This window comes from Sedimenticola selenatireducens (assembly GCF_007625115.1).
GTDB lineage: Bacteria > Pseudomonadota > Gammaproteobacteria > Chromatiales > Chromatiaceae > Sedimenticola > Sedimenticola selenatireducens_A.
This window is the reverse complement of record NZ_VMNH01000016.1, coordinates 1-57,671: the sequence shown is the minus strand read 5'-3', so window position 1 is coordinate 57,671 and position 57,671 is coordinate 1. Positions and strand designations below refer to the sequence as shown.

The following is a 57,671-nucleotide window of genomic DNA, read 5'->3' as shown; positions in this document are numbered from 1 at the left end:
ATCGCCGCTTGCCCTAACCAAGCACCCCAAATCCCACACACTAGTAGAGCCGTCCAATACTCATTTTCAACCGACGCACACCCTGTATGTTGTTATAAGAAAAAGTAACTATTCATTGAGGATGGATGCTATCGTTTCCACCCTGTGTGTATATGTATGATGCCCCAAAGCATGCTCAAGAGATGCCTCTGTAATATCCTGCAACTGACCTGGATCTTCAAATCGCGCCAGTATTTCGTCAATATTCGAAAAATCATGCTCTAAGGCGAAATAATGAAGATCCGGAACCAGTATGTCATTATACCTACCCTTAAACAGTATCATTCCAGTACCTGTACCCATAGCATCAAAATGTCGGGATGATATGCATTTCGTATAAACAGGCGCGCGCTCACGAGATTTAAAGAATTTCTCATAGATCTCATCAAAAGAAAGTTCGCTAGTTAGCGTAGATTCATAGCGAATAGGGCCGCCGCGCAATGCTTTCAATATAAGCTGGCGAACCCACCAAGGTAATTTATGGGCAATCCGTCTAAGTCGACTATTTTCAGCGGACAACACGATACCCCGTCGATTTTGGCTACGAACATAATTTTGTATATCGTCAATAAATTGGTCGCTACGCGACAAGTACCAAGAGCCAGCTTCTGTAGCCAAGGTTCCACGTGTACTATTTAAAAAAGCAGCCCACCCTTGCCGATCAAGCCGTTCCTCACCTATATCAACACGCAATCCCCTTGAATCACTGATCACTTGAAAATAATCCATCAAGCGATTTCTATCATCATCACCCAAATGTGGTGGATACCGAAATGAACGTACGCCCAAGTCCAATGGCCTTTCTTTTAACAGCGTCGTTTTAAAAAAAGATTTAGGGTTGAGCGCATGAGGCACCGAAACAACGGGAGCGATATCACCCCATAAATAGTCTCCCGCTTCTTGCAGCAGCTGCGTTGCTATATAATCCGGGTTCAATTGCGAGAGAATTTTTCGTTTAGGCTCGATTGGTGCCCCAGGAAGATTCACCTCGTTACCCACAAACGAAAATACTTTGGCCTTGCAATTTTCAAGTATTGGTACAATCGGCTCGAGGTAGAATAGTTGATCCGCATTTGTTGAATGCAATAATACAACTGCATCCATATCCGGCAAGGCATGGTACAATTTTCTTTTAATATCAGAATCACAAATATTGATAGATACCGTATTAAAAAAACGAGATTCGATGAACGCCTCTATCCAATCATCATAATAACTTGCTCGTACAGAATAATCTGCATATAGAACTAGCACGCTGATTACTGAATCCACTTAATCAGACCGTGATACTAATTCTGCCACACGACGCGCCAATGGCCGAAAAGAATTACGCAATGGATATGGAATATAACTCCATACTCGCGTTAAACCACTCCTTAACCTGGTAATGCGAACTCTTTGCGGCCGAACTGTGAAACATGGAGGAGGAGGCAGTATCGAACTTTTTTGAACGCAAGAGCCCACTGCATTAGATATGTATGAATCAACCATTTTGATAAAGCTACTATAACTATATTTATCAGACTCAATGATATCCTCATAGGCACGATCTACCATTGCCTGCATATACGTATCATCAATCAGTAGCTGAAACACCTCATCAATATTTTCATGATCTTTGCGCAAAGGGATAAAGTGCTTATAAGGTTCAAGTATACCGGAATACTCTCCTTCATATAGAATCAATCCGGTTTTCAACGCTATGGATTCAAAAAAGCGCGGAGATATTTGATTCATTATCAAAACTTCATTTTCCCCACCAAATACCAATTTCCTCACGTACGCATAATTTGCTTTGCTATTGCGGCGCAGTATCTCATTGACTTTTTCTCTAATCTTTCCTGAGTCATCAAAAACATTACTACCACTCTCTGTCCCCAATGTAGCTTTACACGAGGAAAGAAAGTCGACCCATTTACCCCCATATATACGATTTTTGTCTTCCCATTCAATATCGCTAGCAATAGCTCGACGTCGACACTCACCTTTCATAAATTGAGCTATGAGGAATTTTTCCTGGCCCAAATCCCCATACCAGAAAGGCAAACTTCTTCCACGATAGCCAACAAATATAGGACGATCACGAATTGCTGAATATCGCTTTTCATTGGCTAAACTTGCAGGTATATATCCCGTCAGATTATTAACGAAACATGTTGAAGTAAATTCCTTCGAGGGATAGACAGTATCAATATACTTTTCCGGCACACAAGTAAATACTAATCCAATTTCTAAATCATGAATTGCTTTTCTAACAGTATCTGTATAATCATACTCATCTTGAACAAATAATACCTTCAATCCTGCATATAGATTTAGTTTATGATATAGCTCAGCGGTCAATTGTCCTAATGGAATACGAAGACTATAGTGAATCACCACGGCATCAAAATACTCCAAAGATACCGTAGACAAATCATCTCCAGGCTGATAATAGAAGACTTCTGCAGAAGAGTACTCTGAAAATGAGTCAAGGTGATCAAATACTGTATTGGTAAAGGTAGAATACTTGTCGTAGAGAATTAGTATGCGCATGTGACATCCTGTCCTTTATGCCGGCTTTTTAAATGCCATGCTAATTTCTGTTGGCTTATAAAGTCGTTGCAACGGATTTTTCAAGAAAGGAAATATAGCTTGCAATCTGACGAGTAATTTTGTAAGAAAAATCTTTCCCCGCGGAAGCGGTAACGCCAATGATACTGGTACAAATGCTTTATCATAAAGTGTCTCGCATAGCCGAAAATCAAAGACCCGTGAAAACTGTATCTCTAATTCATGTTCGTCAAAATTGCGGACATGTGCAATATGATAGGGATAATCTTTATGCAAATAGAGCTCCAAATTTTCTTTGTAAGGAACTCGTATTATTAGCATACCTTCCGGTTTTAACACACGATATAACTCACTGATAGCCTTGTGTAGATCAAAAACATGTTCAAGCACATCGGTACAAACAACTATATCAAATACATTGTTTTGATAAGGCAAATCTTCCACAACACCAAGTGAACACTCAATACCACTATCGCCCAAACGCTCCAGATAACCAAGCGCCACATCAATACCGTATCGATTCATTGACGTAAACTGTGCTAGTAATCGCCCCGTACCAACACCAACATCCAGAATACGGGCACCTTTTTCAGCATACTTATTAATCAGATCAATAGTATTTCTTTCGAGATCCCTCCACATCTCCTCCTGCATAAAGGGATTCCCTTTTCCAAGAGAAATCGAACAGAGATGGTGGTCTGCAATATCATCGTAATTCTTAACATATATATCGTTTTGTCGGTCAATAAATATTGGAATTTCAGATCGCCTTTCTATAGGTGTTCGGCGATATATATTTTGCATAAGCGCACCAAATTTTAAGTATACTCAGTTGTTAAATATGTGGTGATATATTCGCCAACCTATAACTATATGAGTTACCAGAACGAATAGTGACAAAATCCCCGCATACAGCAAGGAGGTATTACCCCATGCAAACCAAATTACTGCTGCCGCCATAAAAATCCAACTTAGAAGCGAAGTAGCAGGTATCACTTCAAAGCTCGAAACCTGATAATTTCGTAGCCTATTCAAGATCGCCTGCAAGACTACCATCACTACGGGACCAACAACCAGAGCAATACCCGCACCAATGAGCCCAAACTCAGGAATTAGCACGTAATAAGAAACTACAGCTGCAATTGCAGCGAGCACTTGCACCAAGGTGACGTACTTCGTTTCAGCTGAAAAATACATTCCCGGCAATAGCATTCCCCACAATCCAACCAACGCCTGTGATAAGGCAACAAAACCTATCACCTCCCACGCGTCTTTATATCGAATATCAACCAGAATCTCTATGACCGGCCTTGCTATATAAAAGAAAATTAATGATACCCCACCAACACCCCATATATATAGAACCGTCATTTTTGGGAATAATTTGTTCGCCTCTTCAGGACGTTCCATATAGCTCTGAAAATAGGGCATCCATGCGGCAGAAATTGCTGATGTAACGAGGGCCATACCCATTCCAAGTTGATACCCTACGCCAAACTTTCCCACCGACTCTATCGGTAAAAACTCTCCAACATAAAATGGTGCTGCGCTCAGCATAAATAGCATGGAAAAACTACCCGGTAAAAGTGGCGTCCATGTTCGCAATATATCTCTCATCAGTCCATACTGAGGTTTTGGGAAACCAAGATCCTTTCTCGTCAACATCCAGGCAATTAACAGTGAAATAAACGCACCAATACCCTGCCCTAGAACCCATCCCGAGACCCCAAAGTCTGCAACGAGAAAAGCTATAGTAAATAATACGCCGACTAGTACACCTGCAAAGGAAACTACGGAATATACTTTTGCGCGCCCATCAAATTGCAACGAGATAAGAAATGGTTCAGTGGCTATTTGAAGAACCAACACGAAACAATAACCTATAATAATCTTTGTTGATAATATTGAAGGTAGGTCAGTTAGAAAGCCATCCAACAAGAATTCAACTACTGGCGATAAACTCAGTAGAAGCACACACCCCATTAGAACAAGTGCAAGCATGGACCATATCGTATGCCGTTTGTGCTCAGCCGAAGCGTACTTGAAGTATACTATGCCAGTGGCACCACCAGAGCCTACCGCACAAAGTGTCCTTAGTAGTATTCCAACAACTAGCAACAGCCCTATTACGCCGTACTCTTCTGGGCTGAGAAAACTCGTATAGAGCGGAAGCGATAGTAGACCGACAAACCTTCCAGCGCCACTACCCAAACCATAAACGGCAGAGTGCTTTATGAGCTTCAGCGCCGATTGGCGTACATTCATAGGAACTGTTTATGCCAAATCTCCAGGCTCAACAACGCCCAAAGATTCCGTCCATACACACTTTGCGAGTCGAGAACCGAGTCAATTGAGAAATCCTTTCCGAGATACTCTCTTGCTTTTGCATCTGGTGAACCTAGAATATCGCCAATCAGATCCCGTGCTTTACCGCCCTGCTTCAGCCATAAATTCAATGGCACTGGGAATCCCATTTTATCCTTTCGTTCATAAATAGCAGAGGGAAGTTTCTTAGAAAAAGCCAACTTTAGTAATCGTTTTAACTCACCATTACGAAACTTTATGTCGGCGGGGATCGTTGCAGCGAATTCTACCAGCGGATGATCTAGTAACGGCACCCTGGCTTCTACGCCATGAGCCATGCTCATCCTGTCCTCTACCTGTAGAAGGGCCGGCAAAAGAGTTTTGAAATCAAAATGTGTCATCGAATCAAAATATGCCTCTTTTCCCACGTTTTCCCCCCAGAATATGGACTGGAACTCCTCCATTGTTTGCCTTTGATCTATTGCGTCGGGTGCAAGGATACTTCCAAAGGTATTTGCCCTATTGACAAGCCGCCAGTAACGCTGGTCACGCTCTTCAAACAACCCTTCGCTCCAGAACTCTTTCAACATCGGCTTATATTGTCGAAGTGTGCGCAAATTGTTGATTATGGATTCGTAGGTCACTACATAATTTCCATTATGTAGCGTGCCTTCAATTGCACCTTTAATGCACTGCTCAAAATACGCAACTAGGTAGCGCGCGTAACCGCCAAAGATTTCATCACCGCCTTGACCCCCAAGTACAACCTTTATGCTCTTCCCAACCTCCCTTGAGACCATGTACTGGGGAAATGCCCCTGGACCTGCCGTTGGTTGATCCAGATGCCAAATGACTTTCTCTATATTTTCTACAAAATCATTCTCATTGACATCAGTAATGTGGAGTAACATCTGGTTTTCATCTGTTAACGCTTGGGCATAACGTGATTCATCGAAATCCAATCCATCAAGGAAACGACCATTAAATGCTTGAAATGGAGCATCTGGTCTCTGATCCCTGGCCAAGACAGCCATCAAACTTGAATCCACACCACCACTCACATAGCTACCCACCTCTACATCCGCACGGAGATGCATACGTACCGAGTCATCAAGCAACTCTCTAAGTTTTTCAACAAACCAGGCTTCAGTATGGTCGTAATCAATATTGTAATGTACTTCCCAGTATCGCTGTGGGTTTGGCTCTGCACCGATTGCCACCATAGCGTGATGAGCTGCAGGAAGCTGCCATACGTTATCCATAAGCGTCTTGCTGCCCAAGCAAAACTGGAAGGTAAAGTAATCTGAGAGGGCTTGTCGATTCACGCGCTTAGCATCAAGAAATGGCAGTAATGCCTTAATTTCAGACGCGAAAAAGAGTCCATCTGTAGTCCTTGCCCAATACAGTGGTTTAATCCCAAAACGATCACGGGCAAGGAAAAGCCGCTGCTCTATTGAATCCCAAATTGCAACTGCAAACATTCCACGCAATCGACTAATACAACTTGCACCCCAGCGTTGAAACGCTCGTAAAATAACTTCGGTGTCCGAGTTAGTAAGGAAAAATTCTTCACCAAGCTCGGCTCTGAGTTCCAGGTAATTGTATATTTCCCCATTATAAACTATGGTGAACCGCCTATCGTCACTGTGCATTGGCTGTGCACCTGCCTCCAGGTCAATAACAGAGAGTCGAACATGCCCAAGCCCTACCTGCCCACTTTGAGACACCCACTTACCCATACCATCAGGTCCACGATGACGTATACTGGATAAGCCACAGTTAATCGCATCTTCCATCTGCTTATTATTGCGAGGACGCACCGTAACACAGCCAAAAATTCCACACATTTTTCTTTATCCCCAATCGTGCCTAGCTAATGTTCTGTGCCACGTAAAAAACTAATCGCATAGCCTACTAATACTTACGCTAACTTCTTTAGTACTTTAATTGCAGGGAGCAACACAGCGCGTACAGATTCAGGCATCCCCCTCCAAATGTTATGCAATTTCCTAGTTAAATTAACCTTTACATGAATCCACATGATGGTATGTAGTTTTTTCTTTTCCCGTGCAATAACTGATATTGATAAGACCTGAGCAACTTCTCTAGCCAGAGGCGCTTTTACTTTAATCTTTAATAAGTCAACACCCACCTTATTTTCACACCATTGAATAGTCTGAAATGTACTTTTCTGATAGTTACTAATAATTTGTTCTCCGATAATCATATTTCCTCGCCAACCTTGTATTTCATACTCACTCGGAATCAATTTTTGATCATCACCCCATGCAACGATTATTCTAGATATACAGAACTTACGTACAAGGTATACATCTAGAATACTATCTGAACCAATACCTTCACCCGACAATTTACGAGAGGATGTTTTTTTAATTGGATAAAATATAGACCTCTCTATTTCATTTTTAGCACTATTATTTAGCAGTCGTGGACTAGTCGACTGGTACCATTGAAACTCGTCAGCTGAATAATTTCTTTCTCGCTTTTCCATAGCCACCGACCACTCTTCATCAATGACTCTATCTACCAACTTAACCATTGCCTCATATGAATACTCTTTATTTTTCGCCACTTCATAATACGCATGGTCTATTATTTTCTGAGCTTCCTCTGGAGACTTAATGACCTCCACTATTTCTTTGATATTTGAATGGTCCTGCTTTAATGGAACATAGTGTCGCCAGGGCACCAAAACTCCCGAATACTCCCCTTCGTACAATATCATTAATGTCCTTAATGCAGCCGCTTCAAAACAGCGAGGTGAGATTACATTCATCATGTACACCCCATCATCTTCCTTAAAGTACAAATCTCTTAATTTGTAAAAATCTTCTTTGGGATGCCTTTTAAGGTGGGCTTCAACATTTCTCTGAATATCTCCGGTGAAGTCACAAACGCTTGCGCCACTTTCTGTCCCCAATGTGGCCTTGCAATCTGTAAGAAATTTTATCCAGGAATCCCCATAAATTCGATCCTCTTCTTTACATGAGATATCAACCATTAGTTTGTACTTTTTTACTTCCTTTAAGATTCCTTCGGCTATTTGCCACTTCTGTAAGGTATGAGCTCCCATCCATGCCGGTAATTTTCTCGCGCGATAACCAATATCTATCATTCGCTCACTATATGGCTTTACGGATAAGCTCACCAATTCCAGAGGAACATAACCAGCAAGAACCGTTTCCTTGCGCACATTGGGAAGTTTTGTTGGGCTATATATATCATTAATAATGTCACTCCCAGCAAGAGGGAAAAGGGCATTTATCTTCATATAAGATAATGCATCTACAGTGTCATTAATCCATCGATAATCATCTTGGACAAATGCCGCCTTGAATCCTGTGAATTCTCTAATTCGCTTTCGACCCGATGGCGAAATATAATTGTCGTAACATGCGATAAGGCTATAGTGAAAAATTAAAGCATCGAATCGATCCAATTCTAACCAGTCGGGTAATTCCCCCATATTTGATAGAATCAAATACTTATTCTTTGAATGTTTACTAAAGGATTCAATGTGGTCGATTATCGCACCGGCAGCACCAGGGTAATAATGGCAGAGTAATAGAATATGCTTTTTTTCAGTCATAGAAACATCGCATATTAAAGCTATGATTTGTTATTTACCAACAAAAAGCCAGTTAACCTAGCGAGCGTCCTAAATTGCTCACCATTAAAGTTTTTTGCTATTTGGATTATTTTTTCATGAAAATCACTATGTCCAGTGGCTTTATCTGCACCAACTAAAGCCGGATAGACCACTCGTGTTAAAAAATCAAAGCATCCAGTATGGAAATCCTCAGCTATCGTGAATCTTTTCCCAAGAAACTCTCGCATTTCTTCTAGTTTAGAATAGTAATTTATACCCGCCGGGATTAACGGTTCAATTCCGCTTTTACTTCTGAGCTTGTTAAGCTCAGTAAAACCATCCGCGTAACCCTCTACTAACAGCAATTTTCCGCCTTTTCTGAGGGCTTTCTGCATATTTTCTACTGCTCTTTTTTGTTCACTAAAATCACGAAGATTTATTAATACACGAACACAAACAATACAGTCATATGACTCATCCCAAGAAGCCGGACTCAGTAAATTGTCATGAAAAAATCGATTATTAGTTTCTCCATAGTTTTCTTTTGCACTAACGATCATGTTTTCAGCGTAATCAAATGCATCTACATGCGCGGATGATAGTCGAAGGATATTTGTTAAGAAACCATTTCCACATCCGACCTCAAGAACACGATCAGTAATTTTCACATGCTGAAGAATGAACTCTGTTTCTAATTCTCTTTGTGACACATCAGCTATATTCACCGCATTAACATTTTGCTCATAGACAGCACGCTTATTCCAGTGAATGTCTGTGGGACTTTTACTCATCGTTCAACTCCATTTAAAATATACTCGATTGATCTAGAAATTGGTGTATATATAGCCTTTGCATACTTCGCATGACCTTTCTCGCTCAGATGGAGTACATCCGGCTCTGGCATTAGCATCTCGGATAGATTCTCCTTACTTACATCAGCAAATTCCTGGTCTATATCACAAAGAATAACCTTTGAATCATTCACCACTTCACGAATTATTTCATTATATATTTTCCTACGATCCTCAAGCGTCTGCTTTGATGCCAAGGGATGATTTCTCAAAGTTGGATGATTTGTTGAAAGGATGATATGTTCCGCTCCGAATGTTTTCGAGCGATCAATCATCTCTAATAAGTTTGCACGATACCCCGCTTCGGAAACGCGCGGAAGTCCGCGATCACTATCCCAGCAATTACAGTCATTTAGTCCGAACTGGATCGTAATTATGTCAGGTTGCAGTACTTGAACATCTCGTGGAAACCTTTCAAGTCCTTGTCTCGTTGTCTCTCCAGAGATACCCCTGTTAAAAAAATGCAACGAATCCGAATCGATTCTTCTGGATACATCCAAACGCACTTGCTTTGCCACCATTTCTGTCCACCTTAACGAGTGATGAACATACTGGCCCTCTGTGATTGAGTCACCCATAAACACCAGAGTAACCGGACTAATCGCTGTCGTCATTATCTCTCCTTCTGCTTCCATTCAACCTGAATCTATGCAACTAAAATATATCCAGGTTGACTTTTAACAACAATCAAAATAGGTAGTTCATATCAGACACATTCTTGTCTTTTTTAGCAACAATCACTATTTCTAATGGTTTCATCAACATTAATCCGATCCAGTTTGGTATTTTGCTAACATCATTTTCATTCGGATATACTGAATTTATGCAATATTCAAAAATATTTTTTAGTACACCACGCCTAAAAGGCGGTCTCCTTGAGTATGCATAGTATCCGTCATAATGAATTTGAGTAACCTTAAAACCAGCCTGGCTCAACATAACCACTAAATTACGTTTGGAAAAATTACGCAAATGGGCAAACTTGTATTTACACCCAAGAAGTTTTGAGTACTGCAGCATATTGTCTTCAAATGGAACACGAAGAACTAAGCAGCCGTCCGATTTCAATGAGTAATTGGAACTCAATAGAAAATCTATTGGATTAATGACATGCTCTAGAATATCTGAAGCAACTATGAGGTCAAAAGCATTTGAAAATGGGAGATTTTCTGCATTTGCAAATAAACAATTTACATCTATTTGCTTTAGGGCGTTAGTTAGAAAAGGTAAGCTGATGTCAACTGCAGTAATTCTGGAGAACTGGTACCTTTCGCGGAGTTTGCGTAGCAAAAAACCTTGCCCTACACCCACCTCAAGGATATCTTCATGCTTCCCTGTGTAATAATTAAGTAACTTATCGGCTTGGTTTTCTAAATATGAAGTATCAACAAATCCATGATGAATATCGTTAATTGATATTTCACGATAATTTTCTATGTACTCCTTAAAGAAATTATCTTGTTTGTCTGAATTCGAGAGAAATACTTTTATACCTTCGATTTCTTCGAGCTTCCACCCACATCCTCGGCATTCTGTAGCATGCTCAGGATAAGATGATCTGCAATTCGGGCACAACAACATCAATATCCCCCGTTATCTAAACTAGATCTATGCGTGATTGACGAATGTATCAATTAGCTAAAATTCCATTCTGCAGAATGCATAAATGCAGCCCCGAATAATGATAGCGAAGAGGGAAGTTCGACGCTTATTGAAAAACTCCTACTAAGCAGATCATATCTACTAGTATTTTGCAGGTACTGAATTGGCGCATTAGCAAGTATGCTAACACCAATAGTATACTCTCCTGGTCCAATTTGAAGTGGATTTAGGACTATCTCAATATTGCGTTTCGCTCCTTTAATGATATTGAATTGGTCAGCAGGACTAAAAATGCGAATAACACTACGCCCCATCATGTCATCCACCACAATTCCATATCGACAATCATATTTTCCAGATTCTTCCGCAATAATCGAAATAGCGATTTTTGCAGGCTGCAGTGTGAATAGTTTATTCGTTCTACCCCTTTCACCTATAACGGTAAAGCCACAAACCTTCAGCCCCGCATCTGAATTCCAACGGGATATTCCACCAGGGGCAACGAAATCTAAAGTATCTATTAACTCAGTATCTGGAAAGCATGTAGCCATCGAATGCGGCATAAACTCCGGTTCCTGCAAACGTATTGATTTCGGAAGCTCCAGGCCTCTTTTCTCAGTAAGTAATTTCTCAGGATAGTCAGAGGCATTATTTAAATTCAATTCCAGTTCATTTTCCTTTCCCACAAAACGCTCACTCATCACAGAGGACGCATGTTTGATGGGCCCCTGGAGATGCTCTTCATATGCCTTAACCACAAGAAAGGCATTATCGTGCATTCTTATTGCTCCCTGGTCCAACCAAATTGCTTCATCACACAATTCCAATATCTGTTGCATCGAGTGAGAAACTAACAGCATGGTACAACCCGAACTTACAAGTTTTTCAACCCGCGCCTTAGATTTTGCAACAAAGTAGGCATCGCCGGCACCGAGGACTTCATCCACGATCAAGATATCTGGTTGTACGGCCGTTGCAGCAGCAAACATCAGACGCGCCTGCATACCTAAGGAGTAGGTCTTGAAGGGTTGGTCTATAAACTCTCCCAACTCGCAAAACTCAATAATCTCATCAATTGCCTCCTTGTACTCATCCTGACGTAGTCCGTTGTATTGAAGTGATGCCTCAATATTTTCACGTCCTGTATACTCTGGATGAAATCCCAGACCAACACTCATTAGCGCCTGGACAGTTCCATTGATCTCCACCGAACCATGTGTCGGTGAATAGTTTCCACATATCAGCTTTAGAAGAGTTGTTTTACCTGCCCCATTACGACCGACAATACCGATTCGATGACCACGCGGCACATCTAATGAAATCTCACTAAGCGCCGCAAACTCTTTCGCAGCACTTTTTGTTTTAAACCCGAAACGTCGTAATCCAAGAATCTCTATTAACTGATCTCCCTGACTGCCATGGAGTTTGTAGATTTTGGAAACATCCTTCAGACGAATTGCAACTGGTTCATGCATAATCAAAAAACACGCTCTTTGCCCTTTGAAAAACAGTGAATCCTGTAAAAAAACTCACCGTCGCTAAAACTACACAGCCACCCGCAACAAGTGGATCAGGCCATGTTCCATAACATATCAATTGCTGAAACGTGAGAACAAAATACGAGAGAGGGTTCAGATAAATAATTAGCTTTAGTGCCGCAGGAACCATTTCCGGAGTATAGGCAAACGGACTTAACACGAACAGTAGCATCGTAACTAATCCGAGGCCGTGTTGAATATCCCGGGCAACAAGGGAAAATAGCGAGAGCATCCATCCAATGCCCATGGCAAACATTAGCAACAATATCCAAAACACTGGGACCAAAAGGATGGCTTGCCAACTTGCTTGCCCTAAAGAAAACCCAACAATCAACGTGATCAACAACCCGATAATACTAGTGACTTGTGCTCCAATAGCGGCACGGAGAGGTATTAGCTCTGCCGGAAAAACAGTGTTCAAAAGAAGACTTTTATTCGATGAAAGTGAGGATGTAGACGCCATAAGAACTTCGCTGAAGGCCATAAGAGGCACCAGCCCTGAAAATACCAGCACAACATAGCCCATTTCACTAAGCCCAGAAGGGCGAATTTTAAAAATCACTGTATACAGGGCAGCATATATACTTAGCTGAAGAAGTGGGTACAGCACAGCCCACATTGTTCCAAATAATGATCCCACGTATCGCTGACGAACATCATGGGTAACTCCCTCCAATACGCGATGGCGGTAACCACTTAATATATATAACGAGCGAAACACATTCGAGCTCAGGCGCATCCAGAAGCCTCGTATTCACGCATTTGTCTCCACAGCATAAGTTCTCTCAACCCTTCGTCCAGATTTATAGAGGCAAGAAAGCCTATCCCACTCCTCGCACTTTCCGTTGAGCCAACTCTGTTCTGCACAAATGGCCTGTTTCCAGATTTAAAGCAGGCCTCTATTTTACTTGGATGTACCTTACATATGATAGATGCCAAGTCAGCGATGGAAGTTTTGATGCCAGTTCCAACATTATAGTTGCGGTTACTGATTGTTGATTGCATAGCTAAAATATTTGCTCTGGCACAGTCCCGTACGTCAATAAAGTCATATGATTGTGATCCATCCCCATGAATCACTGGTGATTCCCCTTTATCCAGCGCATTCAGCATATTAATAATCACACCGGTATAGGCTCCTCTATCATCCTGGCGAGGGCCATATACATTCATATATCTTAGTCCTACATATTCAAATCCACTTCCATCTTTATGCTCTCGACTGTGAATCGCTCGCAGCAACATTTCACCACAAACCTTACTGGCACCGTAAAATTCCTTACAGTTAAATGGATGATCTTCCGTCATTGGTTCCGCAATGGCATCACCATAAACCGAGGCTGATGAGGAAAATACCAGACGTTTCACACCACTATCGATAACTGCCTCTATAACATTCATGGTGCCCGCAATATTCACCTCAAAAGCTGAACGCGGATACTCATAACACTGTAACAGCCAGAGCGCTGCCAAATGAAATACTCCATCAATCCCGTCCATGGCATTTCGCAATGTATCGCGAAGGAGAATATCACCTCCATCAGGATATATTTCCACACGAGGATCAGCTAGCGCTTGCTTGAGGTTACTCATTCTTCCGCGTGAAAAGTTATCGTAAATTCTAACGTACGATGCACCTGCCTCTATTAGTTGATCTACGATATGCGAACCTATAAAACCGGCGCCACCGATAACAAGAAATCTTTTGCCTTTTATCAGCATGCCGCGCCTACTACCTGACTCATAAGTTTGTTGTGTTTAGAAATACTCTGGCTTATACGTTCCTGATTATCACGGGTCCATTCAACGGTACGACGAATCCCCTCATCAATCCCAACTTGTGCTGTAAAGCCTAATTCACTTTCAGCCTTTTCAGTTGATGCAAATCGCTTACCTGACCGATCCCAGTCACGCGCGGGTTTTAAATCCACAGGTGTTTTATTACCTGTGTATTCATTGATAAGGGTTGCTAACTGAAGAATGGTTGTCTCCTTTCCCGTAGCAAGATTATATACACCACCAGGTTCGCCATTGAGCGCGCAGGCCATCAAACCTCGTGCCATATCCTCCACAAAAATGAAATCGCGGCTTGTATTACCACCATTATCTAGCGGCAATGCATCGCCATTCAATGAGCGCCAAATAAATGTTGGCGTCACATTGCGCCAGACTGTATGCACTGTCCCTCGCCACTGACCAGCACCAAGTATCTCTCTCGGCCCATATACGTTAGAGAACCGTGCTTTAACAATTGGCAGGTTATGCTGCTGCCAATAGTAGTTACCATAGAGCTCACCAATGATCTTGGATATTGAGTAAGGGCTATCATGATACAGTGTAATCGGCTGATCTTCGGTCGTGGCCGTCGGCTCACCGTAAGTTTTCTCTGCCACTGCACAAGCTGCAGCCGCATACACAACACGTTTTAATTGTTTGATCTGGCTCAATCTATCGAACAATTTCAGCGATGTCAGGGTATTGTTTTCATGATCAGCAAAGGGATCTGCAATCGATGACTGGTTGCCATGATAGCAGGCAAGGTGAAATGCGTAGTCAAGATTCTCTGGCAGATTTGCAAGAATACGATCATCCGTTATCGAACCAAAAACAAAACGGACACGTTGATCAGCTGGAATATTTGCCACATCGGATGAGATAAGATTGTCTACTACTATTATCTCTTTGGGATTTTGAGCAAGAATCTGATGAACAAGATTACTGCCTACAAATCCTGCGCCACCAACCACAAGAACGCGAGTATTTAAAAAATTATGTGTACTCATAATCAAAACCACTTATTTAATGGAAGGTGCCTTGAGATGGGAAAAAACATCGGAGATTCCATACTGGTCATACCAACTCAATTGACGCCGAATTGTCTCGGCAAACACCACTTGAGCCCTCCAACCAAAGGCACTATATGTTTCTGAAGGATCGAGCGACACGACAGGCACATCATCAGCCGATGGGGGAACAACAGGTACATCAATGCTTCCTAGTTCAAGATATTCAGCTACCAAATCAAAAATTTCCTTGATCGAATGGGCCTCACCACTTGCAATATTGAACGTACCTGTCGGGGCATCTTCTTTAATTGCCAAATCCATGAAACTAAGAAAATCACTCATATCAAGAAAATCACGGGCTGTATCAGAACAAAAACAACTCTGACCTGCTTTAAGGCGCTTGTAGAAAGTGGGTATTGGTCCAATGGCTAGCCTAGGCCCCGTAACATTGGCAATCCTCAGGCTTAATGTCGGCACACCTGAAAGCCGCATAAACGCCTCACCAGCCGTTTTCGTTATCCCATAACTGGTAAATGGGGCTGTAGGGTGTGAGACGGGAATGGGCAGTTGACTAGGATCCCCATAACATAAAGCTGTCTGAAAATTAATCAGCCTTTTGACCTTATGCGCTCTTGAAGCCATAGCCACATTCGCACTACCAATAACGTTAGTCTGACTATCCTCGATCCAGTCATCTGGATCCTTGTAGGATGCAGCGGAGTGAATAACAATCTCCGGACTGAAAGCTGCAAAGCAGTCATTTACAAAAACAGCGTCCGCAACGCTTCCTTCCATTACTGTCAGACCAGGGATTTCTGGAACAACCTCCCTCTTCCCAGTAGCAAAATTATCAATAACAAATATTTCGTGGCCTTGCGGGATAAAATGCTCCATCAGGTTTGAGCCTAGGCACCCGGCGCCACCGGTGATAAGGATACGCATGAATCAGTCCTTCAATTAATCTTTATCTTGTAACCTGAGATGCGTGTATTCACCCAGAGTGCCATGCTCCATGTAATACGCGATTGCTTCAGAAACGGTTTTCTGTAATGGGGTAAACTGAATATCCCCAAAATCCTTGAAAGTACGCGATGGATCAAGGAGGATTGAATAAACATCATCCGGACCAATCTCATGCACATCCGCCTGCGGACGCCCCGGCACATCCATTGCGTCTACAACAGCATCATAAAGCTCTTGGATTTCGATATCCGTGCCTGACGAAAAATGATAGGCGCCATGTCCAACACCATCACATGCCTTAACGGTCACTTCCGCCAGATCCTTGACAAAAACAAAGTCTCTGCGAGATTTCGTAACGAAGCATTTTTTATTGTCTTTAAGACGTTGATAGAAAATAGGTAGCGGGCCGGCAACATTTCGCGGGCCAATGACATTCGCCAGCCTGAAGGTGACATAGTCAATCCCGGAAAGCTCAATGTAGTATTCGTTTGCTGTTTTGGAGATAGCGTAGCTACTGCCAGCAGGATTGCGCGGGTGATCAAGCCTGATAGGTTGCTGCATTGGCTTGAGGCCATAGCAAAGCGCTGTCTGATAATAAACGAATCTTTTAACATCAAACTTCTTGGCCAAATCGACCATCAAAGTCCCACCCACACAATTCGTCAGCGTGTCATTATACCAATCATCCGGATCCTTATAGGAACACGCGGCATGAACGATTGCGTCAGGCCTAAAATCGCCAATCAATTGCTCCATCAGTGGCTTGTTGGCAATGCTATCGATTACGACGGTGAGATTAGGATGCTCCACCAGATGCTCACGCCGGCCGGTTGCCAAGTTATCAACCACAATGACCTGATCACCACGCTCAAGCAACATCTCAACAACATGAGACCCTATTTGCCCAAGGCCTCCTGTAACAAATGCTTTCATGATTTCTCCTTATTGGAAATTAATTGATTAAGCCTTGCTCAACCAAGGCTGCTACGATCTTGTTTGCTGCGTCACCCTGCCCATAGGGTTCCACAGATGTCGGCTCGGGACGCGCTGTAAGGAATGAATTCGCTGCAGCAGTGATTGCTGAGGCTGAGGCACCTACCAATCGATTCCAGCCTAACTCAACCGTTTCACCCCACTCAGTTTCATCTCGCATCGTGATGCAGGGCACCCCATAGAAGAACGCCTCTTTCTGCACACCACCAGAGTCTGTCAGAATCATCTGTGCGGCCTGTTCAAGTACCACCATATCAAGAAAAGCCAAAGGCTCAGTAATCTTTACCTCACCAAGCGCCTCCGCCAATCCATGATCGGAAATTAGATTACGGGTTCGCGGATGAAGCGGCATGACAACAGGAATGGTATGCGCCAACTCACCTAATGCTGTCACTATTGCTGTCAATCGCTCGAGACTATCCGTATTTTCTGCTCGATGACATGTCGCTAATGCAAAACCCCGTTCGTTCAATCCAAGCTCTTGTAAAATCGCACTTTGTTTTCGCGCCTGGTGACGATAAAACTGGGCGACATCAAACATGACATCTCCGACGTTAAAAACACCCGCTGTAATACCTTCTGACTTCAGATTCTCAGCGGCCGTTTCAGTCGGACAAAAAAGCATTGCTGACAAGCGATCGGCAACAATGCGATTAACTTCCTCTGGCATACGCATGTTGTATGAGCGGAGACCGGCTTCCACATGTGCCACAGGTATGTGCAGTTTCGCAGCCGAAAGAGCGCCCGCAAGTGTTGAATTCGTATCACCGTAGATAAGAACCAAATCTGGAGACTCATCAAGCAGAACTTTTTCAATTGCCTCAAGCATGCGCCCTGTCATCGCGCCATGCTGGCCACCGGAAATTTCAAGATTGTAACGCGGGTGAGGAATATCGAGTTCTTCAAAGAAAACCTTAGACATGTTCTCATCGAAATGCTGACCGGTATGCACAATAACTTCTTCGAGCACTCCAGTATAATCTTCCCGTATCACACGCGATATTGCAGCTGCCTTGATGAACTGGGGGCGCGCACCGACAATAGTGACAATTTTCATTGGCCGAGATCGACTTGGCTCTGCAGCGTCTTGACAACAAGCTCTTGATCTATGCTTTTAAGATCAGGTCCCATAGGAAGGCTCATAACTTTGCGCGCGATCTCATCAGAAACAGGGGTCAGTTGCTCATCGGAAAGATTGCTATATGCAGGTTGCTGATTCAATGGCACCGGGTAATGTACGGCCGTTGGAATACCACACCCATTTAATCCTGTCAGCAATGCCTCTCGACTTTCAACTAAAATGCTATATTGCGCAAAAACGCTGCTATTATGTGGCTCGACGTATGGCGTTATGACCGCAGGACAGTATTTATTTAACAATTCTGTATATCTTGATCCAATAATTTGACGCTGCGCCACTTCCCAGTCGAAGCGATCTAGCTTGGCCAATATAATCGCCGCTTGCAGGGTGTCCAGACGACCATTAATACCAACTCTTGGATGATGATACCGACGATCCTGTCCATGCACACGTATTTCGCGCATTGCCTTGGCCAGTTCATCATCATCGGTAAACAGCGCACCTCCATCGCCATAACCTCCCAACGGCTTACTTGGAAAGAAACTGGTTGAACCCACTGTGCTCAGGGCACAAGATTTATGGCCTTTGTAGGTTGCACCAAAGGATTGAGCCCCATCCTCGATTACGGGCAACCCATGCTTGTCAGCTATAGCGTTAATTGCATCCATATCCGCACACTGTCCATACAGACTAACCGGCATGATCGCTCGTGTTTTTGGGGTAATGGCCTCCTCTATTTTCCCAGGATCAATGTTGTATGTTCTGGGATCAATATCCACAAACACGGGCTTTGCACCTAACAGGGCGATCATTTCACCCGTAGCCACAAAGGTAAACGGCGTAGTGATGACTTCATCACCGGGACCGATACCCAGAGCCATCATGGCAATGAGTAGTGAATCGGTTCCACTGCTGACTGCAATACAGTGCTTAACACCAACATAGAGTGCCAGCTTTTCCTCAAGCTCTCCAACCTCAGGCCCCATGATGTACTGTCCATGATCAAGCACCCTGTTTATGCGCTCTTGTATTTGTGGCTTTAGCGCCTGGTACTGGGTCTTCAGATCAATAAAAGGGATGCTCATGCGTTTACGCACTCCAGGATCGTTCCATTCAGGGTGTAATGTTGCCCACTATGTGGGCAGGTATATTCTGCGCTTCCATCCAACGGTAGAGGAATCTGCTCACCATACTCGCTCATCCAACCAACCTGCTTTGCAGGAACGCCCACGATAAGGGCATAGGCGGGCACATCTTTATTAACCACCGCACCCGCACCGATGAACGCATATTGTCCGACTGTAACGCCACACACGATGGTGCAATTTGCACCTAAGGTAGCTCCTTTTTTTACAAGAGTATCTCGATATTCATTTTTACGTTCGATCAACGATCGAGGGTTGTAGACGTTAGTAAACACCATGCTTGGACCACAAAACACGCCTTCCTCCAACGTGACATTATCATACACAGAGACGTTGTTCTGGATCTTACAGTTGTTGCCTATAACAACCTTGTTACCTACAAAAACATTCTGACCCAGTGAGCAGTTATCACCAATCTGGGCACCAGCACATACATGAACAAAATGCCAGATACGGGAACCCGCACCTATTTTGGCGCCTTCGTCTACGATCGCGCTCTGATGAATTGAATATTCCATTTTTAGTATTCCAGTGGCAGTGAAACCGTGTTTCCGTCCCGAGCCGAAAGATAGGCTGCAATCAATAACTCAAGGGATTTTAGCCCCTCACGACCATCCGTCTCAGGTTCTGCTTCACCCCTCATAACATCAATCACATTCTTGTAGTAAAGTGGATGCCCAAAACCATAAACGGATGTGGTTTCATAATTTGCTGTCTGGATATGCTCGTCATAATCGCGCGGCTCATCAAACTCCCAGCGCTGAATATCATTCACTGCAACACCCCCCACCCGAACAGTGCCCTTTTCACCAAGTATCGTAATGCTGCCTTCCAGGTTTTTCGGGTACGTCAGCATCGTCACACTCATCGAACCCAGTGCACCACTGCGCCAACGTAGATTCAGAACACCCGTATCCTCGACCTCAATATCCCGGGTCGTACTCATCATGGCCTGTATCTTGTCTACCGGACCGATCAGCCAGTCCAACAGATCCACATAATGGCTAGCCTGATTCATAAAAGCGCCCCCGTCGAACTCCCAGGTACCGCGCCATTTCGCCTGATCATAGTAATCCTGGGGGCGAGTCCAGAATACATTCAGATGGACCATATGGATCTTGCCAAAGCGCTTCTCACTAATCGCCCGCTTCAGCAATTGCAGCGTGGTATTGCGGCGATTCTGCTTAACCACAAAAAGGCGGACATTGGCCTCATCACACGCCCTGACCATGCGCACACCGTCCTGCCAACGAGTTGCCATCGGCTTTTCAGTCATCACATGGACTTTATGCTTCGCTGCAAGCGCAGCCTGATCTGGATGTATACCGCTGGGGGTGCAAAGCACCACCATATCTAACTGCTCAGTATTGAGCATCTCCTCAAAGTACTGGTAGCCCGGCACCTGGTATTGCTCCGCGTGCTTTGCCAGCACTTTTGCATCGGTGTCACACACGGAGGCAAGTTCAATATTACCAGCGTGTTTTTCTATTGAACCAAAGTGATTCTTTGATATACGGCCACAACCTACGATGGCGATACGAATTTTTCTATTTTGAATATATGGGAACATTATTTTGAACTCTTAATGACTTTAGCTCTAACAGGACTCACGGTGCCGTTCATCCCACTTAAGTAAATTCTTTTTGTAAAGCCTCGATTTCAGCCTTTAGCATTTCGTACTCATACAGCTTGCGCTTAAGGAACCGGGCGGTAAGTCCCGCTTTTTCAGTAATCCCCATTGGCGTTAACAGGTATACATAACCCATTTTATTCTTGCTGTTCTGAAAGTTTTGGATTTTTACCAGTCCTTTGTCCACCAAAGCCCGCAAGCAGAAATTCACACCACCCAGACTGATGCCTAGCGCCTCAGCAATCTCGCGCTGAGTCATATCGGGATTCTCGTCCAGAAGTCGCAGCACGCGAAACCGTGTATCTTCTTTCACTGAGGTGTGACGACTAGCCATCGATTCTGATGTACTCCACAATTTTTTTATTTCAGGCAGGCTACCGCAGGATTATGCGCTGCCGCACATCCTGAATCACGGTATAGACGAAACAACTAACAGGATCAGCAATCTGTTCAGTCTTGAACATGGTAACCCATTACTCAGAACAGCACAGCCCATATCTGATGAACTTATTCACATTTTTTGCAGACCGAATGGATTTTCGCCTGTTTAGTAGATTCTGCGACGAAAGAATTCCATTTCTCCTTAGTTATATGGTTGAACACTCGAAGAATTACACCCAATATAGTGACATACGAGAAAATCATGTTTTTTAGAAAGGGATTCCTTATGAAAAACCAAACAGCCTGGCACCTCATACACACCAAGCCGCGCCAGGAAAAGACCGCATGTGAACAACTGGAGAGGCAGGGCTTTACCACCTATCTACCCTTAATTCGACAGCAGGGCCCAACCAACCAACAAATAATCCCTCTCTTTCCCCGCTATCTGTTTATTCGCCTAACAGCCGGACTGGATGACTGGACCCCCATTAGATCAACCCGGGGGGTAAGCTCCCTGGTACGCGTAGGCATGAATCCAGCCATAATCTCCGAGCATTTAATCAAAGCTATCCAACAGAGAGCAGATGGCGATGGCTTTCACAAACCCGCGACTAAAAAGCTCACCAAAGGTGATCGAATAAGACTGATAAGCGGCCCCTTTGCAGAGTATGAGGCCATTTTCAGTGAACAGCGCGCTGAAAACCGGGCGATTATCCTGCTCAATCTGATCGGCAAACAAAATCGCATCGAAGTGCCGACAGAAAGCTTCATCATTTGTAATTAAGCCGTTTACCCCCTATTACCAATAGACTAACCACACCCCCAAAACAGAAACCGTTGGGTTCATTTCGCCTAGTTAGGCACCCTCGTGATTACTCTACGAATGCCGATCGAATACGGCAAAACAAACTCAACCTCTATACAAATCGGCTACAGCTCGAAAAACCCGTGCAACCAAGACGTATTTTCGGTTATCATTCGCACCACGCCGCTGCTAATAACCCTTTTTAAACAGACACTTAAAACCTGACACAGGGCCCGCCTCAACCCGATGACTTCCCTCATCCAGTACAAAAGACTGCTTCAATACGTTCGCCCACACTGGCGGGTATTCCTTGTCTCTATTCTGGGCACCATCGTGCTGGCCGCAACCCAACCAGCGATGCCCTACCTGATGAAGCCTCTTCTGGATGGCAGTTTTGTCGATAAAGATCCACAGATGATCCTCCTGGTGCCGATTCTGTTAATCGGTTTAGCCCTGATTCAGGGCCTTGCCACCTTGGTCAGCTCGCTGGCGATGGAGTCAGTGGCCACTCAAGTGGTATTCAATTTACGTGAACTGATGCTGCAAAAGCTGCTCGTACTACCGACGCGGTTTTACGATAACAACTCTGCCGGCGTAGTGTTGTCGAAAGTCACCTATAACGTAGAGCAGCTCACCAGTTCCGCTTCCAATGTCATCGTCACACTGGTACGGGACTCACTCTCGATTATTGGCCTGCTTGGCCTGATGCTCTATCTCAACTGGAAGCTCACCCTGATTGCCTTCGCGCTGATACCCGCTGTAGCCTTCTTTGTGCGTGTTGTGAGTAAGCGCTTACGCACGATTAACCGCGCACTGCAAAACCGCATGGGCGAGATGACCCATGTCTTGGAGGAGGTAATCACCGGCAGCAAGGTGATCAAGTTATTTGGCGGTCAAGCACATGAGGCACGCCGTTTTTTCGACGCGGCCAACAAGGTAAGACAGTTCAAGATGAAGGCCGCCTTAGCCCACAACAGCAGCGTCCAGATAAACCACTTGGTAGCCGTCTGCGGTCTGGCGTTGATGGCCTACCTTTCAGCCCAACAGTCTGCAGCAGGTGGATTTACCGTGGGAGAATTCGTCGCCTTCTTTGGCTCCATGGCCATGATCCTCTCCCCGCTAAAAAAGCTCACCAGCATCAACAATGAGCTACAAAGAGGGCTTGCGGCAGCGGAGAGCGTCTTTGAGCTGCTTGATCAGCAACCTGAAATTGATACGGGCACACAATCACTCCCCGCCGTCACCGGCGCACTGGAGTGGCGCAATCTTGACTTCAACTACGGAACCGACACCCAATCTGCCCTTAGCGGCATCGCGCTCAAGGTTGCGCCGGGGGAAAATATTGCCCTGGTAGGTCCTTCAGGCAGTGGCAAAACCACAATGGCCAACCTGATTCCACTGTTTTATCGCCCCAGCCAAGGTCAGATCCTGATCGATCATATTGATATCTGTGAAATCCCCCTTTCCACCCTGCGCGCCAACGTCTCCCTGGTTTCTCAAGACGTATTCCTATTTAACGACAGCATCAAGGCGAATATCGCCTACGGCATTAACCAAGATGCCACGGATGAACAGATTTTTGAGGCCGCCAAAGCCGCCAATATTCTTGAGTTTATCAATCAGATGCCCGACGGCATGGAAACAACCATTGGCGACAATGGGGTACGACTCTCCGGAGGACAGCGTCAACGCCTGGCAATTGCGCGCGCTTTGCTCAAGGACGCCCCAATCCTGATCCTGGATGAGGCGACCTCTGCCCTGGATACTGAATCAGAGCAACTTATACAGGATGCGATGGACCGACTGCGAGCCGGGAGAACAACCCTGACCATCGCACATCGGCTCTCAACGATCGAAAATGCCGATCGTATTGCCGTACTGAAAGAGGGTCGTATTGTTGAGCTTGGCAGCCATTCTGAGCTGCTGGCCCAAGGCGGTCTTTATAGTAAGCTGCACAAAATCCAGTTCTCCACCGGGTAAGCAAGCAATGAGGCAGACACAGGAAGCGCCTTTCCCCTGGCGGAAATATATTCATCCCCGTTTTTGGCCAACGTGGATCGGTCTCGCCATCCTGCGCCTGCTCAGCCTGCTCCCCTATTCAAGTCAACTGCGACTTGGAAAAAGAGTAGGAAGAGTGGCGCAAAAAGTCCTGAAGAAAAGGGCTCATATCGCCCGCACCAATATACGCCTCTGCTTCCCGCAAAAAACATCTGCCGAACAAGAACAGTTGCTTTCAGATCATTTCGAAGCGGCTGGAATGGGCATATTCGAGTCAACCCTCTCTTGGTGGGGCAGTAACGAGCAGCTAAAAGACCTGGTTACCATCGAAGGTATTGAGCATTTGCAGCAAGCCAAGGCCGAAGGAAAAGGCGTGGTATTAATCACCGGTCATTTCTGCACACTGGAACTGGCCGGCCACATGCTCAGCCTGCATAACTTGATGGGTGCCATGTATCGCCCTATGAAGAACCCGCTCATGGACCAGATCATTCTGCGCGCCAGAAAGCGCCGGCTGACCCCGGTATTCGAACGAGGCGACATTCGCACCATGACACGAAGCCTGCGTAAAGGAGAGGCTGTTTTTTACGCTTACGACCAAAACTATGGCTTGGACCACGCCCAATTTGTCCCCTTTTTCGGCATCCCCGCCGCCACCATTACCACCACCTCCCGGTTTGCAACTATGGGCAAGGCGCTAGTGATACCCTATTTCCCAAAGCGCATGCCGGATGGCCACTACGTGATTCATGTCCACCCTCCCTTGGCCAACTTTCCTTCGGGAGATGAATTCCAGGACACCGTACGCATTAATGCACTGCTTGAACAGGCTATCATCGCAGCCCCTGAACAGTATTTCTGGGTCCATCGGCGTTTCAAAACGCGCCCGGCTGGATATGATCCGGTATACTAATAGGTTTACAGAGTTCACTCCCAAAAACCAAGGTCACGACAAGCATGCGCATTGCCCTGATTACTGCCGATTTCGCCCCCAACATCGGGGGAGTCGCATCACATGTGGTCGAGCTAGGCAAGGCCCTGGCCGAACTGGGCGAAGAGGTACATGTCATAACCCGTCCGCTGGGAGATATGCGCGAAGCCAACCAAACCTGGCAAGGCATGCAGGTGCATCGACCCAAGATCCCGCGCGGGCAACCGCTCTATGGCTGGCTATTGGGGCGCTGGCTGAAGAAATTTTGTCGTGAGTATCAACCTGACATTCTGCATGTGCATGGATTGCGGCCACTCGAAGCCAGCCGAAATATGCCCGTTCCGGTGATTTTTACCAATCACACATCGGGCTACCTGAAAAGAGTCGCCAAGGGAGCCCATGAACAGAAACGCATCGCCCGTCGCTTGACGCATATTGCACATGTACTGGCACCCAGCCAGGAGCTGTGCGATGCGACCAAGGCAGTAGGGTATTCTGGGCCGATCGATTTTATTGCCAACGGAGTCGATACAGACCGATTCACACCCAATGCCAGCCCACTGAGAGACCGATTAGGCATTCAGGAAGACGAAGTGATCGTGCTACTGGCCCGGCGACTGGTGGAAAAGAACGGCGTTACGGTGTTCGCCGAAGCGGTCTCCGCACTGAAAGATCAACCCGTACGACTGCTATTTGCCGGCGATGGCAGTGAGCAGGAAAAAGTTGAGACTATCCTCAAGCAAAATGACTTGTATGGTAAAAGCATTTTCATGGGAGCTGTTCCCAATCCTGACATGCCCGATGTCTACCGAGCCGCCGACATTTCAGTGCTTCCCTCCTTCATGGAGGCCACCAGCATAACCGGCCTTGAGTCCATGGCGTGTGGCCTGCCGCTGGTCGGCACCCGTGTTGGTGGGATACCCACATTAGTAACGGAAGGGGAAACTGGTCTTCTGGTAGAACCCGGCAATCCGGTAGCACTCGGTGAGGCCATGCGCACCCTGGTTGAAAACCCAGCTCAACGCCAGGCCATGGGACAAGCCGCACGACAACGTGCCGTAAACCATTTTTCATGGTCGCACATCGCTACTGCCACACGTGATATTTACAGAAAATATAGCCACTAAGGACAGCACCTCATGCTCAATGCGGTTATCGCATACCTAAAAGACTTCCCCTTGCCGACGGGCAAATCGAAGATATACAAACTGTTTCAAAGGCAGCTGGCAGAACAGGGGCCGATATGGTGCCGCTATGACGGGGATATTGATTTTCTGGCAGATCTGAGCGACCGGATACAGCGACACGTTTTACTGTATGGCGGCTACCGTACAGAACGACGCCATAAAAACTTCATGATCAACCGCATTCAACCTGGCCAGGTCATTCTGGATATCGGTGGGCATGCCGGTTACTACACCCTGTTGTTCGCAAAATATACCGGCAATACCGGACAGGTTTTTTCATTTGAACCCAATCCGAGTAACTACGCCATCCTGGAAAAAAACATCCAGCGAAATGGCTTTACGAACATAGAACTACGCGCGGAAATTGTTTCTGATAAAGCAGGGCAGACATCACTTTACTTACCTGATAGTGACAACACAGGTAACGGCTCGGTCTATGCCTCTTCTGATACAGCCTTCGGTCAAATTGAAGTACAGGCAATCAATCCCGATCAGTTTTTCCAGGAAAAAGGTATCGCAAAAATCGACCTGATCAAAATTGACGTCGAGGGCCATGAAGAGAATGTACTCCGTGGTCTGACACATTATCTTTCATTGCCCGCCGATCAAGCCCCAGAAGTTTTTGTCGAGGTCAACGAGTTGACCCTGCAGCGGGCCGGCAAGTCTCCGCGAGAGATATTCCAAACAATGTGGGATCTTGATTACACCGCTTACAGAATCACGGACCAAGGGGACATTGATCGCTCTGACATCCCCTTTTGCGACAACCTGGTCTACTTCAGGAAAAATGCAGGCTAGACCATGAAAAATATTCTTGTCGCATTTGGCACTCGCCCTGAAGCCATAAAAATGGCACCCGTAATCCAAGCCCTCAAGGATCACCCTAATCTGCACCCGATTGTTTGTGTCACCGCCCAACACCGAGAGATGCTCGATCAAACCCTGGAGCTATTCGAAATAACGCCGGACATTGATCTAAACCTAATGCGTCCTAACCAGGGATTGGCCACACTCAGCGCACGCATACTTGAGAACATAACGCCTGTGTTGGTCGAACACCAACCTGACGCCGTACTGGTACAGGGAGATACTACGACTACCTTCATGACGGCACTAGCCAGCTTCTATCAACAAATTCCCATTGGCCATATTGAGGCCGGCCTACGCACAGGAGATTTGCGCGCGCCCTTTCCAGAAGAGGCGAATCGAGTCCTGACAAGCCACCTTGCCCAGTGGCATTTCGCGCCTACTGAAAACAACAAGGCCGCCCTGTTAGCCGAAAATATACCACCCGAGCAGATCTTTATAACGGGCAATACCGTGATTGATGCGCTGCTCTGGATTCAGGCACGCATTAACCGAGGCATCTACTCCGAACAGACCAAAGCTCTCCTCGCACGCCGCCAACGTCCATTTATCCTGGTCACCGGACATCGCAGAGAAAGCTTTGGCCAAGGCTTTGAGGAGATATGCCAAGCGATCAAATTGATTGCCGCAAGCCATCCGGAACTGGACATCGTTTACCCCGTACACCTCAATCCAAATGTCCAGGAACCGGTTGAGCGGATACTGGGCAATCTGCCCAACATACATTTAATCGAACCCCTCGGTTATGAACCCTTTGCCGCGCTCATGGGACAATGCCTGTTTGTGCTAACCGATTCGGGCGGCGTACAAGAAGAAGCGCCGTCACTCGGCAAACCGGTACTGGTGATGCGCACCAAGACCGAACGCACCGAGGCACTGAAAGCGGGGGTCCGCTTGGTTGGCACGGATTCAGAAACCATAGTAAAAGCGGCGTATCAGCTATTAAATGACGCCACCCACTTCAGGCAGATGTCTACAGCGGTAAACCCTTATGGTGACGGCACAGCCGCGATTCAGATTGTTTCGATATTGGCCAAGCAATTGTTGGATACTCAAGCCTAAATACCCAATGTAAAACCTGCCTTCACACTATCTTCAGGCTACGAAGCATAAAAACATCGGATGAATAAAATGCACCGCCTTTTTGCCAAAATCAATCTTAACGAGTCCTTTTGGCTGACACTGCTGATTGCCTCACCCATACTTCTTTTGCCTGTGGGACGCAGCGCTGAGCTACCGATTGCCATCATGGCAATCTGGGGTCTGATCAAGTTAATAAAATTCAAAACTGAACTCTTCAGCCGCGCACCTATTCGCCACTTCAGCCTACTCTTTTTGCTGATCTGGCTACCGATTATGCTCTCCTATCCAGATTCTTTCAGCGCCAATCAAACACTTCGCGTGGGCGCCAGCTATCTACGGTTTTATTTAGCTGGCATTTTTATAATTGACACCCTTAACCGGCATCCAATCGCCCAGAATGTCATAAAAACGGTTTCATGGTTTCTCCTGTTTTTACTTGCCGACGCGCTCATTCAGTTTATTTTTGGTTTTGATATCATCGGCTACCCTTATGACGGCGATAGAATCAATGGTATTTTTGGCGATGACCTAAAACTGGGACTGACAATTTCACTACTCGCTTCTTTCCTGTTGATTCAAACACAAAAAAGCCATTGGATGCTGAAAGGTGTTGCATGGGGCCTGCTCGTCCTGATCATTCTCCTCAGCGGAAGCCGTGCTAGCTGGGTCATGTTTGCCGTCAGTCTCGCTGGACTGTTTTTTTTCCAAACCTATAACAACAGGCACCTTGCTCTGCGCTACGGGCTTATTATCCTAATCGCACTGCCGATTGGCGCGATTGCCACCTACCATAGCTCTTACTATGTCCAGCAGCGAATCGACCAAACCCTTTTATTATTTAAAGGTGACGTTGAATCAGCAGATATCGCCCTCTCAACTCGCTTACCTTTATGGCGCAATGCGCTGGTGATGTTTCAGGACAAACCTATCAACGGTATCGGTGTGCGGGCCTATCGGGATGTCTATCTTCAATACGCACCTGACGATGATTACTATCGTCTGAATAAAATAGCCCCCACCCACATCCACCAAATGATTCTGGAGGTGGGCACAGAGACAGGCAGCATTGGCCTGCTTGGGCTTCTTGCATTTTATTTTGTACTGATGAAGCGCTTATTCAAGGGCGGGTTTACCACCCCTATTAGCGCGGTATTTTCCATTGGCGTTTTAGCGGCAACGTTTCCTATTAACACCCACCTTGCACTCTACTCCTCATTTTGGGGCATGCTGTTATGGTGGTTGATCGCCCAGCACTGCGCCACCCTGGGTTATAAAAAAGCGGAACGTCCGGAATGAACAAACTACCTCTCTCTGTCTTTATCATCGCCCAGAATGAGGGCGACCGTATCAGCACCACTATTAACAGTGTAAAGGCCTTTGCCGATGAAATTATTGTTATCGACAGCGGCAGCAAAGACGATACGGTCAGCGTTGCTGAAGCACTCGGCGTAAGGGTTATCTTTAATCCATGGGAAGGTTACGGTCAGCAGAAGTCCTTTGGGGAGAGCCAGTGCCATAATGACTGGATTCTGAACCTGGATGCCGATGAAGAGGTGTCTGAAGAGCTGGCGAAGGAAATTTTCGATCTCTTTATAAACAGTGCACCCTCATGTGCAGCCTATACACTGCCAATGCTACCGCTCTACCCTTTCCAGCAAAAAGGCTATCGATGGATGGTTCACAACAGCCCCGTCCGACTCTATGACAAGCGGCGCGCCCAATACCACGATGACACGATCCATGACTATGTAAAGGTGCATGAAGGCGCTGTCGGCAAACTTAAGGGCCTGGTCATTCACCGTTCATTTCGATCTTTGTCACATCATGTCGAAAAGATGAACGCCTACTCAAATGATCAAGCCATCAGCCGTTTTAAGAAAAAGCGAAAACCGACCTTTATTGAACTACTGACGCTACCGTTATTTGCCTTTATCAAATGCTATCTCTTTCGCCGGGGCTTCATGATGGGTACAGATGGTATCATTCTGAGCCATATGTACGCCTTTCAGCGCTTTATCAGAATCGCCAAGACACGCGAGTTATTTGAGCTTGAAAAGAAAGCTCAACAATCCAAACAGCCTAGAGAATAGCGAACACCTATTGCTTTCTTTGGAACACACCACTCTCAATTACCACAAAATCCACCCGCCCATCCAGCAACGCGCGCAGACACTCGACCGGCTTGCAGATAATGGGCTCTTCATGCGCATTAAAGCTGGTATTGACGAGCACAGGCAGTCCAGTCTTCTGTTTAAAATGCCGAAGAATTGTGCTGTAGAGCGGATTGTCCCTATCATTAACAATCTGAGGTCTAGCGGTACCGTCCACATGGACTACAGCGGCAATTTTATCTGCCCACTCAGGATTTACTCGGGTAGTGATGGTCATGAATCGACAGGCATAACGGTTGGCATCTGTGATTTCAAACACCTGATCAGCATCCTCTTCCAACACGTAGGGTGCAAAGGGCATGAATTCCGTGCGCTGCAAACGTTTGTTCAGGGTTTTATTGATGCCATCATCTTTCGGGCTGGCAATAATACTCCGGGCACCGAGGGCTCTTGGGCCAAACTCCATCCTGCCGGTATAGATAGCACCGATATAATCTTTGGCTATCAACTCGGCTGCCGTCTCCGCTGGATCTCCTGCTATCTTTTCAAGCCGGTCATCCTGCATAAACAGCTGTTCTGCCTCGGCATCAAACTCCTCACCTAGATAGACATTTTCTAATTTTCGTCGATTTGCAAAAAAGGCCTTCTCTCCATCTTGGCGCATCAGGTATTCCAGTGCCCCACCGATCACCAAACCGTCATCTCCCATAGCCGGAGCGATAAAGATATCCTTAATACCCGTCTCTTCACACACCAACTTATTCAAACGTACATTTGCAAACGCGCCGCCCGCTAACGCCAAGCGCTCAACGTTGTGGTGAGCCATGATTTTTTTAATCGATGCCAGGGTATAAACTTCGAGCAACTCCTGCACCGAAGCTGCCACATCTTCACGCGACGCCGCTTTGGCCATTTCAAATATGGCCTGCTTCATCGCCTTGTTATTGGAGAAATCACTCGCGACCTCTCCTGTATCTGACACACTAAAATGCGCTGACATCTGTTCGAACAATGACGGTTTTCCGTATGCAGCAAGTCCTGTCAACTTGCCTTCATGACGATTGATCCTGAATCCTATCGCTTGGGTCGCATAACCGTATGCAAGGGCTAAACTGTTGGTCTTGCCCTGGCCTAAAAAATCCTTGTCATCACCAAACAGGCAGGTGAATTGATCACTTCCCTGTAGTAGTCGCGCACTGTAGTAAACACCATCGCCACCGCCATCGGAGGTATACGCCAAAACATTTTCACCCGGCAGGTAGAATAATGCAGACAAGGCGTGGGCCATATGATGGTTAGAAAAGAATAGTTTTACATCATGCCTAAAACCATTTTCTTTGCAGAACACTGGCTTTAGGAAAACATCTTCGGCCTTAGCGGTACCATTTTTCCACATATGACTCGATAGGCTTTTATGGCGCCGACGACCTTTTTTTCGCTGCACAGCAAAACGCAACCTGTCAAACCAGCCATAGTTAAAGTACACGGTTGGATAAGACCCTCGACTGAGGACAACAACATCAATATCCTCCGGTTTAAACCCGGCAATCTTTAGCACATTCTCAATAGCCCTATCAGGAAAGCCCCCATCGCATTTAACCCGCGACAAACGTTCCTGATGAACGGCAGCCTTTAGCTCATAGCCTTGAAAAACTGCGGCCGCGGAATCATGGGGACCACTATGGATTGACAGTATATTTGACACTACAAGCAACCTTTACAAATTCTTTATTAAACAAAACATAGACGACATTATCACTGAAAACAGGCAACAAATGTAATATTTACTCCCTATTACCCCTACTTTCAGCATTACTGAGTATCCGCATGCTTCTCGCATTGACCTCGAACAAAACCCCATTCCAGCACTATGGGCGCCGCCTTGCCTGTACTCTTTGTCCAACGAAACGTTTCGACACCACCGTATGAGTAACCTGGAATTTTTGCGTACTTATCGGGCGCGCTTCCTGTTTTAAAGGAAGGCCAAACGATGAGGCTCCCTTCTTTATTTAACCGCTCAGGCGTTATCCAGGGCGCAATAGAAAAATCACCCTCCAAAAACACCGAGGGTCGATCCTCGGCACGTATGGCAATCAAGCCACCCAGCCAGCCATCACTTGTTACAATATTCAGTCCACAATCTGCAACGCTGTTCCAGTTATTCACCATGCGCTCTGCTATCTCACGGTCGGGCCAAGCTGTTCTTTTGGGTTTTTTCGAATAGGTTCCACTCAGCATTGAATTCAATCCATAGGCTATAGGAAAAAATACCAACAAGGATAACGCGACCCAGTAGAACCGGTTTGTTTTGGCACTATTTGAAGGGGTACCCAGAAACATGACCAATAGAAGACCAGAAAGGCTCCACATTGGCGCACCCCACATAGATCTTAACCCTGAACCGCCCATTAACGGAATGACGCTTACAATAAGCGCAGGAGCCAGACCTAATGCCAATAAATAATTACGATCAGATACCGCCACAGGTATTTTTTGCTCACCAGGCATGCGCCAAATATGTTTAAACATACCGCCTGCAAGCAAAAGGAGAATTATGGGTATATGGGAGGCAACTTGGGCAAGTAAGAAATCAATACTCTTGAGTGGACGCATCCAGACAGAATCAATCAACCCACTCCGATCACTCAGATAACGGAGAGGTAAATAATCATTGGCGACCAACCAATATAGATGTGGCGCAACAATTAATAGCGCCACTAACAACGAAAGGTATGGCCCGAGACGGCCAAAGATCTTTCGATTGGTCGGACTAAACAATGCATAGAAAAACATTACACATACAAGCACAAGTACGGTGTACTTGCTTAACAGGCCGACTCCCGCGCTAACGCCAAGCAAGCACCACCAGCGAAGCTGGCCTGATTTGAGTGCCTTATAATAGAAGTAGATCATCGCAGCCCAAACAGGCATCTGCGCAATATTGTGGTTAAATTCTGCGGTAGGAAGTGAAAAATAGTAAACCCCTACGAGTAGAAGGACCGCTATAAGCGCTTCTTTCTCAGAAAATATTTCTCGGCCAAGCAGAAAGATAAAAATAAAAGTAGTGACTATCGCTAACTGGCTCAACAAAAACGGTCCCACATCACCCAATAGTAAAAACGATATCTCTACCAACCATGAGGGTAACGGGGGGTGCTTATGGTAACCCCACTGCCATTCATGACCCCATGCCAAGCCTTCTCTGACAACATCCAAAGGCAAACTGGTATGGGTTAGCGTTGGCACAAGTGTCCAGATAAATATCTGCATAATGACCAGCCCGATAAACAGCTGCTTTGCCGATAATCGATCAAGCCTGATCATCTGGATACTCCGACAAATGCACTTCAGACGTCATCACTAAAAAAGCCACTCATAACACAATCTTTTTCATGATGGTTTCTGGAATCATTTTTATTACTGCCATGATAATCCACCAGTACCAGGGGGTATAAATCACATTTCGTTTACGCCTTATGCCATTATCAATGCACTGAGCAATAACGTCTGGCTTTGCCCACAAGGGTCCTTTCTTGAACGCTGCCGTCATGGGCGTGTCAACAAAGCCCGGCTTGACCGTCATGACATGCACACCCGACTTATAGAGCCGCTGTCTTAGGCCTTGAAGAAAAATGGATACAGTACCTTTGGCCGTTCCGTATAGGTAATTTGATTGCCTGCCACGGTCACCCGCCACCGAACTGATCACAGCAATCGTTCCCTGCTTTTGGCTCTCCATTCGATTAGCAATATGGGTTAACAGCGAGAGGGTGCTTATTGCGTTGGTATGGAACTCCTGAAGCGCCACTTCAAAATCCTGTTCACAGGCCTCTTGATTGCCTAATGTTCCATGCGCAATCAAAACAACATCAATAAATTTCAGCGCGTCAAAGGCTTTATCAATGATTAATTTATGCTGACTTAATTCATTGACATCCATTTGCTGACTGTCTATTTGGCACACCCCGCGAATTTTAAGATCGGATGAAATAGTCTCTAACCGCGTTTCATCCCTCGCTATTAAGTACATTTGGTGACCCGCTTCCGCCCATAGCCTTGCGGTCGCTTCCGCAATAGCGGAGGTAGCTCCGATTATCAGAATCTTCATTATCTCAACCCCAGGCGTCTGGACTGTTCAGAGGAGAATGCACCGATGGCGTGATAGCGTTCACGCACAGATTCAAATTCACTCCAGCGAGAATATCCTGCTTTGAATGCGGCTTCTCCCATACGTGCATCTTTTGCAAGATAAAGCCGCCCCCCTTCATCCAGTACCAGTTTATCCAACCCATTTAGAAGCTCAAATGCTTTCGGCTCAACCTTGAAATCAAGCGCCAGCGTATAGCCTTGCTTTGGAAAGGAGAGCATATTGTTATTCCCTTTGCCAAATACCTTAAGAACCGCAAGAAAAGAGCCCATACCCGACTGACTGATGCGCTCTAAGATTTTTTTCAAACCGATGATTCCACCCGATTTTGGCAACACAAACTGGTATTGAATAAAGCCTTTTCTTCCATAAAGACGATTCCAGTTATCCAACGTATCGAGCGGATAGAAAAAGGATTCCAGAGAGGCCACCTGACTTATCCGTGACTGCCGAATCCGGTGAAAATAGGCCGCATTAAATAGCTTCACTGTATAGGGGTTCAACAAGTTAGCGGGCATATCAACAGGCACGGGAATACGTCTTTTACCTTTCACTGCCAAGGGGCCCTCATCGGCATGTTCCCCCAACATCAGCAAGGAACGCCCTAGATTTTTATCCCGCGCCAGACAATCGATCCAGGCTACGGAATAACTGGCATCCTGATTTTCTTCGAAGGCATCAAGTAGCGCATCAATATCAGCGGCCTTTATTGTTGTTGTCAGCATATCGCTTGAGCGAATAGATTTCAGCCTAAAGGTGGCCGAAAGAATAACGCCTGTCAGTCCCATGCCGCCACAGGTGGCATGAAAGAGATCCGCATTGAGCGTCGGTGACAGGGAAACCTTTTCACCATTCCCCAGTAAAAGGTCCATTTGAATGACATGGTCACAGAAGCTACCGTCCAGATGGTGATTCTTGCCGTGCACATCACTGGCTATGGCCCCACCAACCGTCACAAAACGTGTACCCGGCGTCACCGATAGAAACCAGCCTTTCGGTACAAATGTCTGTACGATATCATCCAGCGACACGCCGGCCGCACAGGTCAATAGTCCTGTCTGTTCATCAAATTCAATATAGTGATCAAGATAGCGGGTATTCAACATGTGCCGACCCAGACAACTGTCACCATAACTTCTCCCCAACCCTTGAGGCGTTAACCCCGCATTGTGCATCACCTCACTGACACACTGCGCACTTGTCACAGGATAAGTGATCTCTCCCTCGAGACGGGGATAACGCCCCCAACCATGGGCTTCCATCAGGAGTACTCCACGGTGTCTTGAGATCGGTTAACAAACACAAAGCGCTTGTCGAGCCTGTATTTAATGATGTAGCCCAATGTCAGACCAATGGCCCCACCTAAATAGCGCATGAAATCGGTACCAAAAGCCCAATGAAATCCATATTCAACAATCCAGAAGAGTGCCGTAGTGAACACGCCCATGAAGGAGTAGAGTAAAAACAGCTTGCTGTCATGCATCAGGTTGTCCGATTTAAATTCAAAAATATGCCGTTTTTCCAAAACATACTTAATCGGTAACCCAGTGAGTGTGCCTATCAGGATTGATATCTCAACAGCGAAGGGGCCCTGGTAAATCCAGATTACAATAACCTGCGTACCCAGGTTAGCTATTGTCGCTATAGCCGCAAACAGACTATAAAGGATGGTGATACGTGCAATCTGTTTCATACCACCACACGCGCCAAGGCAAATATTGCGACGAAAAGAAAACCGACAAGCCAGCTCTTTCTATCCTTGATCGCAAAGACTATCGGGTCATCATGCATACTTCCCCTATGCGCAATGAGCCACATGCGAGAAATCCAATACAACAATAACGGACAGGCCAGCCAGATTAATTCCGGCGTTTGATACAATACAGCGGTATGGCTATCCTGTATGTAGAGGGCCAATACCAGTACGGCAAGATAACCTGCACCTGTCCCCATACTGGAGACCACTTCAAGGTCTTCCTGCTTATAGCCACGCCCGCGTAGCTTTCCATCCCTACCTTTCTCGCGCACCATTTTGAGTTCACTGAAACGTTTTATAAAGGCCAACGACAGAAAAATGAACATTGAAAACGTTAATAACCAAAACGACAACGGGGCAGCAATCACTGTTGCGCCTGCAATCACTCGCATGGTGTAGAGCCCCGCCAACATGATCACATCAACAATTGCACTCTGCTTGAGACGCAATGAATAGACGAGGGTCAACAGAAAATAGGACATCAGGACAACAGTGAACGGAACCGGCATGAAAAAAAGTGACCCTAAAAAAGCTATCACCAGCAACAGCGGCCATACCATCCAACCCTGTAAGAGTGATACATCGCCTGCCGCAAACGGGCGACTTTTCTTTCTGGGGTGATTGCGATCATCCACCACATCAATGAGATCATTCAGTAGATATACACTTGATGCCGTTAATCCAAAAATAATGAAAGCCGTGAGTACATACAACAGACTGGCCGCATCATCATAACGATGTGTGGCAAGCAGGGGGACAAAAACCAGCAGATTCTTCATCCACTGATGCGGCCTGACCGAGCGTACAAGTGAGGGTAAAAAAGCACCCCGCTCATTACTGAAAACTTTCTCAAGGTTTCCAATAGACTTTATTTCGGCAATTAGTTTTGCAGAGCTACTCACTGCATAGGCCCGACCAGCAACTTGCCAAACCGGGAGATCCGCCTCCTCATTTCCAATATAGTCGAACCCTTTCTCACCGAATCGTTCAAGTAAGGCGTCACGCTTATAGGAGGATTTCAGATTAATGTCACCGTCTGTCGCCAACACCTCATCAAACAGATCAAGGTGAGCAGCGATTTTTTCCGCCAGCAGACGGTGACTGGCTGTTGCCAATATCAGACGACGACCCTTGGCCTTTTCTTCGCCCAACCAAACGAGCAGTGATTGATTATAGGGCAGTGATTCTGGATCAAGAGTACTCACTTCCGCCAAGTGGGTCTTCAGCGTGCTTTTACCCTCAGCCAACCAGCTGATAATTTTGAATACTCGCATTGGATACCGAAAGACAAAGCTGTTCGCCGATTCCAAAAGCAAATCCGTCTTGATGAGCGTGCCATCCAGATCAACTACAAGAGGGTTGGAATCAATCATCCCATTCTTTTTCCTTTATCCGGTACCTTCATCATCACGACTTGTCAGCCGCTGATTGATACAGCTTTAGTGTACGATCCAGCATAACGTCCTTAAGAAACCGCTGATTTTCAGCGACTGGCGTTAATGGCTGAGAGAGGCGTCCAACCACGGCATCAACATCACCCAGGGGCACTCGTCCTTCTGGATAGAGCACCGTCAATATCTCACCCACCCCGCCGTGATCATAACCAATCACTGGCCGCCCAAGTGACAATGCCTCCAGAACCGTTCTGCCAAATGACTCAGGCTTACTCGAAAGAGAGAGCACCGCATCACACTGACTGTAAATCTCCTTCATGTCAGCACGCTGACCGGTAAATACAATGGCATCAGAAAGTGCCATATCCGCTGCAGACTGATAGATTTCATCTGCATAAGATTTACGCTTTGCGTCCTCACCCCCTACGACCAATCCAACAACATCCTTACCCTGATCTTTCAAGCGTCTAATAATCAGTAAAAAATCATGATGCCCTTTTAAACGCGTCATACGACCTGGCAATGCCACTACGAACTTTCCAGTTAACTGGGGATAGCGGTTATTCCATTGTTCAAGCCATGCCGTATCGGGTTGATACCCATAAGGGAACTCCAATGGATCCACCCCTCGATAGATCAGTTCAATACGTTCTTCAGCGGTGCTGGGATAATTTTCAACAATATATTTTTTTATTGTTTCTGAAACTGCGATCACCCGCTCCCCTTTGGTCATGACGGCACTGTAAGCAGATACCGAATGCATTCCATGTACGGTAGAGATCAAGTGTGGACGTCGATCAGGATTCATACCCTTCCATGCAAGATAAGCCACCCAGCCAGGAACGCGTGAACGATAGTGCAGCACATCGACAGATTGCGCCTTGAGAAAATGTCGCAGCTTCCAAATTAATCGCAGTGTAAAGAGCGATTTCCTGTCAACCGGCCAGGCAAAGTGCTCACTTCCTTCTGCCTCTAACTGCCGAACCATTCGGCCACCCGCCGAAATTACCAGCGAGCGATGTCCGTTCTCGACCAGCGCCTTGGCGACCTCAAGCGTTCCTTTTTCCACACCGCCACTCTCGAGCGCAGGCAGCATCTGCAGAACTGTCAGGCGCTTATCAACCATTGATCCACCATCCAATCCGCACAACGCTGTGCCTCATTAAATCGACCCGGCGGAGAAACCAGTTCACCGCGCTCTTGCCACCGATTGAAGGGCGTTACCCAGCCGTCTTCAATCAATTGTCGAACCCCCCCTGCAACCCGGCTAGATGCCACCTGTGGCAATTCGATCAAGCCTACTTGTGCACCTGATGTAATAGCTTCATAAATCATTGACACAGAATCCTGGGTCACCCACACCCTACCGCTCGTATTAAGCTGTTGACCCAGCCATTCGCGACCAGTCTCCTGCCATGCATGCAGTTCAAGATTCCCAAACGCCAACGCTTTTACTTTTTCCAGGCAATCGGGCGGCGTACGACGTGAGTCACCCAATACAAATCGCACTTCTGGTTCGGCAGTTACAATGGCTTTTACTTGGTCAATGACCTTGTTTTCCTGCCACGTTGTATGGGCGGCCGGGCCACCCAGCAAGATTAATACGCTTGATATATCCTGCCGTTCCGATGCAGTCACCCGGTTCATCACACCCTGGGTAACAAAAACATTCTCCCCAGATATCTGATCATGCGCCGGAATGATACAGAGGTCGAAGAGACTCGTTGGCAAAGAGGGCTTCATGATGACGACAGCCTTGGCACCAAAACGACGCTTCACCGCAAGCAATGAAAAATGCGTCATATGTCCTACACCTAGCACAAAATCAGGGTGCGGCAATGTTTCCCCTGGAGGGAAACGCCCAAATAACCACTGCATCAGTTGTACAGGACGGGACGCAACAGGAATATCATACCGTTCAATATTCCGACGACTTGAAAGCGCCTGACACAGACCGAGCGACTGATTCTCATGTCCTGGTTTGCCATCAACTAATCGCCAGACGACAAGCCTATCTTCCCCTGACTCCGCCACCTGCTCACCCACTCGCCTGACTCCCCTCTTGTTTTACGGTGACAGAAAGCGCGAGGCCGGCATCGATGCCGGCCTCTATTTGACTTAAACGTAGGTAAGCCACTCAGGGTGATCCGCCCGACGTCCATGCACCTGGTCAAAGTACATGGTCTGCAGTTTTTCTGTGATGGGTCCGCGGGTGCCACTGCCGATGGTTCGATTATCGACCTCACGAATCGGTGTCACCTCGGCCGCAGTACCGGTAAAAAAGGCTTCATCGGCAATATAGACTTCATCGCGGGTGATGCGCTTCTCGACGATCGGAATGCCCAGTTCTTTGGTAAAGGTGAAGATCGTCTTGCGGGTGATGCCATTCAGCACAGAGGTTAAATCCGGCGTGTAAATCACACCATCTTTTATCAGGAAGAAATTTTCACCTGAACCCTCCATCACATAGCCGCTTGCATCCAGGATCAGTGCCTCATCATAGCCATCATTCACCGCTTCCTGCAGCGCCAGCATGGAGTTGATGTAGTTACCCGTCGCCTTCGCCTTGCACATTAACGAGTTGACTTGATGGCGGGTGTAGGATGACACACGAATACGGATTCCGTTCTTCAGGTTATCTTCACCCAGATAGGCGCCCCACTCCCAAGCTGCAATCATAACATGCGTTGCCAGGCAATCGGCACGAATGCCCATCCCTTCAGAACCATAGAAGCAGAGTGGCCGCAGATAGGCGGAGTCCAGCCCGTTGTTTTTGACCACATCAATCTGCGCCTGATTCAGGGTAGCTGCATCATAGGGTATCTTCATGCCCATGATGTGGGCCGACTCAAACAACCGCTTAGTGTGTTCTTCCAATTTAAAAATAGCGGGACCTTTCTCGGTCTTATAGGCGCGAACCCCCTCAAATACACCCAGCCCATAATGCAGGGTGTGAGTTAACACATGCACCTTGGCCTCACGCCAGGGCACCATCTCGCCATCCAGCCAGATCCAGCCGTCACGGTCCGCGAAATTCGCCATCTACTCTCTCCACTCACTCAAGATTACAAAATCGTTCTGCTACGCATTCATTAGTGTACGCCATAGCGATTGTACGTGCTCACGCTCCGGCAACAACTCATCGGCTGCCACCAGTCCCGGCAACTCACTCAACGCCTTGCGATGATAAACCGCTCGAAGTGACCGATAATTATCGGCCAATTGCTCCGCCACTTCACCGGCAAACAGATGATGTCGTGCAAGTGACTCTAGCAACCTGATATTATCAGTCCAATCAAGCAGATCCGGGTGTTTTGATGACCAGCGTAAAACGCCGTATTGAACCATAAATTCGATATCGGCGATACCGCCAGCACCCTGCTTTATATCAAACTGCTGATCATTGCTCTTATCTAGGGCACTGCGCATTTTCTCGCGCATGTCCCGCACATCCTTTTGCAATTGCCCAGGGTCCCGTTCTCGAGACAACACCTTCTGGCGAATCTGTTGAAAACGCGCGATGACCAACGGGTCTCCCGCCACAGCCCTGGCACGTAACAGTGCCTGATGCTCCCAGGTCCAGGCCTCATTTTCCTGATACTGCTCAAACGCCTCCAGCGAGCTGACCAGCATCCCGGAGTTACCATTGGGCCGAAGCCGCATATCCACCTCATAGAGGGTCCCCGCGGGGGTACGGGTGGTATACATTTGGATCATGCGTTGTCCCATGCGGGCATAGAACAGGTCATTGGCAATGGAACGCTCCCCATCCGTCATTCGGTTAGGATTGTCATTGCCATGCAGGAATACCATATCCAGATCAGAACCGTAGCCCAGCTCAATCCCCCCCAGCTTGCCGTAGCCTATGACAGCGAAACCACTCTGATTTCCCGTCACACAACTGGGACGCCCATGCTTGGCAACCATCAGCGCCCAAGCCTGGGACATCACCCGGGTGGTTACAACCTCTGCAATCTCAGTCAGATAATCACTCACCACCATGAGCGGAATATTACCGGTCAGGTCTGCCGCCGCTACGCGTAACATATTGCTCTGGGTAAATTGGCGCATGCGTTCCATCTGCTGCTCCAGGTCATCGGGATCGACGGCGCCCAGCAGGGTATCCAGTTCCGCCTCTAAACCTTCTCTTTTAAGCGGCCGGTAGAGTCGACGTGGATCCAACATCTCATCCAGTAGCAGAGGATGGCGCGCCACCTGCTGCGCAATCCACGGACTGATCCCGGCAAGCTTGATTAGCTGAGCCAATGCGGTAGGATTTTCGACCAGCAGCGCAAGATAGGCCGTACGACGCGTGATCGACTCCAATATCTTAAGAATACGTTCCAGCGTCACATCCGCCGCATCCGATTGCGCCACCTGCTCCAACAGTGCCGGCATCAACTCCTCCAGCCTGCCTCGCCCTCTTGACCCCAAGCTACGACAGGCATAGCCCTGCCTGAAGTCATGCAGTCTGGACAGCACCTCACCACCCACTTGATAACCGGCTGATTCAAGCAGCTCAATGGCATGATCATCATCCAGTTGCTGGTCCCATACCGCCTGGAGTGGTGAGTCTGTCGTCACCTCTTCACTCAGGGCAAATACATTATCAAAATGAATCTGCACCTTTTCACGGTGTTGCTCCAGCACCCCGTAAAATGCAGGCCAATCCGCATAACCCATGGAGCGCGCCATGCGCAGACGCCCTATCTCATCATCCGGTAACAGATGGGTCTGTTTATCTTTCCAGGCCTGAATGCGGTTCTCCACCAGCCGAAGGAATTCATAGGCCGCCGTCAGCTCATCCACCTCTTCCTGTGATAATTGTTGTTTCTCACCCAGTACCTGCAACACCGGCAGGATCGGTCGAATCTGCAACTCCGGCTCCCGCCCACCTCGAATCAACTGGAAGGCCTGCCCAATGAATTCAATCTCACGAATCCCACCAGGGCCGAGCTTTACATTCTCGGCCATACCCTTACGCTTCAACTCCTGGCTAATAAGGCGTTTCATGTCACGTATTGATTCTATCGCCCCGTAATCGAGATAGCGCCGATAGATAAAGGGCTTCAGCATGGCCATGATCTCCTGGGCATCGGCCGCCTCACCCGCCACCACACGCGCCTTGATCATGGCGTAGCGCTCCCACTCACGCGCATGAGATTGATAATAATTTTCCATCGCCTCAAACGAAAGCGCCATCGGCCCTGAATCACCAAACGGCCGCAGGCGGACATCCACCCGAAACACAAAGCCATCCGCTGTCTGGCTATTCAGTGCTTTAATCAACTGCTGGCAGAGACGGATAAAAAACTGTTCATTGGGAATCGGGCGCGCACCATCCGTCTCCCCATGCTCAGGAAAGGCAAAGATGAGATCTATATCCGATGAAAGGTTCAGCTCTCGTGCACCGAGTTTACCCATACCCAGCACCACCAACGATTGCTGGTCACCTTGTTCATTGCGAGGTATGCCCTGCTTTTCTATGGCCCACAAATAAAGCATGCGCAGTGCCTGATCGACACTGGCATCCGCCAACGCTGTCAGATCTGCCAACGTCTCCGCCAAGGCGGCACGCTGACTCAGATCACGCCAGATGATGCGAACCATCTGCTCATTACGGAAGCGGCGAAGCTGACGCTGCAACCCGGTCTCATCGGTAGCATCGATTAAAAAACGGCTCAATCGGGTTGCCATTTCACCTTCGGCATACGAAGTAATAAAATCATCAGACTGCTGTAACCGCATCAGCAATTCTGGCTCCCGGGTACAACACTGTGCAACAAAATCACTCCCTTCCCACACCTTCAGCAACTCTTGCTCAAAGCCTTTTGCGGCGCAGAGGGTCTCAGCCAATGCGGGGAAATCAGATCGCCAATGACGCCATCGGTTATTCGCTTCTTCTTGGGGCTGTGACAAAGGCTGCATAAAATACTCTGGATTCAGAATCTAAAATTAATAAAACAGGACGATCAGTCAGTGCTTCGCTGTAGCATAGGCATTCACTCGCTCCTGGGGTACAAAGTGCAAATGCACCTTTTCGTCTCCAGCAGCCAACTCGGCAAACAGAGCAATCAAATCGCCCTGCATGGACTCGCACAACTCATCAGGCAGCACAATACGTAGCCGGTTATAGCCCGCCCGATCCCGCTCACGAATACCTTGCCGATAAAGCTGCCGCACGTTTTCTGCTAACGCCTGAACATCGGCAGTGATGACCAGATAGACCAACAGACGCCGACCTGCCAACAGGCGCTGATAGCGGATTTCGGAGAACGTCCTAACCTCGCTCTCTATCTGTTCAAACACCTCCGCAGGACATCTACAGCCAAGGCATTCACGGATGAATGGTTCAATCGCATCAGTAGGTAACGGCGTAATCATGAGTGACTCCCTTCGCTGGTTAACCCATCCTACCGCCAGCACAGGAAAAGGTGAACCATCCACTGTCTGCAAAAAAAGCCTTAAACGTAAAAAACCCTGCTGGAGAATACCAGCAGGGTTTTAATTAGCGCGTATTGGCTAAGGGAGCGGCTTTGTCCAGGGAAGGACTTATGCCGCGACGCCTTAGATGGCCGGGAGCAGCTTTGTCCAAGGAAGGACTTATGCTGCGAAGGCCATGGATGGCCGGGAGCAGCTTACATCATGCCGCCCATACCACCCATACCACCCATACCGCCCATACCACCCATATCAGGCATACCGCCACCCGCTGAATCAGCAGGCTCATCAGCGATCATCGCCTCGGTGGTGATCATCAGGCCCGCCACAGAGATCGCGTTCTGCAGTGCAGAGCGGGTCACTTTGGTGGGATCCAGGATACCCATCTCGACCATGTCACCGTATTCACCATTGGCCGCATTGAAGCCGAAGTTTCCTTCACCTTCAGAGACCTTGTTGACGACTACGGACGCTTCGCTACCGGCATTGGCTACGATCTGACGCATCGGCTCTTCCATGGCACGTGCAGCGATCTTGATGCCAACATCCTGATCATGGTTCTCGCCACGCAGGTCTTTCAGAGCCGCCAGGGCGCGAATCAGCGCAACACCACCACCAGGTACGATACCTTCCTCAACGGCTGCACGGGTTGCATGCAGGGCATCTTCAACGCGAGCCTTCTTCTCTTTCATCTCGACTTCGGTAGCGGCACCGACCTTGATCACAGCAACACCGCCGGCCAGCTTGGCTACGCGCTCTTGCAGTTTCTCACGATCGTAATCAGAAGAGGTTTCTTCGATCTGGGCACGGATTTGCTCAACCCGGGCCTTGATATCATTCTCGGTACCCGCGCCATCAATAACGGTGGTCTCTTCCTTGGTGATCTGGATCTTCTTGGCGGTACCCAGTTCGTTCAGGGTAGCCTTCTCCAGGGTCAAACCAACCTCTTCAGCAATCACAGTACCACCGGTCAGGATAGCGATATCCTGCAGCATGGCTTTACGACGATCACCAAAACCTGGTGCCTTGACAGCACAAACCTTGACGATACCACGGATGGTGTTGACCACCAGAGTCGCCAGCGCTTCGCCTTCAACGTCTTCTGCAATGATCAGCAGTGGACGACCGGCCTTGGCAACGGCTTCCAGTACAGGCAGCAGTTCACGGATGTTGGAGATCTTCTTATCGTGCAGAAGGATGTAGGGGTCTTCCAGGTCAACCGACATGCTCTGCTGGTTGTTCACGAAATAAGGGGAGAGGTAGCCACGATCAAACTGCATACCTTCAACGACATCCAGGCTGTTTTCCAGGGCAGAACCCTCTTCAACCGTGATAACACCCTCTTTACCTACTTTCTGCATCGCTTCAGCAATGATGCCACCGATGTTTTCATCGCTGTTGGCAGAGATGGTGCCAACCTGAGCAATGGATTTGTCATCAGCACAAGGCTTGGACATAGCCGCCAGCGCTGCAACAGCCGCCGCCGCACCCTTTTCCATACCGCGCTTCAGATCCATGGGGTTCATACCCGCTGCAACAGCCTTCAGACCTTCACGAACGATCGCCTGTGCCAACACGGTAGCTGTAGTGGTACCGTCACCGGCCACATCAGAAGTCTGCGAAGAGACCTCTTTCACCATCTGAGCGCCCATGTTCTCGAAGTTGTCAGACAACTCGATCTCTTTGGCAACCGAAACACCGTCTTTGGTGATAGTAGGTGCGCCGAAGCTCTTCTGCAGAACCACGTTACGACCTTTGGGGCCCAGCGTTACCTTAACGGCATCGGCCAGAATGTTAACGCCACGCAGCATTCTCTGGCGAGCGTCATCGGAAAATTTGACTTCTTTACCTGACATAAACTTTTATCCTTTGAAATTCAGTAAATTGGAGAGGTTTGGTTAAGGCTAGATCAGCCTTCGATGACACCCATGATGTCTTCTTCACGCATGACCAGCAGGCTCTCTTCACCGAGTTTGACCTCGTTGCCGGAGTACTTGCCGAACAGGACCTTGTCACCAACCTTCACATCCAGCGGACGAGACTCACCATTGGTCAGGACCTTGCCGTTACCTACAGCAACAACTTCACCCTGGGCCGGTTTCTCTGTAGCACTGTCAGGCAGGACGATACCACCCGCGCTGGTGCGCTCCTCTTCCATACGACGAATGACCACACGGTCTTGCAGCGGACGAATTTTCATCTACCGATTTCTCCTAATTTGGCTGTTTACAATAAGTGATTATTATCTGGCGAGGTTATTAGCACTCACCACGACTGAGTGCTAATAATAGGGTCGAAATAGCCAGAGTCAAGGGCAGCGACGATAAAAAGTTTTCTAATGGCGGAAAAAACCGCCCTCCTGGACTAGCCCGAGATGTGGTCGTTATAGCGTTCCATCAAATAACAGAAGCAGTCCTGGCGGATCACCCGACAGTCCCGGGTGATCATTGAGGGCATCACAGGCAGGCGCAGACGCAGTTCACCCCGCTCAACCAGCAGAAAGCGATCAGAGACATCAGCGCCTTGCTCATCGAATACTGCCAGCCCGGTTCCTATTCCCGGTCGAACCTGTCCCAGCACCGTACCGCGGGATAATTCTCGGAAATTAAGTCTCTCCAGGTCATCCGACAGTGACAGATCCACCGAGGTATCGGCAAAACCGAAACTGACCGACTCCGGCATTTTGACAATGGCGACGGTATGAAAAAGGTCCAGATCATGCTCGGCCACCGGGTGATCAGGATGGGCGGAGAGGTGCAGACAGGCATCCAGATACTCCTGCACATGGGTTACACCGAAGGCCTGATCCGGCTTACCACACTCCAGCGTCACCGCCGGGCAGCGCTCGGCCATCGCGCCCGACTGAACACCGGTAGGGCGGATAAAATAGACTACTGTCCTACTGAACAGCGACGCCAGGTGAAGAAACGGATGATCCAGGCGGTTCACGCAGGCGTAATGGGGATTGAGACCGGTGTTGTTGTGGACATCCACACTGGCAAAGAGACCACGCTCTGCCATGCGATCAACCACCTGCTGCATCAGAATAGCCTCGGGGGAATCGCAGTCATCGCCACCGGGCCAGACCCGATTATAATCAGGCTGCCCGTCCAGTCGACGCAACCCTTCAGCCGCCGCGTCCACATTACCAATAAACAGCGAGAGTGACCGGGGTAGCTCCCGAACACCTCCACCCGCTTGGTATTGCTGTAGCAACTGACGAACAGCCTCCCAGCCAGTAGTCTCGTTTCCGTGCATCAGAATGGAGACAAACAGTGCAGGTGACTGCCGCCCTTGCAAATGAATCAGGGTCGGGCCACCTAAAGCAGAAGCCAACTGGTTTGCCTCAAGCGATAATAATCCATCGGGTAACCGGTCCAACTCTTTAAGCATCAGACCCTCTTAACACCTCATCCAATGCCGACAGTCGCTGTGGTGTACCGACATCCGACCAACGCCCTGTAAAATGCTCCCCCGTCACCATGCCTTGAGCTATCGCCTCCCTAAGCAACGGTGCAAGCGGAAAGACACCGCCACTGCAACCCGTAAACAGTTCGGGGCGGTACAGTCCAATACCGCTATAGGTAAACCGATCACCCTCATCGTCAATCAATCGTCCGTCGCTCCCCAACACAAAATCCCCTGCCGGGTGTTGCACTGGATTATCGACCATCACAAGATGAGCCAATGTCTCCGTCGATAGCACGATGGGATCAAAGGTGTAATTGGTCCAGACATCACCATTCACCACCCAGAAGGGCTCACTACCGAGCAGCGGCAACGCCTGAAAGATACCACCGCCCGTCTCCAGTGCACCCAATGGTTCGGCTGAATAGGCAATGGACAGACCCCAGCGTTCACCCGTCCCCAGGAAGTCGATAATCTGCTCACCCAGATGGGCATGATTGACCACTAAATTTTGAATGCCGGCCTTGGCCAAGGCCTCAACGTGATACTGAATAAGGGGTTTTCCAGCTACTTGTAGCAACGGCTTGGGTGTTTTGTCTGTCAGCGGACGCATACGCTCACCTCGCCCTGCGGCGAGGATCATGGCATGCGTAGGTAGGACCTCATGCTTCAAGTCATACACCACAAAGTTATCTGAATAACCTGCATAATTGATTCAGCACAACCCAATAAAATATCGTCCAGACTATAACAATAAAAAACAACAATTCCATGTATAAAAAAAGGCCACCTCCTGAAAGGCAGCCTTCTTTTCCAACACACTTGAGTATGAGCTCACCCCTTCATTGAGGTGAAGAACTCCTCGTTGGTCTTGGTGTCCTTGAGCTTATCGAACAGGAACTCCATCGCGGCCAGTTCATCCATAGGATGCAGGATCTTGCGCAAGATCCACATCTTCTGCAAGGCGTCCGGCTTCATCAGCAAATCTTCACGACGGGTGCCGGAACGGTTGATATTGATCGCAGGGAAGATACGCTTCTCGGCAATACGGCGATCCAGATGAATCTCCATATTACCCGTGCCCTTGAACTCTTCGTAGATCACATCATCCATACGCGAACCGGTTTCAACCAGCGCGGTAGCGATAATGGTCAGGCTACCGCCCTCTTCCACATTGCGGGCCGCACCGAAGAAACGTTTCGGGCGATGCAATGCGTTGGCATCCACACCACCAGTCAGTACCTTACCGGATGAAGGGATAACGGTGTTGTAGGCACGCGCAAGACGAGTGATCGAATCCAGCAGAATCACCACATCTTTTTTGTGCTCAACCAGCCGCTTGGCCTTCTCGATCACCATCTCGGCAACCTGTACGTGACGTGCAGCAGGTTCGTCGAAGGTCGATGAGATCACCTCACCTCGTACTGAACGCGCCATCTCCGTCACCTCTTCCGGGCGCTCATCAATCAGCAATACGATCAATTGCGCTTCAGGGTGATTGTAGGCGATCGACTGGGCGATGTTCTGCATCAGCATGGTCTTACCCGCTTTTGGCGGGGAGACTATCAGGCCACGCTGGCCTTTACCGATCGGCGCGCACAATTCAATGGTACGCGCGGTGATGTCTTCAGTACTGCCGTTACCCTTTTCGAGATTAAACTTCTCATTCGCAAACAGCGGCGTGAAGTTCTCAAACAGGATCTTGTTCTTGGCATTTTCCGGCTTGTCATAATTGATCTCGCTGACTTTGAGCAGCGCAAAATAGCGTTCGCTCTCTTTCGGCGGGCGGATCTTGCCAGAGATAGTATCGCCAGTGCGCAGATTGAAGCGCCTGATCTGGCTGGGTGAGACATAGATGTCATCGGGCCCTGCCAGGTAGGAGCTGTCTGCAGCACGTAGAAATCCAAAGCCATCTTGCAGGATCTCTAATACGCCATCACCACTAATGTCCTCGCCTTTTTTGGCGTGGGCTTTAAGGATAGCGAAGATCAGATCCTGTTTGCGGGAACGGGCCATGCCCTCCAGCTTCATGGTCTGGGCTAATTCAACCAGTTCTGTGACCGGCATTTTTTTAAGTTCGGTGAGATTCATGAGTTTATGCGTGATTGAAAAAAGAACGGAACGGGGATTGGATTCCCGTTTGAAACAGAGTTTTTTTGGATATTGCTCTGGGGTGATTGATTTCTTGGTATTAAGCACTCACGGGAGGGCTATGTGTGAATTCTAGCACCATCCCGGAGTACGTCCAGTATTAATTGTGTTTGTTTCGTTTTCAGAGGTTGCTATCGATGAACGCAATGAGCTGTGATTTAGAGACAGCGCCCACCTTGGTGGCCTCTACTTCGCCATCTTTGAACAGCATCAAGGTCGGGATTCCACGAATACCATAACGCGGTGGCGTATTGGGATTGTCATCAATATTCAACTTGGCGACTTTGATCTTGCCAGTGTATTCACCGGAAATTTCATCCAGTACCGGGGCAATCATCTTGCATGGGCCGCACCACTCTGCCCAGTAATCGACCAATACCGGCAGCTCGGACTTCAAAACTTCGGATTCAAAATTATCATCGGTTACATGAACAATCTGTTCACTCACTAGCATTCTCCACAAGATTCAGTTGGGATATCACACCATTAAGTACGAGGCTGGACCGGTGCTTATCGTTAAGTCCGGGATCTCTTGTTATTCGAACCCCAAACACTGGGAGCTATTTGATCCCAATATTTTGACCATTTCAAGTCCAAACCTTCAGGAAATTACTGTATCCTAGCGTCCCATGACAGACAAACACCTCACGGACATCCGTTTTGACAGCTTAGCGCTGTGTAAAGAACTCGCCCAAGGCATTGAAGATACAGGCTTTTCCCTCTGCACTCCGATCCAGGCTGAAACCCTACCCATTGCACTTAAAGGACTGGATGTTGCGGGACAGGCCCAGACCGGAACCGGCAAAACCGCCGCTTTTCTGCTCGCAACCTATCAGCACTTGCTGAGTAATCCAGCAAAATCTGATCGAAAACCGAACCAGCCACGCGCCCTGATTGTTGCCCCAACACGGGAACTTGCGGTACAGATCCACAAAGACGCCGAAGTCCTGGGGAAACATACCGGACTGAAGCTCGGACTGGTCTTTGGTGGCACAGGTTATGAACAACAGCGCCAGCAGCTGGAAGACGGCGTCGACATTCTGATTGGTACGCCCGGTCGGTTGATTGATTATTTGAAACAACACATCTACAACCTGAAAGCGATCCAAGTGGTCGTCATGGATGAAGCCGACCGCATGTTCGATCTCGGCTTTATTAAAGATATTCGCTTTATGTTACGCCGCTGCCCTCCACCGCAAGAACGGCTAGGCCTGCTCTTCTCCGCCACCCTTTCATTCAGGGTGTTGGAACTCGCCTACGAACACATGAATAACCCGGCCACGATCAAGATCGAAACAGACAAGGTAACCGCCGACAAGGTTAAACAGGTCTGCTACATGACCGCCAATGATGAAAAAATCTCATTGCTGCTGGGTTTACTGAAGCGGATGGATGCGCATCGCACCATTGTGTTTGTGAATACCAAGCGTGGCGCGGATCTGGTTTGGGGCTACCTGGAAGGCAACGGTATTGGTGCAGCGGTCATCTCAGGCGATGTCCCGCAGAAAAAGCGTATGCGTCTCTTGAGCGATTTCCAGGAAGGCAAACTCCCTGTGCTGGTTGCCACTGATGTAGCCGCGCGTGGTCTGCACATCCCGGCCGTATCCCATGTATTCAATTTCGACCTGCCAGACGATGCCGAAGATTACGTACACCGCATTGGCCGTACCGCACGCGCAGGGGCCAGTGGGGATGCCATCAGCTTTGCCTGTGAAACCCATGCCTTCGCGCTACCCGATATCGAGGCCTACATCGGCCATCGCATCCCCATGGAACCGGTCACTACTGAATTGTTAGCCACGGTTGACCCGAAGAGCCGCATCATTCCAGACCGGCCAGAGCGTGACAAACGCCGCGGAAGCAGCAGTCGCCCTCCGCATAAGTCAAAGGCCACGAATACGACGCCATCAGAAGGCAGTGGTGATGTTGCCAACAAGAAACGTCGTCGCAGAAGAAAGCCCAAACCGGCCACCACCCCTGAATAGAGAAAGATGGTATTGGAAGTCACCAATAAGTGCAGTCGCTGTATAAGCTCCACCTGCTGCACCTATACCACTGAAGCGCTTGGGGTCACGCCCCGCGCCAAGTCGGACTTCGACCACCTGCTATGGCAGGTATCTCATCAAGGGGTCGAGCTTTATAAAGACGAAGGCGACTGGTATCTGATGTTCATTGGTAACTGTGAACATCTGCAACCAGGTGGCGCCTGCGCCATTTATCACGAGCGACCCCAAATATGCCGCGACTATGATAATGATTGGTGTGAATACGATGCCCCTGCTGAAGAGGGCTTTGAACTACACTTTCGCAACTATGCAGAACTCCTCAGCTACTGCAAGAAGCGTTTCAAGACCTGGGGTAGATAAATGCTGGGTAGGTGTTACACGCTAGGGAATTATCTCAGAAAAGTCATGGATGGCTTCAAAACCACCCGGCTCACGCACCGGCCCCTTGGTATCGGGATAGAGCACACGCACCAAATAACCCATGCCATACTCTCGCGCTGATTCCAGCACTGACTGACTGTCATCGACAAACAGTGTGCGCTGTTTTTCAAACGGTTCAACCTGCTGCAATTTATCCCAGAAATCACGATCTTCCTTGGGCAAACCCAAATCATGAGAACAGATAACCGCATCAAAATAGCCATGCAATTTGGTGCGCTCCATTTTTAGCCCCAGCGCCTTTTGATGGGCATTGGTGACCAGCGCCACCCGCTTATCCAATGACCTGACTGCATCGAGAAAATTGATCACATGGGGATGCACGGCTATCAGGTGATCCACTTCTGCCTTCAGTAGCGCAATATCCAACCCGAGCTCTCGGCTCCAGTGGTCAACACAGTACCACTCCAATGTCCCTTCAACACTGCGATAGCGCGTAGCCAGTTCATCCTTCGCCTGTTCAAGTGAACAGCCTTGTCGCTCCGCAAAACGGCGCGGCACATGCTCCAGCCAGAAATAATTGTCAAAATGGAGGTCCAACAGGGTACCGTCCATATCCAATAAAATCGTATCAATTTGGTTCCAGTCAATCATGGGTTAAAGTTACAGTGGAACCTAACCCGATGGCAACAGAAGAAACCCGCATGCCCAAACCACCTCACATCCATGCCCGTCGAACTCTCAATGAGACCGGCGTTTTTCATATTGAAGAGATTGACCTGGAGTTCTCCAACGGCCAACAGCGCACTTACCAGCGTGTCGTCGGCTCTGAAGAGGGAGCGGTCCTCATCGTACCCTTGCTGGATGATGACACCCTCCTCCTGATTCGTGAGTATGCTGCTGGCGTCAATCGCTATGAACTGGCCTTCCCCAAAGGCCATATCGAACCGGGCGAGGACGCCATCACCGCCGCAAAGCGAGAAATGCAGGAAGAGATTGGTTACAGCGCACATCACCTGGAACTGCTCTCATCTGTCAGCGTAGCCCCTGGTTATATCTACCACACTACCCACATTGTCCTGGCCAAGGCGCTCTATCCCCAGCGGCTGGAGGGGGACGAACCAGAACCGATCGAAGTGATCCCCTGGAAGCTCGACCAATTTGATCAACTCCTGGCACAGGACGACTTCACAGAAGCACGCTCACAACTGGCCCTGTTTCTGGCACGGGAGAAATTGCATCGTGAAACCGGGTGAAGCATTAGCGACAGAATTGCCGCAGGTAATCTTCTTGCTGACGCCGCTGTTGCCGCAAGCGCTCTCCGCGTGATGGCTTATAGCCTTTGCGGAGATCCCACTCTATCTTCTCAATGCGTTGCCGCGCCTTCCAACATGCCTGTTCTTGCTTTTTATGAGCCTGGGCCAGCTTTCTCTGAGTAGTAGCAGTATCACGCTTTTTCTTGGACTTACTTTTTTTACTGCGAGGCGATGACGACGCAGGTGCATTCACCCATTCCGTAGCACCTATATCCAGCTTAATCTCACTGCCTTCGGAGCAGGGCAGTTGCTGAAACAGCACAGCACCCTCTGCATCTGGGCATCGATACACTGCTGAAGTCCCGGCCAAAGGGAACAGTGTCAGCAGGGAAAGTGTGATCAAATGCGCAATTGTCCGCTTCAAATAGTAACCAGCAGGGCATTCCCGCCCCCGTGTAAAACTCATCCTTGAATCTCCTGTCTATACTATTGTCACAACTGTAACTGGAAGAAACTGTGACTCCGGGTATTATGTAGATGGAAACACACAAGCCCAACCCTGGATGGCCAACAATCACCCTTATGCCCAATACAACGAGCAACCCTTCCTCTAGTGACCTGGCATTCATTAACCGTCAGCTGAAACAGCAGCTGAAGGCGCTGACGCGTGAGGCCAGTCACAACGAAGTGGTGCTAAAGCGTTTCCACGATCGCGAACTGACCTTACTGGCCACCGAGACCCTACCAGAACTCCTCAGTTGCCTGATCGATGGCATGAAGTCATCCTTTGATCTGCCGAATATTAAGCTGGTGTTACATGATCCCGACCATGAACTGCGCCACCTCTTGCTGCACTCCGGGATCGAGCCCGAAAGCCTGCCTGATATCCGCTTTATAGATCAAATAGAACACTTCTCACCCAAATTAGCTCGCTATAAAAGCCCCTGGCTTGGTCCCTTTACAAACCAGGACCACGCCCTTCTGTTTCCCGATGGCACCTTGCTCAAGAGCATCGCTATACTTCCCATGCTACGGCGCAGCAAACTGGTGGGTCTTATTGGGCTGGGCAGTCATGATCCCAACCGGTTTACTCGACACCATGCCAGTGATTTTCTTAATCGCCTTGCCACCATTAGCGCCATCTGCCTGGAAAATACCGCCAACCGTGAACACTTGGTTGTCGCCGGTCTCACAGACGCATTGACAGGGCTGCACAACAGACGCTACCTCGAAAGCCGTCTTGAAGAAGAGGTCACCCGTGCACTGCGTTACCAGCATGCCCTGAGTTGCCTGTTCATCGACGCCGACCACTTCAAACGCATAAACGACACTCATGGGCACGGTGCCGGCGACAGCGTTCTACGAGAGATCGCACTTCGCGTCAAAGAGTGTCTGCGTGCCTCCGATATCGCTACCCGTTATGGCGGCGAAGAGTTTGCCTTACTATTACCGCAAACTGACGCCATTGAAGCCTGCAATCTGGCTGAGCGTATTCGCCAACGCATTGAAGACAAACCCATCGCTATTCATGGCGGAGAAAGTGTCTCAATGACTGTCTCCATCGGAGTGGCTCCGATGCGTTACGAAAAAAATGCCAACACGCAGGACGTAAGTGGAAAGCTACTGGACGAGGCCGACAAGTCACTCTATGTCGCTAAAGAGTCTGGGCGGAACCAGGTACAACTCGCCGAACAGTGATGCATCTTTTTGTGCTCACAGCATGCCGTATAAGACGATTAAAAAAATGAAAGAAAGGGCACTTATAATGTAGGTAAATTCTGAAAAGACGACACTGCCTACTCAAAAATAAATACTGCATAGCGAAATCTTCAACTGAAGATACCTGAGCAGATGGATGTATCGAAGACTAGCCCTTATCCTTTATCAATGCAGCCAAATCAGCAAACGGATTATGTGTCGCGCCTTGTTGTTTTGACTCACCGGCTGCAGAACCATAATCCGAGTCGATATAACGTGAGTGCTCATTATCGTGACAGTAGAGACAGAGCAGCTCCCAGTTACTCCCATCAAGTGGATTATTATCGTGATTGTGATCTCGATGATGGACGGTCAGCTCACGCAGATTTTCCCGAGTAAACTCACGGGCACAGCGACCGCAAACCCAGGGATACATCTTCAATGCCCGCTCACGATACCCCTTATCACGTTCATCTCGATTGCGCCGAGCCTCCGCAACAACCGCATCAAGCTTACTGGAAGTTTTATCTACTGACATAAAAGCACCTGCCATTAAATTAATGTACTGTACCCTCTTTTAGTTTAGCTGGAAAAACAAAAGAACCTGAAAGAAAGAACCTGGAGAAAGAACCTGGACACCCACCTATTGACTACTATAGGCATAAAGTGGTATCCGAAGAAGTTGCTCGGTCTATGATTAATAATTGATGGTTAGGGTTTTTATATGGTGAGTTATGAATTTGGCAAGATCGAAATTACTAATAATTGGACTATTGATAATATCTTGTTATATGGGGGGGGCTGCAGCAAAGACTTCCTCGCTTGCGTTTGATCTGGATGAGATTAGTTACTATCTATCGATATCAAAGTATGATGTTGCACTTGATGTCTTGAAGCCATTAATTGCGGAATACTCAGATAACAAAGATGTTATGAAGTATATGGGTTTTGCTTTGATTGGAAAGTCTTCAACGGTAGATGCAGGCTCAGATTTAGAAGAGGAATTGTATAGGAAATCAATAGAGTATATTGAAAAAGCATTGTTATTAGGAGCTGATGACGAAGTTTTATATTTGATGCTAGGTATTGCGTACAATTCTCTTGGTTTTTGTGATAAGGCGAATCCAAGTTATGCGAGATACTATTCTTTACGAGCGAATAGAATTCATACAAAGTATAGGTACTATATTTTGGGTTGGGCTCTATGTATAGAGCAGGCAAAGAGCCTTGATAATGCTCTCCGTGAGATAAGGACTTCTATAGAGGCCACTAACCTCGATGGCAGATTGATTTATGAGTATTTAAGATACGTAGTAGATAGAAAGGGTAAGGATGTCGCATTCGAGGAAGCAAAGGTTTTTTTTAAGGAGAGGACCACTCCGCCTTTTACTGAAAAATTAGAATGCCAGTTGTTTAACAGAAGAGTCAGTTCTGGAGTTGGCTGCAATAAATAAAAGGAAAGAACCTGGACACCCACCAATGAGAAAGAACCTGGACACCCACCTATGTGGAAGAACCTGGACACCCACCCAAAAGAACCTGGACACCCACCTAAAGCAAGAACCTGGACACCAAACAAGAACCTGGACACCCACCTATTGACTAAGCGATCTGACATGTCATAATAGAGAACGTACAGGGAACATATAACTCAAGGAATGAGCATGCCCAAACCCAGAAAAGCCCTCGTCAGTCTTGATTCCACGACCTATTATCACTGTGTCTCACGCTGTGTTCGACGCGCATTTCTCTGTGGAATAGACCAACTGACTGGGCGTTCCTACGAACACCGCCGAGGCTGGATTGAAGAGCGGTTATTAATGCTTCCTCGCGCTTTTGCCATTGATATCTGCGCCTATGCGGTAATGCATAATCACACCCATGTGGTCCTACATATCGACACAGATCGAGCGGCCAACTGGTCACAGCGGGATGTCATTCAACGCTGGCATGCACTATTCAACGGCACACTGTTAAGTCAGCGCTTTTTGAACGATGAACAACTGAGTAAGTCTGAGTTGTTTCTGATAGATGAACTCGTCGCGTGCTGGCGTGAACGTCTTCAATCGGTCAGTTGGTTTATGCGTTGTCTTAATGAGACCATTGCTCGACAGGCCAATGAGGAAGACGGCTGTACCGGGCGGTTCTGGGAAGGGCGATTCAAGTGCCAGGCCTTACTGGATGAAGCGGCCCTGGCGGCCTGTATGGCCTATGTGGACTTGAATCCTATTCGAGCCGGTATGACAGAGACACCCGAATCATCAGAGTACACCTCCATCCAACGCCGTATTCGATCTGCCCGTAGCAAGACCGCAGCACAAAAGAACATCCGATCTATCCAACCGACAGAACTTCAGCCTTTTGTCGGTTATCCCCGTGAGCCCATGCCCAAGGGCCTGCCCTTTCGACTTGAAGATTATCTTGAACTGGTTGATTGGACTGGCCGTATTATGCGGGAGGATAAACGCGGCGCTATTCCTTCATCCCTGCCTCCCATACTGGATCGGTTAAACCTTGAACCCAAGGCTTGGCTGGATATGACTCGCTCGTTTGAAAATCGCTTCTGTTCACTGGTAGG

General features: G+C 47.8%; 55 protein-coding genes (1 of these 55 running past the window's edge). 14 read left to right on the top strand and 41 right to left on the bottom strand.

The features are described 5' to 3' along the window. From asnB (FHP88_RS12650) to FHP88_RS12550, 21 genes are all read right to left on the bottom strand, one after another. Window positions 1-41, bottom strand: the 5' end (the start) of a protein-coding gene (asnB, locus tag FHP88_RS12650) for an asparagine synthase (glutamine-hydrolyzing) (RefSeq protein ID WP_144359442.1). The gene continues 1,915 nt to the left of window position 1, outside the view; the window shows 41 of its 1,956 coding nt (coding positions 1-41); it begins with the start codon at window positions 39-41; the stop codon falls past the left edge of the window. Window positions 42-108: 67 nt separating this feature from the next. Then, on the bottom strand, window positions 109-1,311 hold the full coding sequence (locus FHP88_RS12645; RefSeq protein WP_144359441.1) for a glycosyltransferase: 1,203 nt from the start codon (window positions 1,309-1,311) through the stop codon (window positions 109-111). After that, window positions 1,312-2,574 carry a hypothetical protein gene (locus FHP88_RS12640; protein WP_144359440.1) on the bottom strand — a complete coding sequence of 421 codons (1,263 nt, stop codon included), beginning with the start codon at window positions 2,572-2,574 and terminating at the stop codon, window positions 1,312-1,314. A gap of 15 nt (window positions 2,575-2,589) precedes the next feature. Beyond that, entirely contained in the window at window positions 2,590-3,396 is an 807-nt protein-coding gene (locus FHP88_RS12635; protein ID WP_260843291.1) for a class I SAM-dependent methyltransferase, read from the bottom strand. A gap of 24 nt (window positions 3,397-3,420) precedes the next feature. After that, the gene (locus FHP88_RS12630; RefSeq protein ID WP_144359439.1) at window positions 3,421-4,857 is read right to left on the bottom strand and encodes a lipopolysaccharide biosynthesis protein; all 1,437 of its coding nucleotides are present in this window, start codon (window positions 4,855-4,857) and stop codon (window positions 3,421-3,423) included. After that, a complete protein-coding gene (asnB, locus tag FHP88_RS12625; protein ID WP_144359438.1) occupies window positions 4,854-6,743 on the bottom strand; it encodes an asparagine synthase (glutamine-hydrolyzing) in 1,890 nt (629 codons plus the stop codon). The genes FHP88_RS12630 and asnB (FHP88_RS12625) overlap by 4 nt, the downstream gene beginning before the upstream one ends. 74 nt (window positions 6,744-6,817) lie before the next feature. After that, window positions 6,818-8,506, bottom strand: a complete 1,689-nt coding sequence (locus FHP88_RS12620) for a glycosyltransferase family 1 protein (protein WP_144359437.1) — start codon at window positions 8,504-8,506, stop codon at window positions 6,818-6,820. Window positions 8,507-8,526: 20 nt separating this feature from the next. Continuing rightward, window positions 8,527-9,297 (bottom strand): class I SAM-dependent methyltransferase, encoded by a 771-nt coding sequence (locus FHP88_RS12615; protein ID WP_144359436.1) that lies wholly within the window; start codon window positions 9,295-9,297, stop codon window positions 8,527-8,529. Further along, window positions 9,294-9,971: an SGNH/GDSL hydrolase family protein gene (locus FHP88_RS12610; protein ID WP_186297711.1), complete on the bottom strand. Its 678-nt coding sequence runs from the start codon at window positions 9,969-9,971 to the stop codon at window positions 9,294-9,296. Before FHP88_RS12610 ends, FHP88_RS12615 begins: the two co-directional genes overlap by 4 nt. A 73-nt stretch (window positions 9,972-10,044) precedes the next feature. Then, a complete protein-coding gene (locus FHP88_RS12605) occupies window positions 10,045-10,938 on the bottom strand; it encodes a class I SAM-dependent methyltransferase (protein WP_144359434.1) in 894 nt (297 codons plus the stop codon). Window positions 10,939-10,991: 53 nt separating this feature from the next. Next, entirely contained in the window at window positions 10,992-12,434 is a 1,443-nt protein-coding gene (locus FHP88_RS12600) for a polysaccharide ABC transporter ATP-binding protein (protein WP_260843289.1), read from the bottom strand. Beyond that, entirely contained in the window at window positions 12,427-13,236 is an 810-nt protein-coding gene (locus tag FHP88_RS12595) for an ABC transporter permease (RefSeq protein WP_144359433.1), read from the bottom strand. The genes FHP88_RS12600 and FHP88_RS12595 overlap by 8 nt, the downstream gene beginning before the upstream one ends. Continuing rightward, entirely contained in the window at window positions 13,227-14,219 is a 993-nt protein-coding gene (locus tag FHP88_RS12590) for an NAD-dependent epimerase/dehydratase family protein (protein WP_144359432.1), read from the bottom strand. Before FHP88_RS12590 ends, FHP88_RS12595 begins: the two co-directional genes overlap by 10 nt. Beyond that, on the bottom strand, window positions 14,213-15,280 hold the full coding sequence (locus FHP88_RS12585) for an NAD-dependent epimerase/dehydratase family protein (protein ID WP_144359431.1): 1,068 nt from the start codon (window positions 15,278-15,280) through the stop codon (window positions 14,213-14,215). The genes FHP88_RS12590 and FHP88_RS12585 overlap by 7 nt, the downstream gene beginning before the upstream one ends. A 12-nt stretch (window positions 15,281-15,292) precedes the next feature. Next, window positions 15,293-16,225 carry an NAD-dependent epimerase/dehydratase family protein gene (locus FHP88_RS12580; protein WP_144359430.1) on the bottom strand — a complete coding sequence of 311 codons (933 nt, stop codon included), beginning with the start codon at window positions 16,223-16,225 and terminating at the stop codon, window positions 15,293-15,295. A gap of 15 nt (window positions 16,226-16,240) precedes the next feature. Then, the gene (locus FHP88_RS12575; RefSeq protein WP_144359429.1) at window positions 16,241-17,179 is read right to left on the bottom strand and encodes an NAD-dependent epimerase/dehydratase family protein; all 939 of its coding nucleotides are present in this window, start codon (window positions 17,177-17,179) and stop codon (window positions 16,241-16,243) included. Window positions 17,180-17,198: 19 nt separating this feature from the next. Continuing rightward, window positions 17,199-18,296, bottom strand: coding sequence for a non-hydrolyzing UDP-N-acetylglucosamine 2-epimerase (wecB, locus tag FHP88_RS12570; protein ID WP_144359428.1), 1,098 nt, complete (start codon window positions 18,294-18,296; stop codon window positions 17,199-17,201). Next, window positions 18,293-19,405: a DegT/DnrJ/EryC1/StrS family aminotransferase gene (locus FHP88_RS12565; protein ID WP_144359427.1), complete on the bottom strand. Its 1,113-nt coding sequence runs from the start codon at window positions 19,403-19,405 to the stop codon at window positions 18,293-18,295. The genes wecB (FHP88_RS12570) and FHP88_RS12565 overlap by 4 nt, the downstream gene beginning before the upstream one ends. After that, window positions 19,402-19,983, bottom strand: a complete 582-nt coding sequence (locus tag FHP88_RS12560; protein WP_144359426.1) for an acyltransferase — start codon at window positions 19,981-19,983, stop codon at window positions 19,402-19,404. The genes FHP88_RS12565 and FHP88_RS12560 overlap by 4 nt, the downstream gene beginning before the upstream one ends. A 2-nt stretch (window positions 19,984-19,985) precedes the next feature. Continuing rightward, on the bottom strand, window positions 19,986-21,035 hold the full coding sequence (locus FHP88_RS12555; RefSeq protein ID WP_144359425.1) for a Gfo/Idh/MocA family protein: 1,050 nt from the start codon (window positions 21,033-21,035) through the stop codon (window positions 19,986-19,988). A 58-nt stretch (window positions 21,036-21,093) separates the two neighbouring features. After that, on the bottom strand, window positions 21,094-21,429 hold the full coding sequence (locus FHP88_RS12550) for a MarR family EPS-associated transcriptional regulator (protein ID WP_144359424.1): 336 nt from the start codon (window positions 21,427-21,429) through the stop codon (window positions 21,094-21,096). A gap of 333 nt (window positions 21,430-21,762) precedes the next feature. Between FHP88_RS12550 and rfaH the strand changes: the two genes are divergently transcribed. The 8 genes from rfaH to FHP88_RS12510 all read left to right on the top strand — a co-directional run bounded on the left by rfaH (window position 21,763) and on the right by FHP88_RS12510 (window position 30,437). Continuing rightward, window positions 21,763-22,260, top strand: coding sequence for a transcription/translation regulatory transformer protein RfaH (gene rfaH / locus FHP88_RS12545; protein ID WP_186297710.1), 498 nt, complete (start codon window positions 21,763-21,765; stop codon window positions 22,258-22,260). A gap of 267 nt (window positions 22,261-22,527) precedes the next feature. Continuing rightward, window positions 22,528-24,261 carry a lipid A export permease/ATP-binding protein MsbA gene (msbA, locus tag FHP88_RS12540; RefSeq protein ID WP_144359422.1) on the top strand — a complete coding sequence of 578 codons (1,734 nt, stop codon included), beginning with the start codon at window positions 22,528-22,530 and terminating at the stop codon, window positions 24,259-24,261. A 7-nt stretch (window positions 24,262-24,268) separates the two neighbouring features. Further along, complete coding sequence (lpxL, locus tag FHP88_RS12535) at window positions 24,269-25,192, top strand: LpxL/LpxP family Kdo(2)-lipid IV(A) lauroyl/palmitoleoyl acyltransferase (protein WP_144359421.1); 924 nt, start codon at window positions 24,269-24,271, stop codon at window positions 25,190-25,192. A 44-nt stretch (window positions 25,193-25,236) separates the two neighbouring features. Further along, window positions 25,237-26,337 (top strand): glycosyltransferase family 4 protein, encoded by a 1,101-nt coding sequence (locus FHP88_RS12530; protein ID WP_144359420.1) that lies wholly within the window; start codon window positions 25,237-25,239, stop codon window positions 26,335-26,337. A gap of 12 nt (window positions 26,338-26,349) precedes the next feature. Next, entirely contained in the window at window positions 26,350-27,195 is an 846-nt protein-coding gene (locus FHP88_RS12525) for an FkbM family methyltransferase (protein WP_144359419.1), read from the top strand. Window positions 27,196-27,198: 3 nt separating this feature from the next. Further along, a complete protein-coding gene (gene wecB / locus FHP88_RS12520) occupies window positions 27,199-28,326 on the top strand; it encodes a non-hydrolyzing UDP-N-acetylglucosamine 2-epimerase (RefSeq protein WP_144359418.1) in 1,128 nt (375 codons plus the stop codon). Window positions 28,327-28,620: 294 nt separating this feature from the next. Then, the gene (locus FHP88_RS12515; protein WP_186297709.1) at window positions 28,621-29,643 is read left to right on the top strand and encodes an O-antigen ligase family protein; all 1,023 of its coding nucleotides are present in this window, start codon (window positions 28,621-28,623) and stop codon (window positions 29,641-29,643) included. Beyond that, window positions 29,640-30,437 carry a glycosyltransferase family 2 protein gene (locus FHP88_RS12510; protein WP_144359416.1) on the top strand — a complete coding sequence of 266 codons (798 nt, stop codon included), beginning with the start codon at window positions 29,640-29,642 and terminating at the stop codon, window positions 30,435-30,437. The genes FHP88_RS12515 and FHP88_RS12510 overlap by 4 nt, the downstream gene beginning before the upstream one ends. 7 nt (window positions 30,438-30,444) lie before the next feature. Here the strand turns inward: FHP88_RS12510 and FHP88_RS12505 are convergent, their stop codons facing one another. The 17 genes from FHP88_RS12505 to trxA form a co-directional block, all read right to left on the bottom strand. Further along, on the bottom strand, window positions 30,445-32,163 hold the full coding sequence (locus FHP88_RS12505) for a carbamoyltransferase C-terminal domain-containing protein (protein WP_186297708.1): 1,719 nt from the start codon (window positions 32,161-32,163) through the stop codon (window positions 30,445-30,447). A 107-nt stretch (window positions 32,164-32,270) separates the two neighbouring features. Further along, on the bottom strand, window positions 32,271-33,782 hold the full coding sequence (locus FHP88_RS12500) for a glycosyltransferase family 39 protein (protein WP_144359414.1): 1,512 nt from the start codon (window positions 33,780-33,782) through the stop codon (window positions 32,271-32,273). Between the two features lie 49 nt (window positions 33,783-33,831). Continuing rightward, window positions 33,832-34,566 (bottom strand): SDR family oxidoreductase, encoded by a 735-nt coding sequence (locus FHP88_RS12495; RefSeq protein WP_335341553.1) that lies wholly within the window; start codon window positions 34,564-34,566, stop codon window positions 33,832-33,834. Beyond that, window positions 34,566-35,867, bottom strand: a complete 1,302-nt coding sequence (locus tag FHP88_RS12490; RefSeq protein ID WP_144359412.1) for an FAD-binding oxidoreductase — start codon at window positions 35,865-35,867, stop codon at window positions 34,566-34,568. Before FHP88_RS12490 ends, FHP88_RS12495 begins: the two co-directional genes overlap by 1 nt. Then, a complete protein-coding gene (locus tag FHP88_RS12485; protein WP_144359411.1) occupies window positions 35,867-36,298 on the bottom strand; it encodes a GtrA family protein in 432 nt (143 codons plus the stop codon). Before FHP88_RS12485 ends, FHP88_RS12490 begins: the two co-directional genes overlap by 1 nt. Continuing rightward, window positions 36,295-37,734: a UbiA family prenyltransferase gene (locus tag FHP88_RS12480; RefSeq protein ID WP_335341552.1), complete on the bottom strand. Its 1,440-nt coding sequence runs from the start codon at window positions 37,732-37,734 to the stop codon at window positions 36,295-36,297. Before FHP88_RS12480 ends, FHP88_RS12485 begins: the two co-directional genes overlap by 4 nt. Before the next feature lie 34 nt (window positions 37,735-37,768). Next, a complete protein-coding gene (locus FHP88_RS12475) occupies window positions 37,769-38,881 on the bottom strand; it encodes a glycosyltransferase family 4 protein (protein WP_260843288.1) in 1,113 nt (370 codons plus the stop codon). Further along, window positions 38,863-39,801, bottom strand: coding sequence for a mitochondrial fission ELM1 family protein (locus tag FHP88_RS12470; RefSeq protein WP_144359410.1), 939 nt, complete (start codon window positions 39,799-39,801; stop codon window positions 38,863-38,865). The genes FHP88_RS12475 and FHP88_RS12470 overlap by 19 nt, the downstream gene beginning before the upstream one ends. 72 nt (window positions 39,802-39,873) lie before the next feature. Continuing rightward, window positions 39,874-40,797 carry a branched-chain amino acid transaminase gene (locus FHP88_RS12465; protein WP_144359409.1) on the bottom strand — a complete coding sequence of 308 codons (924 nt, stop codon included), beginning with the start codon at window positions 40,795-40,797 and terminating at the stop codon, window positions 39,874-39,876. Window positions 40,798-40,836: 39 nt separating this feature from the next. Then, window positions 40,837-43,683 carry a bifunctional [glutamate--ammonia ligase]-adenylyl-L-tyrosine phosphorylase/[glutamate--ammonia-ligase] adenylyltransferase gene (gene glnE / locus FHP88_RS12460; protein ID WP_144359408.1) on the bottom strand — a complete coding sequence of 949 codons (2,847 nt, stop codon included), beginning with the start codon at window positions 43,681-43,683 and terminating at the stop codon, window positions 40,837-40,839. Window positions 43,684-43,731: 48 nt separating this feature from the next. Then, on the bottom strand, window positions 43,732-44,139 hold the full coding sequence (locus FHP88_RS12455) for a hypothetical protein (protein ID WP_144359407.1): 408 nt from the start codon (window positions 44,137-44,139) through the stop codon (window positions 43,732-43,734). A gap of 254 nt (window positions 44,140-44,393) precedes the next feature. Continuing rightward, window positions 44,394-46,052, bottom strand: a complete 1,659-nt coding sequence (groL, locus tag FHP88_RS12450) for a chaperonin GroEL (RefSeq protein ID WP_144359406.1) — start codon at window positions 46,050-46,052, stop codon at window positions 44,394-44,396. 53 nt (window positions 46,053-46,105) lie between these two features. Beyond that, window positions 46,106-46,396 (bottom strand): co-chaperone GroES, encoded by a 291-nt coding sequence (gene groES / locus FHP88_RS12445; protein ID WP_144359405.1) that lies wholly within the window; start codon window positions 46,394-46,396, stop codon window positions 46,106-46,108. Between the two features lie 164 nt (window positions 46,397-46,560). Next, window positions 46,561-47,589: a M14 family metallopeptidase gene (locus FHP88_RS12440; RefSeq protein WP_144359404.1), complete on the bottom strand. Its 1,029-nt coding sequence runs from the start codon at window positions 47,587-47,589 to the stop codon at window positions 46,561-46,563. After that, complete coding sequence (gene murU / locus FHP88_RS12435; protein WP_144359556.1) at window positions 47,582-48,247, bottom strand: N-acetylmuramate alpha-1-phosphate uridylyltransferase MurU; 666 nt, start codon at window positions 48,245-48,247, stop codon at window positions 47,582-47,584. The genes FHP88_RS12440 and murU overlap by 8 nt, the downstream gene beginning before the upstream one ends. Before the next feature lie 191 nt (window positions 48,248-48,438). Continuing rightward, entirely contained in the window at window positions 48,439-49,695 is a 1,257-nt protein-coding gene (rho, locus tag FHP88_RS12430) for a transcription termination factor Rho (RefSeq protein WP_144359403.1), read from the bottom strand. Window positions 49,696-49,876: 181 nt separating this feature from the next. Further along, window positions 49,877-50,203, bottom strand: a complete 327-nt coding sequence (trxA, locus tag FHP88_RS12425; protein ID WP_144359402.1) for a thioredoxin TrxA — start codon at window positions 50,201-50,203, stop codon at window positions 49,877-49,879. Between the two features lie 181 nt (window positions 50,204-50,384). Here trxA and rhlB point away from each other — a divergent pair, with 181 nt between their 5' ends. Together rhlB and FHP88_RS12415 are read left to right on the top strand one after the other, a co-directional pair. Continuing rightward, complete coding sequence (gene rhlB, locus FHP88_RS12420) at window positions 50,385-51,740, top strand: ATP-dependent RNA helicase RhlB (protein ID WP_144359401.1); 1,356 nt, start codon at window positions 50,385-50,387, stop codon at window positions 51,738-51,740. Between the two features lie 6 nt (window positions 51,741-51,746). After that, entirely contained in the window at window positions 51,747-52,121 is a 375-nt protein-coding gene (locus FHP88_RS12415) for a YkgJ family cysteine cluster protein (RefSeq protein ID WP_144359400.1), read from the top strand. Between the two features lie 21 nt (window positions 52,122-52,142). On the opposite strand, the gene yrfG is transcribed toward FHP88_RS12415, so the two are convergent. After that, a complete protein-coding gene (gene yrfG, locus FHP88_RS12410; protein WP_144359399.1) occupies window positions 52,143-52,793 on the bottom strand; it encodes a GMP/IMP nucleotidase in 651 nt (216 codons plus the stop codon). Between the two features lie 29 nt (window positions 52,794-52,822). Between yrfG and nudE the strand changes: the two genes are divergently transcribed. Next, the gene (nudE, locus tag FHP88_RS12405; protein WP_420493003.1) at window positions 52,823-53,395 is read left to right on the top strand and encodes an ADP compounds hydrolase NudE; all 573 of its coding nucleotides are present in this window, start codon (window positions 52,823-52,825) and stop codon (window positions 53,393-53,395) included. Between the two features lie 4 nt (window positions 53,396-53,399). Here the strand turns inward: nudE and FHP88_RS12400 are convergent, their stop codons facing one another. After that, on the bottom strand, window positions 53,400-53,861 hold the full coding sequence (locus tag FHP88_RS12400) for a DUF4124 domain-containing protein (protein WP_144359398.1): 462 nt from the start codon (window positions 53,859-53,861) through the stop codon (window positions 53,400-53,402). Between the two features lie 71 nt (window positions 53,862-53,932). On the opposite strand from FHP88_RS12400, the gene FHP88_RS12395 reads away from it, so the two are divergent. Then, a complete protein-coding gene (locus tag FHP88_RS12395; protein ID WP_260843287.1) occupies window positions 53,933-55,093 on the top strand; it encodes a sensor domain-containing diguanylate cyclase in 1,161 nt (386 codons plus the stop codon). Window positions 55,094-55,262: 169 nt separating this feature from the next. Here the strand turns inward: FHP88_RS12395 and FHP88_RS12390 are convergent, their stop codons facing one another. Then, complete coding sequence (locus FHP88_RS12390) at window positions 55,263-55,631, bottom strand: YajD family HNH nuclease (protein WP_144359397.1); 369 nt, start codon at window positions 55,629-55,631, stop codon at window positions 55,263-55,265. Window positions 55,632-55,827: 196 nt separating this feature from the next. On the opposite strand from FHP88_RS12390, the gene FHP88_RS12385 reads away from it, so the two are divergent. Continuing rightward, window positions 55,828-56,547: a tetratricopeptide repeat protein gene (locus FHP88_RS12385; RefSeq protein WP_144359396.1), complete on the top strand. Its 720-nt coding sequence runs from the start codon at window positions 55,828-55,830 to the stop codon at window positions 56,545-56,547. 210 nt (window positions 56,548-56,757) lie between these two features. Beyond that, the coding region (locus FHP88_RS12380) for a transposase (RefSeq protein ID WP_144359395.1) at window positions 56,758-57,671 on the top strand (914 nt) is incomplete at its 3' end.

What these genes read in the sequence shown, in the direction of transcription:
- FHP88_RS12555 (WP_144359425.1), bottom strand. Translation starts at nt 21,035, where the DNA reads ATGTTCCCATATATTCAAAATAGAAAAATTCGTATCGCCATCGTAGGT.
- groL (WP_144359406.1), bottom strand. Translation starts at nt 46,052, where the DNA reads ATGTCAGGTAAAGAAGTCAAATTTTCCGATGACGCTCGCCAGAGAATG.
- FHP88_RS12475 (WP_260843288.1), bottom strand. Translation starts at nt 38,881, where the DNA reads ATGGTTGATAAGCGCCTGACAGTTCTGCAGATGCTGCCTGCGCTCGAG.
- FHP88_RS12465 (WP_144359409.1), bottom strand. Translation starts at nt 40,797, where the DNA reads ATGGCGAATTTCGCGGACCGTGACGGCTGGATCTGGCTGGATGGCGAG.
- FHP88_RS12600 (WP_260843289.1), bottom strand. Translation starts at nt 12,434, where the DNA reads ATGCATGAACCAGTTGCAATTCGTCTGAAGGATGTTTCCAAAATCTAC.
- glnE (WP_144359408.1), bottom strand. Translation starts at nt 43,683, where the DNA reads ATGCAGCCTTTGTCACAGCCCCAAGAAGAAGCGAATAACCGATGGCGT.
- nudE (WP_420493003.1), top strand. Translation starts at nt 52,823, where the DNA reads ATGGCAACAGAAGAAACCCGCATGCCCAAACCACCTCACATCCATGCC.
- groES (WP_144359405.1), bottom strand. Translation starts at nt 46,396, where the DNA reads ATGAAAATTCGTCCGCTGCAAGACCGTGTGGTCATTCGTCGTATGGAA.
- FHP88_RS12610 (WP_186297711.1), bottom strand. Translation starts at nt 9,971, where the DNA reads ATGACGACAGCGATTAGTCCGGTTACTCTGGTGTTTATGGGTGACTCA.
- FHP88_RS12395 (WP_260843287.1), top strand. Translation starts at nt 53,933, where the DNA reads ATGGAAACACACAAGCCCAACCCTGGATGGCCAACAATCACCCTTATG.
- FHP88_RS12440 (WP_144359404.1), bottom strand. Translation starts at nt 47,589, where the DNA reads ATGCTTAAAGAGTTGGACCGGTTACCCGATGGATTATTATCGCTTGAG.
- FHP88_RS12580 (WP_144359430.1), bottom strand. Translation starts at nt 16,225, where the DNA reads ATGCGTATCCTTATCACCGGTGGCGCCGGGTGCCTAGGCTCAAACCTG.
- FHP88_RS12490 (WP_144359412.1), bottom strand. Translation starts at nt 35,867, where the DNA reads ATGGAAGCCCATGGTTGGGGGCGTTATCCCCGTCTCGAGGGAGAGATC.
- FHP88_RS12550 (WP_144359424.1), bottom strand. Translation starts at nt 21,429, where the DNA reads ATGGCTAGTCGTCACACCTCAGTGAAAGAAGATACACGGTTTCGCGTG.
- yrfG (WP_144359399.1), bottom strand. Translation starts at nt 52,793, where the DNA reads ATGATTGACTGGAACCAAATTGATACGATTTTATTGGATATGGACGGT.
- FHP88_RS12455 (WP_144359407.1), bottom strand. Translation starts at nt 44,139, where the DNA reads ATGATTACGCCGTTACCTACTGATGCGATTGAACCATTCATCCGTGAA.
- asnB (WP_144359438.1), bottom strand. Translation starts at nt 6,743, where the DNA reads ATGTGTGGAATTTTTGGCTGTGTTACGGTGCGTCCTCGCAATAATAAG.
- wecB (WP_144359428.1), bottom strand. Translation starts at nt 18,296, where the DNA reads ATGAAAATTGTCACTATTGTCGGTGCGCGCCCCCAGTTCATCAAGGCA.
- FHP88_RS12415 (WP_144359400.1), top strand. Translation starts at nt 51,747, where the DNA reads ATGGTATTGGAAGTCACCAATAAGTGCAGTCGCTGTATAAGCTCCACC.
- FHP88_RS12590 (WP_144359432.1), bottom strand. Translation starts at nt 14,219, where the DNA reads ATGCTGATAAAAGGCAAAAGATTTCTTGTTATCGGTGGCGCCGGTTTT.
- FHP88_RS12515 (WP_186297709.1), top strand. Translation starts at nt 28,621, where the DNA reads ATGCTCTCCTATCCAGATTCTTTCAGCGCCAATCAAACACTTCGCGTG.
- FHP88_RS12530 (WP_144359420.1), top strand. Translation starts at nt 25,237, where the DNA reads ATGCGCATTGCCCTGATTACTGCCGATTTCGCCCCCAACATCGGGGGA.
- FHP88_RS12620 (WP_144359437.1), bottom strand. Translation starts at nt 8,506, where the DNA reads ATGACTGAAAAAAAGCATATTCTATTACTCTGCCATTATTACCCTGGT.
- FHP88_RS12575 (WP_144359429.1), bottom strand. Translation starts at nt 17,179, where the DNA reads ATGAAAGCATTTGTTACAGGAGGCCTTGGGCAAATAGGGTCTCATGTT.
- FHP88_RS12400 (WP_144359398.1), bottom strand. Translation starts at nt 53,861, where the DNA reads ATGAGTTTTACACGGGGGCGGGAATGCCCTGCTGGTTACTATTTGAAG.
- FHP88_RS12640 (WP_144359440.1), bottom strand. Translation starts at nt 2,574, where the DNA reads ATGCGCATACTAATTCTCTACGACAAGTATTCTACCTTTACCAATACA.
- FHP88_RS12560 (WP_144359426.1), bottom strand. Translation starts at nt 19,983, where the DNA reads ATGGAATATTCAATTCATCAGAGCGCGATCGTAGACGAAGGCGCCAAA.
- rfaH (WP_186297710.1), top strand. Translation starts at nt 21,763, where the DNA reads ATGAAAAACCAAACAGCCTGGCACCTCATACACACCAAGCCGCGCCAG.
- wecB (WP_144359418.1), top strand. Translation starts at nt 27,199, where the DNA reads ATGAAAAATATTCTTGTCGCATTTGGCACTCGCCCTGAAGCCATAAAA.
- FHP88_RS12500 (WP_144359414.1), bottom strand. Translation starts at nt 33,782, where the DNA reads ATGATCAGGCTTGATCGATTATCGGCAAAGCAGCTGTTTATCGGGCTG.
- FHP88_RS12615 (WP_144359436.1), bottom strand. Translation starts at nt 9,297, where the DNA reads ATGAGTAAAAGTCCCACAGACATTCACTGGAATAAGCGTGCTGTCTAT.
- murU (WP_144359556.1), bottom strand. Translation starts at nt 48,247, where the DNA reads ATGATCCTCGCCGCAGGGCGAGGTGAGCGTATGCGTCCGCTGACAGAC.
- FHP88_RS12565 (WP_144359427.1), bottom strand. Translation starts at nt 19,405, where the DNA reads ATGAGCATCCCTTTTATTGATCTGAAGACCCAGTACCAGGCGCTAAAG.
- msbA (WP_144359422.1), top strand. Translation starts at nt 22,528, where the DNA reads ATGACTTCCCTCATCCAGTACAAAAGACTGCTTCAATACGTTCGCCCA.
- FHP88_RS12480 (WP_335341552.1), bottom strand. Translation starts at nt 37,734, where the DNA reads ATGATTGATTCCAACCCTCTTGTAGTTGATCTGGATGGCACGCTCATC.
- FHP88_RS12605 (WP_144359434.1), bottom strand. Translation starts at nt 10,938, where the DNA reads ATGTTGTTGTGCCCGAATTGCAGATCATCTTATCCTGAGCATGCTACA.
- FHP88_RS12390 (WP_144359397.1), bottom strand. Translation starts at nt 55,631, where the DNA reads ATGTCAGTAGATAAAACTTCCAGTAAGCTTGATGCGGTTGTTGCGGAG.
- FHP88_RS12585 (WP_144359431.1), bottom strand. Translation starts at nt 15,280, where the DNA reads ATGAGTACACATAATTTTTTAAATACTCGCGTTCTTGTGGTTGGTGGC.
- FHP88_RS12635 (WP_260843291.1), bottom strand. Translation starts at nt 3,396, where the DNA reads ATGCAAAATATATATCGCCGAACACCTATAGAAAGGCGATCTGAAATT.
- FHP88_RS12630 (WP_144359439.1), bottom strand. Translation starts at nt 4,857, where the DNA reads ATGAATGTACGCCAATCGGCGCTGAAGCTCATAAAGCACTCTGCCGTT.
- FHP88_RS12525 (WP_144359419.1), top strand. Translation starts at nt 26,350, where the DNA reads ATGCTCAATGCGGTTATCGCATACCTAAAAGACTTCCCCTTGCCGACG.
- FHP88_RS12495 (WP_335341553.1), bottom strand. Translation starts at nt 34,566, where the DNA reads ATGAAGATTCTGATAATCGGAGCTACCTCCGCTATTGCGGAAGCGACC.
- FHP88_RS12510 (WP_144359416.1), top strand. Translation starts at nt 29,640, where the DNA reads ATGAACAAACTACCTCTCTCTGTCTTTATCATCGCCCAGAATGAGGGC.
- FHP88_RS12595 (WP_144359433.1), bottom strand. Translation starts at nt 13,236, where the DNA reads ATGCGCCTGAGCTCGAATGTGTTTCGCTCGTTATATATATTAAGTGGT.
- FHP88_RS12485 (WP_144359411.1), bottom strand. Translation starts at nt 36,298, where the DNA reads ATGAAACAGATTGCACGTATCACCATCCTTTATAGTCTGTTTGCGGCT.
- FHP88_RS12385 (WP_144359396.1), top strand. Translation starts at nt 55,828, where the DNA reads ATGAATTTGGCAAGATCGAAATTACTAATAATTGGACTATTGATAATA.
- rhlB (WP_144359401.1), top strand. Translation starts at nt 50,385, where the DNA reads ATGACAGACAAACACCTCACGGACATCCGTTTTGACAGCTTAGCGCTG.
- lpxL (WP_144359421.1), top strand. Translation starts at nt 24,269, where the DNA reads ATGAGGCAGACACAGGAAGCGCCTTTCCCCTGGCGGAAATATATTCAT.
- rho (WP_144359403.1), bottom strand. Translation starts at nt 49,695, where the DNA reads ATGAATCTCACCGAACTTAAAAAAATGCCGGTCACAGAACTGGTTGAA.